At 67.3% G+C, this 54,644-nt stretch carries 56 protein-coding genes and 2 pseudogenes (1 of these 58 running past the window's edge); 33 read left to right on the top strand and 25 right to left on the bottom strand.

What is annotated here, in order from left to right:
* On the bottom strand, nt 1-1,108 hold the 5' portion of the coding sequence (locus K9U40_RS04285) for an ABC transporter substrate-binding protein (RefSeq protein ID WP_282888972.1). Its footprint begins 170 nt before the window's first position; 1,108 of the gene's 1,278 nt are visible here — the first part of the coding sequence; its start codon is at nt 1,106-1,108; its stop codon lies off the left edge, out of view.
* A 130-nt stretch (nt 1,109-1,238) separates the two neighbouring features.
* Between K9U40_RS04285 and K9U40_RS04280 the strand changes: the two genes are divergently transcribed.
* From K9U40_RS04280 to K9U40_RS04265, 4 genes are all read left to right on the top strand, one after another.
* The gene (locus tag K9U40_RS04280; protein ID WP_282888971.1) at nt 1,239-1,988 is read left to right on the top strand and encodes a GntR family transcriptional regulator; all 750 of its coding nucleotides are present in this window, start codon (nt 1,239-1,241) and stop codon (nt 1,986-1,988) included.
* Nucleotides 1,989-2,035: 47 nt separating this feature from the next.
* Nucleotides 2,036-2,812, top strand: a complete 777-nt coding sequence (locus K9U40_RS04275; RefSeq protein ID WP_282888970.1) for an SDR family oxidoreductase — start codon at nt 2,036-2,038, stop codon at nt 2,810-2,812.
* Between the two features lie 435 nt (nt 2,813-3,247).
* Nucleotides 3,248-7,453 (top strand): amino acid adenylation domain-containing protein, encoded by a 4,206-nt coding sequence (locus K9U40_RS04270; RefSeq protein ID WP_282888969.1) that lies wholly within the window; start codon nt 3,248-3,250, stop codon nt 7,451-7,453.
* Nucleotides 7,450-8,661, top strand: a complete 1,212-nt coding sequence (locus K9U40_RS04265) for an MFS transporter (RefSeq protein WP_282888968.1) — start codon at nt 7,450-7,452, stop codon at nt 8,659-8,661. Before K9U40_RS04270 ends, K9U40_RS04265 begins: the two co-directional genes overlap by 4 nt.
* Nucleotides 8,662-8,902: 241 nt before the next feature.
* Here the strand turns inward: K9U40_RS04265 and K9U40_RS04260 are convergent, their stop codons facing one another.
* On the bottom strand, nt 8,903-10,297 hold the full coding sequence (locus K9U40_RS04260; RefSeq protein ID WP_282888981.1) for a UDP-N-acetylglucosamine-peptide N-acetylglucosaminyltransferase: 1,395 nt from the start codon (nt 10,295-10,297) through the stop codon (nt 8,903-8,905).
* 679 nt (nt 10,298-10,976) lie between these two features.
* Between K9U40_RS04260 and K9U40_RS04250 the strand changes: the two are divergent.
* From K9U40_RS04250 to K9U40_RS04230, 5 genes and pseudogenes are all read left to right on the top strand, one after another.
* Nucleotides 10,977-11,781, top strand: a pseudogene (locus K9U40_RS04250) (transglutaminase-like domain-containing protein).
* A gap of 56 nt (nt 11,782-11,837) precedes the next feature.
* Nucleotides 11,838-11,915: pseudogene (locus K9U40_RS04245) on the top strand (30S ribosomal protein S21); the annotation flags it as partial.
* A gap of 306 nt (nt 11,916-12,221) precedes the next feature.
* Nucleotides 12,222-12,428, top strand: coding sequence for a hypothetical protein (locus K9U40_RS04240; RefSeq protein ID WP_282888967.1), 207 nt, complete (start codon nt 12,222-12,224; stop codon nt 12,426-12,428).
* Between the two features lie 176 nt (nt 12,429-12,604).
* The gene (locus K9U40_RS04235) at nt 12,605-12,814 is read left to right on the top strand and encodes a cold-shock protein (protein WP_282888966.1); all 210 of its coding nucleotides are present in this window, start codon (nt 12,605-12,607) and stop codon (nt 12,812-12,814) included.
* A 181-nt stretch (nt 12,815-12,995) separates the two neighbouring features.
* Complete coding sequence (locus K9U40_RS04230; protein WP_282888965.1) at nt 12,996-13,217, top strand: hypothetical protein; 222 nt, start codon at nt 12,996-12,998, stop codon at nt 13,215-13,217.
* Between the two features lie 320 nt (nt 13,218-13,537).
* Here the strand turns inward: K9U40_RS04230 and K9U40_RS04225 are convergent, their stop codons facing one another.
* On the bottom strand, nt 13,538-14,395 hold the full coding sequence (locus tag K9U40_RS04225) for a LysR family transcriptional regulator (RefSeq protein WP_282888964.1): 858 nt from the start codon (nt 14,393-14,395) through the stop codon (nt 13,538-13,540).
* A 96-nt stretch (nt 14,396-14,491) separates the two neighbouring features.
* Between K9U40_RS04225 and K9U40_RS04220 the strand changes: the two genes are divergently transcribed.
* Complete coding sequence (locus K9U40_RS04220; protein WP_282888963.1) at nt 14,492-14,869, top strand: tautomerase family protein; 378 nt, start codon at nt 14,492-14,494, stop codon at nt 14,867-14,869.
* A gap of 157 nt (nt 14,870-15,026) precedes the next feature.
* On the opposite strand, the gene K9U40_RS04215 is transcribed toward K9U40_RS04220, so the two are convergent.
* The 3 genes from K9U40_RS04215 to K9U40_RS04205 form a co-directional block, all read right to left on the bottom strand.
* Nucleotides 15,027-15,563: an HPP family protein gene (locus tag K9U40_RS04215; protein WP_432715901.1), complete on the bottom strand. Its 537-nt coding sequence runs from the start codon at nt 15,561-15,563 to the stop codon at nt 15,027-15,029.
* 212 nt (nt 15,564-15,775) lie between these two features.
* The gene (locus K9U40_RS04210; RefSeq protein WP_349239408.1) at nt 15,776-16,579 is read right to left on the bottom strand and encodes an SDR family NAD(P)-dependent oxidoreductase; all 804 of its coding nucleotides are present in this window, start codon (nt 16,577-16,579) and stop codon (nt 15,776-15,778) included.
* 37 nt (nt 16,580-16,616) lie between these two features.
* On the bottom strand, nt 16,617-17,327 hold the full coding sequence (locus K9U40_RS04205) for a glutathione S-transferase family protein (RefSeq protein WP_282888961.1): 711 nt from the start codon (nt 17,325-17,327) through the stop codon (nt 16,617-16,619).
* 168 nt (nt 17,328-17,495) lie between these two features.
* Here K9U40_RS04205 and K9U40_RS04200 point away from each other — a divergent pair, with 168 nt between their 5' ends.
* The 3 genes from K9U40_RS04200 to K9U40_RS04190 all read left to right on the top strand — a co-directional run bounded on the left by K9U40_RS04200 (nt 17,496) and on the right by K9U40_RS04190 (nt 19,720).
* Entirely contained in the window at nt 17,496-18,209 is a 714-nt protein-coding gene (locus K9U40_RS04200; protein ID WP_282888960.1) for a glutathione binding-like protein, read from the top strand.
* Nucleotides 18,210-18,329: 120 nt separating this feature from the next.
* Nucleotides 18,330-18,920 (top strand): TetR/AcrR family transcriptional regulator, encoded by a 591-nt coding sequence (locus tag K9U40_RS04195; RefSeq protein WP_282888959.1) that lies wholly within the window; start codon nt 18,330-18,332, stop codon nt 18,918-18,920.
* Nucleotides 18,921-18,973: 53 nt separating this feature from the next.
* Complete coding sequence (locus K9U40_RS04190; protein ID WP_282888958.1) at nt 18,974-19,720, top strand: haloacid dehalogenase type II; 747 nt, start codon at nt 18,974-18,976, stop codon at nt 19,718-19,720.
* Nucleotides 19,721-19,723: 3 nt separating this feature from the next.
* Here the strand turns inward: K9U40_RS04190 and K9U40_RS04185 are convergent, their stop codons facing one another.
* The 5 genes from K9U40_RS04185 to K9U40_RS04165 form a co-directional block, all read right to left on the bottom strand.
* Nucleotides 19,724-20,548 (bottom strand): anti-sigma factor family protein, encoded by an 825-nt coding sequence (locus K9U40_RS04185; protein ID WP_282888957.1) that lies wholly within the window; start codon nt 20,546-20,548, stop codon nt 19,724-19,726.
* Nucleotides 20,545-21,153, bottom strand: a complete 609-nt coding sequence (locus K9U40_RS04180; RefSeq protein WP_414115015.1) for a sigma-70 family RNA polymerase sigma factor — start codon at nt 21,151-21,153, stop codon at nt 20,545-20,547. The genes K9U40_RS04185 and K9U40_RS04180 overlap by 4 nt, the downstream gene beginning before the upstream one ends.
* Nucleotides 21,154-21,393: 240 nt before the next feature.
* On the bottom strand, nt 21,394-21,771 hold the full coding sequence (locus K9U40_RS04175) for a cupredoxin domain-containing protein (protein ID WP_414114849.1): 378 nt from the start codon (nt 21,769-21,771) through the stop codon (nt 21,394-21,396).
* A 43-nt stretch (nt 21,772-21,814) separates the two neighbouring features.
* Nucleotides 21,815-22,771 (bottom strand): metallophosphoesterase family protein, encoded by a 957-nt coding sequence (locus K9U40_RS04170; protein ID WP_282888955.1) that lies wholly within the window; start codon nt 22,769-22,771, stop codon nt 21,815-21,817.
* A gap of 154 nt (nt 22,772-22,925) precedes the next feature.
* A complete protein-coding gene (locus K9U40_RS04165) occupies nt 22,926-23,552 on the bottom strand; it encodes an FMN-dependent NADH-azoreductase (protein ID WP_282888954.1) in 627 nt (208 codons plus the stop codon).
* A 95-nt stretch (nt 23,553-23,647) separates the two neighbouring features.
* Between K9U40_RS04165 and K9U40_RS04160 the strand changes: the two genes are divergently transcribed.
* On the top strand, nt 23,648-24,547 hold the full coding sequence (locus K9U40_RS04160; RefSeq protein ID WP_282888953.1) for a LysR family transcriptional regulator: 900 nt from the start codon (nt 23,648-23,650) through the stop codon (nt 24,545-24,547).
* Nucleotides 24,548-24,559: 12 nt separating this feature from the next.
* Here the strand turns inward: K9U40_RS04160 and K9U40_RS04155 are convergent, their stop codons facing one another.
* Nucleotides 24,560-25,489 (bottom strand): LysR family transcriptional regulator, encoded by a 930-nt coding sequence (locus K9U40_RS04155; RefSeq protein WP_282888952.1) that lies wholly within the window; start codon nt 25,487-25,489, stop codon nt 24,560-24,562.
* 179 nt (nt 25,490-25,668) lie between these two features.
* Here K9U40_RS04155 and K9U40_RS04150 point away from each other — a divergent pair, with 179 nt between their 5' ends.
* The 7 genes from K9U40_RS04150 (at nt 25,669) to mtnK (ending at nt 31,850) form a co-directional block, all read left to right on the top strand.
* Nucleotides 25,669-26,220: a carboxymuconolactone decarboxylase family protein gene (locus K9U40_RS04150; protein ID WP_282888951.1), complete on the top strand. Its 552-nt coding sequence runs from the start codon at nt 25,669-25,671 to the stop codon at nt 26,218-26,220.
* Nucleotides 26,221-26,274: 54 nt separating this feature from the next.
* Nucleotides 26,275-26,976 carry a pyridoxamine 5'-phosphate oxidase family protein gene (locus K9U40_RS04145; protein ID WP_282888950.1) on the top strand — a complete coding sequence of 234 codons (702 nt, stop codon included), beginning with the start codon at nt 26,275-26,277 and terminating at the stop codon, nt 26,974-26,976.
* Between the two features lie 67 nt (nt 26,977-27,043).
* Nucleotides 27,044-27,871 (top strand): TIGR04282 family arsenosugar biosynthesis glycosyltransferase, encoded by an 828-nt coding sequence (locus K9U40_RS04140; RefSeq protein ID WP_282888949.1) that lies wholly within the window; start codon nt 27,044-27,046, stop codon nt 27,869-27,871.
* Nucleotides 27,872-27,901: 30 nt separating this feature from the next.
* Nucleotides 27,902-28,969 (top strand): radical SAM protein, encoded by a 1,068-nt coding sequence (locus K9U40_RS04135; RefSeq protein ID WP_282888948.1) that lies wholly within the window; start codon nt 27,902-27,904, stop codon nt 28,967-28,969.
* Nucleotides 28,969-29,697, top strand: coding sequence for a glycosyltransferase family 2 protein (locus K9U40_RS04130; RefSeq protein WP_282888947.1), 729 nt, complete (start codon nt 28,969-28,971; stop codon nt 29,695-29,697). The genes K9U40_RS04135 and K9U40_RS04130 overlap by 1 nt, the downstream gene beginning before the upstream one ends.
* 9 nt (nt 29,698-29,706) lie before the next feature.
* A complete protein-coding gene (locus K9U40_RS04125; protein ID WP_282888946.1) occupies nt 29,707-30,573 on the top strand; it encodes a nucleoside phosphorylase in 867 nt (288 codons plus the stop codon).
* A 17-nt stretch (nt 30,574-30,590) separates the two neighbouring features.
* Nucleotides 30,591-31,850, top strand: a complete 1,260-nt coding sequence (mtnK, locus tag K9U40_RS04120) for an S-methyl-5-thioribose kinase (RefSeq protein WP_282888945.1) — start codon at nt 30,591-30,593, stop codon at nt 31,848-31,850.
* A gap of 26 nt (nt 31,851-31,876) precedes the next feature.
* On the opposite strand, the gene K9U40_RS04115 is transcribed toward mtnK, so the two are convergent.
* Nucleotides 31,877-32,344 (bottom strand): PRC-barrel domain-containing protein, encoded by a 468-nt coding sequence (locus K9U40_RS04115; protein ID WP_282888944.1) that lies wholly within the window; start codon nt 32,342-32,344, stop codon nt 31,877-31,879.
* A 149-nt stretch (nt 32,345-32,493) separates the two neighbouring features.
* On the opposite strand from K9U40_RS04115, the gene K9U40_RS04110 reads away from it, so the two are divergent.
* Genes K9U40_RS04110 through K9U40_RS04100 form a run of 3 tightly spaced genes read left to right on the top strand, consistent with a single transcriptional unit; the run spans nt 32,494 to nt 35,972 of the window.
* Nucleotides 32,494-33,132 carry a cytochrome b/b6 domain-containing protein gene (locus K9U40_RS04110; RefSeq protein WP_282888943.1) on the top strand — a complete coding sequence of 213 codons (639 nt, stop codon included), beginning with the start codon at nt 32,494-32,496 and terminating at the stop codon, nt 33,130-33,132.
* Between the two features lie 12 nt (nt 33,133-33,144).
* On the top strand, nt 33,145-33,936 hold the full coding sequence (locus K9U40_RS04105; protein WP_282888942.1) for a molybdopterin-dependent oxidoreductase: 792 nt from the start codon (nt 33,145-33,147) through the stop codon (nt 33,934-33,936).
* Between the two features lie 38 nt (nt 33,937-33,974).
* Nucleotides 33,975-35,972 (top strand): hypothetical protein, encoded by a 1,998-nt coding sequence (locus tag K9U40_RS04100; RefSeq protein WP_282888941.1) that lies wholly within the window; start codon nt 33,975-33,977, stop codon nt 35,970-35,972.
* 140 nt (nt 35,973-36,112) lie between these two features.
* Here K9U40_RS04100 and K9U40_RS04095 read toward each other — a convergent pair whose 3' ends face one another.
* On the bottom strand, nt 36,113-36,388 hold the full coding sequence (locus K9U40_RS04095) for a hypothetical protein (RefSeq protein ID WP_282888940.1): 276 nt from the start codon (nt 36,386-36,388) through the stop codon (nt 36,113-36,115).
* 264 nt (nt 36,389-36,652) lie between these two features.
* Here K9U40_RS04095 and K9U40_RS04090 point away from each other — a divergent pair, with 264 nt between their 5' ends.
* Together K9U40_RS04090 and K9U40_RS04085 are read left to right on the top strand one after the other, a co-directional pair.
* Nucleotides 36,653-37,210, top strand: coding sequence for a sigma-70 family RNA polymerase sigma factor (locus K9U40_RS04090; protein ID WP_282888939.1), 558 nt, complete (start codon nt 36,653-36,655; stop codon nt 37,208-37,210).
* Entirely contained in the window at nt 37,207-37,848 is a 642-nt protein-coding gene (locus tag K9U40_RS04085; protein ID WP_282888938.1) for a DUF1109 domain-containing protein, read from the top strand. The genes K9U40_RS04090 and K9U40_RS04085 overlap by 4 nt, the downstream gene beginning before the upstream one ends.
* Before the next feature lie 64 nt (nt 37,849-37,912).
* On the opposite strand, the gene K9U40_RS04080 is transcribed toward K9U40_RS04085, so the two are convergent.
* Nucleotides 37,913-38,914, bottom strand: coding sequence for an alpha/beta fold hydrolase (locus K9U40_RS04080; RefSeq protein WP_282888937.1), 1,002 nt, complete (start codon nt 38,912-38,914; stop codon nt 37,913-37,915).
* A gap of 86 nt (nt 38,915-39,000) precedes the next feature.
* Entirely contained in the window at nt 39,001-39,876 is an 876-nt protein-coding gene (locus tag K9U40_RS04075; protein WP_282888936.1) for an alpha/beta fold hydrolase, read from the bottom strand.
* A gap of 232 nt (nt 39,877-40,108) precedes the next feature.
* On the opposite strand from K9U40_RS04075, the gene K9U40_RS04070 reads away from it, so the two are divergent.
* From K9U40_RS04070 to K9U40_RS04060, 3 genes are all read left to right on the top strand, one after another.
* On the top strand, nt 40,109-40,699 hold the full coding sequence (locus K9U40_RS04070) for a CGNR zinc finger domain-containing protein (protein ID WP_282888935.1): 591 nt from the start codon (nt 40,109-40,111) through the stop codon (nt 40,697-40,699).
* Between the two features lie 151 nt (nt 40,700-40,850).
* Nucleotides 40,851-41,531, top strand: coding sequence for a DUF1109 domain-containing protein (locus tag K9U40_RS04065; RefSeq protein WP_282888934.1), 681 nt, complete (start codon nt 40,851-40,853; stop codon nt 41,529-41,531).
* A 162-nt stretch (nt 41,532-41,693) separates the two neighbouring features.
* A complete protein-coding gene (locus K9U40_RS04060) occupies nt 41,694-42,239 on the top strand; it encodes a sigma-70 family RNA polymerase sigma factor (protein WP_282888933.1) in 546 nt (181 codons plus the stop codon).
* Nucleotides 42,240-42,410: 171 nt separating this feature from the next.
* On the opposite strand, the gene K9U40_RS04055 is transcribed toward K9U40_RS04060, so the two are convergent.
* Nucleotides 42,411-43,025, bottom strand: a complete 615-nt coding sequence (locus K9U40_RS04055) for a response regulator transcription factor (RefSeq protein ID WP_282888932.1) — start codon at nt 43,023-43,025, stop codon at nt 42,411-42,413.
* Nucleotides 43,026-43,256: 231 nt separating this feature from the next.
* Here K9U40_RS04055 and K9U40_RS04050 point away from each other — a divergent pair, with 231 nt between their 5' ends.
* Nucleotides 43,257-43,532 (top strand): hypothetical protein, encoded by a 276-nt coding sequence (locus tag K9U40_RS04050; RefSeq protein ID WP_282888931.1) that lies wholly within the window; start codon nt 43,257-43,259, stop codon nt 43,530-43,532.
* 39 nt (nt 43,533-43,571) lie between these two features.
* Nucleotides 43,572-43,766: a hypothetical protein gene (locus K9U40_RS04045; RefSeq protein ID WP_282888930.1), complete on the top strand. Its 195-nt coding sequence runs from the start codon at nt 43,572-43,574 to the stop codon at nt 43,764-43,766.
* Nucleotides 43,767-43,956: 190 nt separating this feature from the next.
* Here the strand turns inward: K9U40_RS04045 and K9U40_RS04040 are convergent, their stop codons facing one another.
* From K9U40_RS04040 to K9U40_RS04005, 8 genes are all read right to left on the bottom strand, one after another.
* Entirely contained in the window at nt 43,957-44,325 is a 369-nt protein-coding gene (locus K9U40_RS04040; RefSeq protein WP_282888929.1) for a Na+/H+ antiporter subunit G, read from the bottom strand.
* A 9-nt stretch (nt 44,326-44,334) separates the two neighbouring features.
* The gene (locus tag K9U40_RS04035) at nt 44,335-44,604 is read right to left on the bottom strand and encodes a K+/H+ antiporter subunit F (RefSeq protein ID WP_282888928.1); all 270 of its coding nucleotides are present in this window, start codon (nt 44,602-44,604) and stop codon (nt 44,335-44,337) included.
* A complete protein-coding gene (locus tag K9U40_RS04030; RefSeq protein WP_282888927.1) occupies nt 44,601-45,092 on the bottom strand; it encodes a Na+/H+ antiporter subunit E in 492 nt (163 codons plus the stop codon). Before K9U40_RS04030 ends, K9U40_RS04035 begins: the two co-directional genes overlap by 4 nt.
* 1 nt (nt 45,093) lies before the next feature.
* Nucleotides 45,094-46,623 (bottom strand): monovalent cation/H+ antiporter subunit D, encoded by a 1,530-nt coding sequence (locus tag K9U40_RS04025; protein WP_282888926.1) that lies wholly within the window; start codon nt 46,621-46,623, stop codon nt 45,094-45,096.
* On the bottom strand, nt 46,620-46,973 hold the full coding sequence (locus K9U40_RS04020; RefSeq protein WP_282888925.1) for a Na+/H+ antiporter subunit C: 354 nt from the start codon (nt 46,971-46,973) through the stop codon (nt 46,620-46,622). The genes K9U40_RS04025 and K9U40_RS04020 overlap by 4 nt, the downstream gene beginning before the upstream one ends.
* 3 nt (nt 46,974-46,976) lie before the next feature.
* Nucleotides 46,977-49,832 (bottom strand): monovalent cation/H+ antiporter subunit A, encoded by a 2,856-nt coding sequence (locus tag K9U40_RS04015; RefSeq protein ID WP_282888924.1) that lies wholly within the window; start codon nt 49,830-49,832, stop codon nt 46,977-46,979.
* An 81-nt stretch (nt 49,833-49,913) separates the two neighbouring features.
* Nucleotides 49,914-50,747, bottom strand: a complete 834-nt coding sequence (locus K9U40_RS04010) for a universal stress protein (RefSeq protein ID WP_282888923.1) — start codon at nt 50,745-50,747, stop codon at nt 49,914-49,916.
* Nucleotides 50,744-53,515 (bottom strand): HAD-IC family P-type ATPase, encoded by a 2,772-nt coding sequence (locus K9U40_RS04005; RefSeq protein WP_414115016.1) that lies wholly within the window; start codon nt 53,513-53,515, stop codon nt 50,744-50,746. The genes K9U40_RS04010 and K9U40_RS04005 overlap by 4 nt, the downstream gene beginning before the upstream one ends.
* 222 nt (nt 53,516-53,737) lie before the next feature.
* Between K9U40_RS04005 and K9U40_RS04000 the strand changes: the two genes are divergently transcribed.
* Together K9U40_RS04000 and K9U40_RS24775 are read left to right on the top strand one after the other, a co-directional pair.
* A complete protein-coding gene (locus tag K9U40_RS04000) occupies nt 53,738-54,166 on the top strand; it encodes a transposase (protein WP_282888922.1) in 429 nt (142 codons plus the stop codon).
* A complete protein-coding gene (locus tag K9U40_RS24775; protein WP_414115017.1) occupies nt 54,118-54,483 on the top strand; it encodes a transposase in 366 nt (121 codons plus the stop codon). Before K9U40_RS04000 ends, K9U40_RS24775 begins: the two co-directional genes overlap by 49 nt.
* Nucleotides 54,484-54,644: the final 161 nt, after the last annotated feature.

Below are 54,644 nucleotides of genomic sequence, written 5' to 3'. Positions count from 1 at the left end.
AGGCGCGGAAATAGCCCTTGCGACCCTTGAGGATATCGAGCTCCGGCTCCTTCTCGAAATAGCCGATGAGGTCCGCGGCGGCGGTGCTCTTGGTCTCGATCATGGCGCGGGCCACGCACTTGGCGGCCACATAGTCGCCCCAGGCCTGGTTCTCCGGCGGCTTGCCGAACTTCTTCACGAAGGCGGCGACGAAGGCCTTGGACTGGGGCGTGGGCACGTCGTGGTGCCAGATCATGGGCCAGAGGCCGCCGAAGGTGCCCTTGCCGGCGCCCCAGGCCACCGCCGTATCGAAGCCGAAGCCGCCGAACGGATATTTCAGGCCGAACTCGGAATACTGCTTGATGAAGTTGGTGATCTGGTTGCCCGCGAGGTTGGAGATCACCACGTCCGGCCGCGCCTGTCGGACCTTCAGCAGGTAGGGCGAGAAGTCGGTGGCGTCTGTGGGCACCAGCTCGTCGGCCACCACCTCGCCGCCATTGGCGGTGATGTAGCGCTTGGCGACGCGGGAGAGATCGTGGCCGAAGGCATAGTCGGCGGTGAGGAAGAACAGCTTCCTGCCCTTCACCAGGCCGTCGCGGACCATGGCCGCGCCCACCGCCTTCACATATTGCGTGTTGGCGCCTTCCACGTGGAACATGAAGCGGTTGCAGTCCTTGCCGCGCAGCGCGTCGGAATTGCCGCCGGTGTTCACGAACACCACCTTGTTGCGGGCCGCGACCTGGGAGATGGCGAGCGCCGAGGCCGAGGAAATCTCGCCGATGATCACCGGCACCTTGTCGCGCTCGATATAGCGCTCCGCCTTGGACGAGGCCGTGGCGGGGTTCACGCTGTCTTCCATCACGAGGTTGATCTTGCGGCCGTTGATGCCGCCGGCGGCGTTCAGCTCCTCCACCGCGAGCTGCACGCCCATCTGCCCATAGGCGCCGAGCGGACCGAGGAATCCGGTGAGCGGCGTGAGATGGCCGAAGGTGATGGTGTCGGCCTGCGCCCGGACGATGGCCGGCATGCCGACGCCACCCAGCAGGACGGCCGCGCCTGCGCCCTTGAGCAAGCTGCGGCGCGCCAGCGGCGTGGACGCGATAGGGGACTGAAGTGAAATGTCTTTCACGGCGTGGGTCTCCTCCCTTGGATCCGGCTCCCGTTGCGGAGGCGGGGTTTTCCCCTGTCCAGCCGCGCCAGATGATTGCCGATGACCTCGGCTATCTGTTATCTGTGATCACACATAGCAGACGAGAAACATGGAACACAAGACGGCATCACCGGCAGAGAGCGTCGAGGGCGAGAAAGAGATCCGCACCGCCGGGCTCGACGCGCGCGTCGGGCGCATCGTGCGCCAGACGCTGGCCGACCAGGTCTATGCCGACCTCAAGGAGATCCTGCTGGCGGGCCGCGCCGCCCCGGGGGAGCGCTTCACCCTGCGCGGGCTGGCGAGCGCCATCGGCACCAGCGCCATGCCGGTGCGCGAGGCGGTGTCGCGGCTCGTGGCCGAGAATGCCCTCGAAGTGCTGCCCAACCGGGCGGTGCGCGTGCCGCTGATGCCGCGTGCCCGTTTCGAGGAACTGCGCCTCATCCGCTGCAGCCTCGAAGGCCTCGCCACCGTCGCCGCGGTGCGCGCGGCGAGCGCCGGGGAGGTTGCGGAGGTGGAACATTTCGAGCGCCTGTTCGCCGCCGAGCGGGAGAAGGCCGAGCCCGATGGCGCAGTCGCCATGCGCCACAACAAGGACCTGCATTTCGCCCTCTATCGCGCCGCCCACCTGCCCACCCTGTTCCAGATGATCGAGGCGCTCTGGCTGCAGATCGGCCCGGTGCTGAATCTCGATTTCCGCGCCGGCCCCGATCGCGTGCGCCAGGGCGAGGCGCACATCCGCCACGCCGCCATCGTCGCCGCCCTCAGAATCCGCGACCCGGAGGCCGCCCGCACCGCCCTCGTCGCCGACATCTGGAGCGCGGGCGATTTCATCCTGTCCCGCGGCATCCTGCCGGACTGAGCCCGTTCCGGGCTCGCGAAAACACCGAACATCAAGGGAGAAACGCCATGGACCTCGGCATCACCGGCATCCGCGTGGTCATTACCGCAGGAGCCGGCGGCATCGGCCTGGAAATGGCCCGCGCCTTCGCCCGCGAGGGTGCGCGGGTGGAAGTGTGCGACGTGGACCAGGCCGCCCTCGCCGCATTGCCGCAGACCGCCCCCGGCGTCACCGGCTCCACCTGCGACGTGTCCGACCGAGCCGCCGTGGCGCGCTTCATGGACACGGCGCTCGACCGCCTCGGCGGCCTCGACGTGCTGGTGAACAATGCCGGCATCGCCGGCCCCACCGGCCGGGTGGACCAGATCGCGCCCGAGGACTGGGACCGCACGCTGGCGGTGGACATCACCGGCCATTTCAACGTGACGCGGCTCGCCGTGCCGGCATTGAAGCAGAGCGCCAACGCCTCCATCATCGGCCTCGCCTCGGCCGCGGGGCGCTTCGGCTTTCCGCTGCGCTCGCCCTATGCGGCGGCGAAATGGGGGGTGGTGGGCTTCATCAAGTCGCTCTCCATGGAGCTCGGGGAATTCGGCATCCGCGCCAACGCCATCCTGCCCGGCTCCGTGGACGGGCCGCGCATCCAGTCCGTGTTCGAGAACAAGGCCCGCGAGCGCAACCTCCCGGTGGAGGAGGTCCAGGCCATGGCGCTCTCCGCCACCTCGCTCAAGCGGCTGATCCCGCCGCAGCATCTCGCCAACGTGGCGGTCTTCCTCGCCTCGCCCCTCGGCTCCACCATTTCGGGCCAGGCCATCGCGGTGGACGGCGACTTGCAGATGCTGGTGTGACGCGCCGCCGGGGCGTGTTCGGGCCCAAAAGGGACGGGGCGCATAGGGGCGCTGCTGCACAGTGACCTGCGACGTCTTGCGTGCGGGTCGGGCGTCCTCGCCGCCGTGCAGGGGGAGTCGCTGGTGAGGGGTCGGCGGAGATTCTCAGGCGGCGGTCATAGCCTGCGCCGCCGGGTGCTCGGGAGGAAGGTTGCGTCTGGTATCATAATACACTCTTCTTCCGGTCACATCCCAGCCGGTGACGACATGGCCGCCGGACCGGCCGTCAACGGCGACAGCCCGGCCATCGACGGGCGCGGATCGACGCGCGAGCCGGCGCAAAACGCTCTTGCGTGGGGCCGATTTTCCTGCCTCAATCCGGCCGCCCACCACCACTCGCTCCGCCTCCCGCCCTCCGCGCGTGGGTGCGCTGCGCATCAGCTTCGAGAAGCCACGATGGACGTCGCCACGGCCCAGATCCCGCTTGCCGTCGTCACCCAGCGCATCTGGCTGGAATGCAAGCGGGCACCGGAGAGCTCGGCCTATTTCGTGCCGTTCGTCTATCGCCTGAACCCCGACGTGGATCCCGACCGGCTGGAGCAGGCCCTGCGCGAGACCATCGCGGCGCACCCCGCCTTGCGCTCGGTGATCCGCGAGGTGGAGGGCAAGCCCTACCAGGTGGTACTGGACACCCCCGCTCGTGTGCTGGAGCGCTCCGACAGCTGGGAATGGGCCATCACCCAGCCGTTCGACGTGGAGAACGGACCCCTGTTCCGGTTCGTGCTGTGCGGCGACATCTTCGTCCTCAACGGTAGCCACATGGTGCTCGACGGCGGCTCCATCATGCTGCTGATGGAGGAGGTCGGCGCCCGCTATCACGGCCAGGAGGTGCCCGAGCCCGGCCCCGGCCCGGCGGCCTGGGACGCCCACGAGCGCGCCTATCTGGACAGCCCCGACCACGAGGCGGACCGCGCCTACTGGGCGCAGGCGCTGGCCCAGTCCGATTTCCTCGCCGGCCTGCCGACACGGCGCGAGAGCTATCAGGGCGAGAAGGACGGCAACCTCTATTTCTCGCTGCGCCTGCCGCAGATGAATGTTAGCCCGTTCATCACCACGCTGGCGCTGGTCCAGGCACTGATCCACCGCTACACCGAACAGGAAATGGTGGCGGTGCTCTATCCCACGGACCTGCGCGGCAAGCCGTTCGCGCGCTCCATGGGCTCGTTCGTGAACACGCTGATCGCCACCGCGAGCTTCACGCCGGACCTCACCTTCGCCCAGCTGGTGCAGCAGGTGCAGGAGCAGCGCCGCGCCACCCGCGAGCACGACCGCCTGTCGTTCCAGGAGGTCATCGCCGGCCTGCGCAAGGCGCGCCCCTCGGACGGCATCCAGCTGCCCAACGTCTCCGTCTCCTGGGCCAAGCCCTTGTGGCCGTTCGCGCTCGGCACCCCGCTGCCGCTGGAAACGGTGGACTGCCAGAACGACCTCCTGTTCCTCGCCTTCGCCGAGGGCGAGCGCCTCGACGTGCGGCTGCAATACCAGGCCGCCCAGTTCACCCGCCGCTTCGCCGAGGAGCTGGCCGCCCACCTCTCCCTGCTCGCCGACGCCGTGAGCGCCCAGCCGGACGCGCCCCTGTCGAAGCTGAAGCTCGCCACCGATGCGGAAGTGCAGCGCATCGAGACCGAGTGGACGCCGCCGCCCGCGCCACGGCCCGACCTGCAATTGATCCACGATGCCTTCTCCGACTGGGCCGAGCGCCAGCCGGAGGCCCCCGCGCTGCTGATGCGCGAGCGGGTGGTGACCTATGGCGAAATGGAGCGCCTGACCAACCGCATCGCCCACGGCCTGCGCCGGCGGGGCGTGAAGCCCAATACCCTGGTCGCGGTGATGATGGAGAAGGGATGGGAGCAGGCGGTGGCCTGCATGGCCATCCTGAAGGCGGGCGCCGGCTACCTGCCCATCAATGCCGCCTGGCCGCCCGAACGCATGGACGCCGTGAACGCGCAAGGCGAGGTGGAGATCGTGCTGAGCCAGCAGCGCGTGCTGGACCGCCTCGGCCGCCCCGGCCTCGCGGTGGATGACGATGCCCTGTGGGCGGACGAGCCGGACAGCCGGTTGCCGTCCGTCAACGATATCGGCGACATCTGCTACGTGCTGTTCACCTCCGGCTCCACCGGCAAGCCGAAGGGCGTGACGCTGACCCATTTCAGCGTCATGAACAGCCTGCGCAACGCCAACGCGGAGCACGGCGTCGGGCCGGGCGACCGGTCGCTGCAGCTGTCGGATTTCAGCTTCGACCTCTCGGTCTACGACATCTTCGGCATGCTCTCCGCCGGTGCCGGCGTGGTGATCCCGGACGAGGACCGGCACCTGGAGCCGCCGCACTGGGTGGAACTGGTGCGCCAGCATCAGGCCACCATCTGGCTGAGCGTGCCCATGTATGTGGACATGTGGGTGCAGTCTGGCGAGGCGCTGCCATCCATCCGTGTGTTCATGATGGGCGGCGACAAGATCCCCACCGATCTGCCGGACCGCATGCGTCCGCTCGCCCCCGGCGCGGTGATCTGGAGCATCGGCGGCCCCACCGAGACCTCCATCTTCTCCAACTGGTACCGCATCGGCGCGGTGGACCCGATCTGGACCACCATCCCCTATGGCCGGGCCATGCCCAACCAGAAGATGCTGGTGCTCGATCCCGGGCTCAACCCCTGCCCGCCCTTCATGCCGGGGCGGATCTTCATGGGCGGCGTCTGTCTTGCACGCGGCTACTGGCACGACACCGAGAAGACCGACGCCGCCTTCATCACCTATCCCGCCACCGGCGAGCGCATCTACTACACCGGCGACCTCGGTCGCTGGCTCCCCGACGGGCAGGTGGAATTCCTGGGCCGGGCCGACTTCCAGGTGAAGGTGAACGGCTTCCGGGTGGAGCTGGGCGAGATCGAGGGCGCCATCGAGGCCCTGCCCGGCGTGAAGGCCGCCATCGTGGACGGCCAGGACCAGCCCAACCGCAAGGGCAAGTTCCTGGTGGCCTATGTGGTCTCCGACACGCCGCTGGATGCCGCGGACATGCGCGCGGCGCTCCAGGACAAGCTGCCCTATTACATGATCCCGCGGGTGTTCGTGCCGCTGGAGCGCATCCCGCTCTCGGCCAACGGCAAGGTGGACCGCAAGGCCCTGCCCCGCCCCGACGTGGCGCAGATGCCGGGCGAACTGCCCTATGTGCCGCCGCGCACCGAGACCGAGGCAGCGCTGGTGGACATCTGGCAGGCGGTGCTGAAGCACGAGCCCATCGGCATCCACGACAATTTCTATGCACTGGGCGGCGACTCGCTGCTGGCGGTGCAGCTCGGCATCAAGGCGCGGGAGGTGGGGCTGCCGCTCGATCCCACCGCGCTCCAGCGCACCCCCACCATCGCCGAGCTGGTGCAGGGCCTTGCCCCGGTGCGGGCGGTGGATGCAAGCGAGGCCACCGGCGACGAGCCCCTCTCGCCCATGCAGCGCTATTACTTCACCTGGGCGAGCGAGCGGCCCCAGCAGTTCAACGTCTCCGCCGTGTTCCGCTGCGCGCTGGAGCCGGAGCGGCTGCGCGACGCCCTGCAAAAGCTGGTGGCGCACCACGACGCGCTGCGCCTCAGGTTCCATGACGGCCGCCAATATTATGTGGAGACCGGCATCGAGGTGCCGCTGGAATGCGCCGACATCCCGCTGGCCGATGTGGCCGCGCGGGCCGCGCAGATGCAGGAGACCATCGACATCGCGCAGGGGCCGATCATGCGCGCCGCCCTGTTCACCACCGAACAGGGCCAGCGCCTCGTGCTCATCTGCCACCATCTGGTGACCGACGGCCTCTCCTGGGGTGCGGTGGTGACGGACCTGCAACGGGCCTATCTGGGCCAGCCGCTGGCACCGGCGGGCGGCACCTACAAGGCGTGGGTGGAAGGCCTCATCCGCTACGCCGCCACGCCCGAGGCGGAGGCGCAGTTCCCCTACTGGCTCGAGCAGCAGGGCCCCACCCTCACACCCGACAGCGAGGAGCCCGGCGCCCGGCAGCGGGACATCGTGACCTTCCAGAGCGTGATGCTGGAGGAGACCCCGCACAATCCTTACGAGCGCGTCGCCGCCGCTTTGGTAGAGGCTTCGGGGCAGGATCGCCTGATGCTGCATGTGGTGGGCCATGGGCGCGAGCCGGTGGTGGAGGGGGTGGACCCCACCCGCATCTGCGGCTGGTTCACCACCCATACGCCCATCGTGCTGTCGGGCGGCCTCAACGCGGTGGCCGGGCAGTTGCACGCCATGCCCCGGCACGGCATCGCCCATGGCGCGCTGCGCGCCTATCATCCGCGCGGGGCGGAGCTGGCGGTGCAGGACCAGGTGAAGATCCTGTACAATTTCTTCGGCGAGACCTGGGATGAAAGCTTCCACGGCGCGGTGTTCGAGAAGCCGGAAGACGAGCTTTTGTACCTGAAGAACCATGCCTTCGCCGACAACCCGGCCGATTTCTGGCTATATCTGGTTGCCGTCATCCATGAGGGCAAGCTGCTGATCCGGTTCCAGTATTCATCCGTCAACTACAAGGAAGAGACGATCCGCGGCTTGGCCGACCGGATGCGGGAGAGCCTGAAGGCTCACCTTAACGAGCCGATCGCCACGCCGGCATGATTGCGCTCTACCTGCTGATCCTGGTCGATTCCATCAGCGCGACCGTCATCATCCCGCTGCTCGGACCGCTGCTGATCGACCCGGCGACGCTGGTGTTCCTGCCGGATGCCTCGTTGCCCATGCGCAATTTCGTCAGCGGGCTGCTGGTGGCGATCTACGTCTTCCTGATGCTGTACATGGCGCCGGTGCTGGGGCGCCTGTCGGACCAGTGGGGCCGGCGGCCGGTGCTGCTGCTGTGCGGCGCAGGCGTTCTGCTGGGCAATCTTCTGGCCGGGCTCGCCATCGACCTGCATCTCCTGCCGCTGCTGTTCCTCGGCCGGCTCATCGGCGGGGCCACCGCGGCGGCCCAGCCCACGGCGCAGGCGGCGCTGGTGGATACGGGCAGCAACAAACCCCGGCTGCTGAGCTACAGCATGCTGTTCTCGTCCCTCGGTTTCGTACTGGGGCCGGTGGTGGCATCGAGCCTGTCGACGATCTCGTTCTCGGCGCCGCTGCACCTGTGCACGGCGCTGACGCTGGTCGCCCTGGTGCTGCTGTGGACCGGCTACCGGGAGGAGGCGAAGCCCGGACGCAAGGTGGACTGGTCCACCATCTCCATCTTTGAAGGCGTGCGCTGCTTCCGGGAGGCGGCGGGCGACACGGCGGTGCGGGGCATCCTCGGCGGCTTCCTGCTGATGCAGGTGGCCTGGGGCAGCTTCTTCGTCTTCGTCTCGGTCTATCTGATGGAGGCGCCCGGGCTCGACATGAGCCTGCACCAGGTGGGCGCGTTCATGTCGATCATGGGCATCGGATTCTGCATCTCCAACGGGCTGGTGCAGCCGGCGCTGGCTGAGCGCTTCGGCATGAGGAGCCTCGCCGTGGCCGGTCTCGGGCTGAACGCGGCGACCATGGTGCTGTGCCTTGTTCTCGGCTCGCTGTATCAGGCCTATGCGGCGGCGCTCGTCGCGGGCATCACGGTCAACATCGCGTACCCCTCCATCGTGACCATGCTGTCCGACCGTGTGACGCCGGAGCGGCAGGGCTGGATCCTGGGCATGGTCGGGTCGGCGGCGGCCATGGGGTGGGGGATTTCCTCGGTAATCTCGGGCGCGCTGGGCGGCCTGGAGCACGCTTTGCCGGTGATGCTGGCGGCGGCGCTGATGGCCGCCGCCGCGCTGGCGATGACCGTGGCAGGGGCCAACGCGCCGGCCGTTCGGGTGCCGGACTGAGCGGCAACGGTCAAGAGCACCCGACAAAACCTGCTGACGGCCCCGAGGCCCATGTTAGCGGCAGCGAGGCTGAGGAAGGCGGGCGGAGGTCGGCGTGGCGTTCGTAGCGGATGGCGAGGCGGCAGCTGGCGCCAGCAGGTCATGTCGGAACAGGGGCATCGTCCCTGCATTCCTTCATCCAGAAGCCGCAAGCGCCCCATTGCCTCTGACAAGGCCCTCTACAGAGAGCGGCATAAGGCGCTTAGAGCGCGATCCGATCAGATTGAATCAATCTGATCGGTGAATCGCCCTCTAAATTCAAGAAAGAGCACGCGCCGACAGCGGAAGGCTGGAGCCGGGCCCGGTGGCGCACGACCATGGCGCGGTATAACTCTTCCAGCCCGAGAGTGTAGGCGGCGACGTCGAAGAGCGGTCTCACAAGCCGGTTGTCGGAAAGCCGCGCCTTGAGGGCGGCGAGGCGATCGGGCTCGATGGCGAGGCTGAAGGCCAAATCGAAATAGTGATCGAGGCTGTCGGCCACGAGATCACCAAGACCGACGGCGTGGAGAATCGAGCCCGCCACGCGCGAGGGGAAGGTCGTGCCGGGACAGGTGACGAGAGGCACGCCGGCCCACAGGGCGTCACTCGCCGTTGTGTGGGCGTTGAACGGCGCCGTATCGAGCATAAGGTCCGCGAGCTGGAGCCGCGCCAGATGCTCTTCCTGCGGCAGGTTCGCGCCGAAGATCAGGCGGCGCGCGTCCACACCGCGGCGGATCACCTCGCCGCGCAGATTCCCGGCCGCCTGGGGGTGATCCAGAAGCCAGAGAACACTGTCGGGTACAAGGGCCAGCAGCCGGCACCAGATGTCGAAGATTTCCGGAGAAATCTTGTAGGGCTGGTTGAAGCAGCAGAAGACGAAGCCGTGATCCGGCAGCCCCGCCTCACGGCGCCGCGGTTTCTTCCCCACCGGCGTGCCGCGGCCATGTGGATGATAGGTGTGCGGCATGTAGGCCAGGGCCTCGGCATATTCGGGCGCGCTCCCCGCCGGCGTCAGAAACTGATCGGTGATGAGATAGTCGCAGATGCCTGCGCCCATGGTGCCGGGATAGCCGAGATAGCTCACGATGACCGGTGCCGGCCGGAGCAGGACGATGCCGGTGCGCGCCCGGGCGGTGAACCCCTTGAGATCAATGAGGATGTCCACCCCGTCGTCATGGATGAGCTCGGCCGCGGCCCGGTCGTCCATGGCGGCGATGTCCACGAAGCGGTCGCACGTCGCCATGAGCCGGCGACGCATGGGCAACCCGTCGTCGGCGCCGAAGGAATAGGCAAAAACCTCGAAATCGTCGCGGGCATGTGCTTCCAATACCTCCACGAGAAGGTGGGCGGTGGCATGCTCCTGAAGGTCGTTGGAGAGATAGCCGAGGCGGATCTTCCGCGAGTTACGGGCGGGATAGGAAAAACCGCGCGCGGCGCGCTCATCGTGCGCGACGGAGCGGCGATCGCGGGTCCAAAGCTCGGAACAGGCCCGCTGTTGCAGAGCGCTGATGCCCGGCACCGAAAGGAGATGGAAGGGTGACAGGCGGTGACCGATATCATCCGTGAGCGCAGCATTCAGGGCGAGGTCGTCGGCATCAAGGTCGCTCCATTCGCACATGCTGCGCTTGCGCCCAAAGGAGTCCATGACCGACCTTCCGTCTCACATTGCCAGCCTCCGACGATATGGCGGGGGACATCTGTCGCACCGGGGCGGGGGGCGACACCCCGCTCTCGAAAGGCCAGAGCGTATCGGTAAAGCAAGAAGCAAGCCGGGACGCGTCACTGCTTCCGCACGCTCATGCCGGTGCCAGCCCCCTCGTTGCAGCCCATCGGCGTCGTCCGATCCGACACCAGCTTCTCACGAGCCTTGCCGATCCAGCGTTTTCGTGTCCGCGCATGCCTTGAGAGCCACCGGCAGCAGAGCGACGCGGCGCGCGGCTCATGCCGCACGGTCTTCCGCTCGCGCGATCAGATCCTGGCGGATCTCGATGCCGACATGGCGGATGCCGCGTCGCTCGCCATGCACAGGAATGGTCCAGTCCGTCGCATCCCCGACATCGAGGGTCCATTGTCGCCCATCGAAAGGTCATCCTCGCGCCGGAGCAGGTCGAGCAAGGCGTTCCCGAGCCGGCTGTCGCGGTGGTGGAGGACCCCGATATGCCACCGGCGCCGCCCGCCGCCGCGCCGAGATCCCACGCGATGTGATGCGCCCGATCCGACGCATTGAGACCAGGGCCACCCAAAGCGCGCGGAAGGGTGGTTCCCGCGGGCCATGCCCGAAAATCCCAGAGGTCCGGATGCTCATCCGCGCCGGCTACGAAATTTCCTATGAGTGCCCCCAGCCGACGCCGATGATCCTCACCTTGAGCGTGCATCCTTCCCGCATCTACGACCTGGCCAGCCTCGACCGCGCCCTGTTCGATCCGCTGATCGCGGCCAATACCTATCATGACAGCTTCGGCAACTTCTGCCATGTGATCCAGGCGCCGGCCGGCGCCTCACCGTGCACACGGACTTCGTCATCCGCGACAGCGGCTTGGCGGATGTCGTGGCTCCGGATGCGGCCCAGCACGCGCTCGGTGACCTGCCGGTGGACGTGCTGCTGTTTCTCCTGGGCAGCCGCTATTGCGAGACGGACCGTCTCTCCAATGTCGCCTGGTCCATGTTCGGCCACGTGCCCAAGGGCTGGCCCCTGGTCCAGGCCATCTGCGATTTTGTCCACGGTCACATCGCCTTCGACTATGCCCATGCGAGCCCTCTGAAAACGGCCTTCGACGCCTACACCCAGAGGCAGGGGGTGTGCCGCGACTTTGCCCATCTCGCCATCACGCTGTGCCGCTGCATGAACATCCCGGCCCGCTATTGCACCGGCATCTCGGCGACATCGGCGTGCCGCCCGATCCGGCGCCCATGGACTTCAGCGCCTGGTTCGAGGCCTATCTCGGCGGCCGCTGGTACATCTTCGACGCCCGGCACAACAGGCCGCGCATCGGCCGCATCCTCATGGCGCGGGGGCGCGACGCCACCGACGTTGCCATCGTGACCTCCTTCGGACCCTCGACGCTTGCCGGCTTCAAGGTGGTGACGGCCGAAACGGCGTGAGAGCGAGCGGCCACAGAGTGGCCAGGGCTTCGTGCCGACTTCAGATTGGACCTCCTTTGCAGGTTCTCGTCAGAGACAACACTATCGAGCAGGCACCCAAGGTCCTCAAGAAACGCAGGCAGCGCGAAGGCATATGATGTGCCTCCACAGAAAACGCTGATCAGCACACTTAAGGTTTTTATCACGGATATTCGGGTTTCCGGACAAAAATCAAGCGTAGACTGGAGCGCGATCCGGTCAGATTGAATCAATCTGATTGGTGAATCGCCATCTAAACTCAAGAAAGAGAACGCGTTGCCCGACAGCTTGCAATGCAAGCTGATCGGCGCATGCTCCAGCACAGATGAGGCTGTTCGCTTGTCAGGCGCGATCGCCGGAAAAAATATAGTTCTCCAGCCGAATAGAGTTCGCGTGAACCGTAAAATGTGCTAAAAAGAAAAATGAGCGCGAAATTCAAAGTCAATGGCTGGGTCGAATTCGTCACCGGGTTCCGATCCCCGTCCGGGCGATTTCGGATCATCCGTGAGTTGCCGCCCGACCGCGGCGAGCCCAGCTATCGGGTCAAGGGCGAGAGCGAGGCTTTCGAGCGGGTGGCGCGGGAGTCGGAGCTGCGCCACCTCGGAGCGAAAGTTGGCGCTCTCAACTAAAAGTTTTCCCGGCCTTGCCAACAACACAATCGCGCCCTATCTTGTATTTGTCTGATTTTGACGGCTGATTTTCTGACGCTCGCAGAGCGCCTGACGATAACTCCCTTCAATATCCAGCTCTTGTCTTGCCTGATCCATCAGGCGAGTCCCCTCTGCACGATTGAAAGGAAATCGTCATGAATATCGGCACCGTGAAGTGGTTCAACGCCACCAAAGGCTTCGGCTTCATTCAGCCCGACGATGGCGGAACGGATGTGTTTGTGCACATCTCCGCCGTCGAGCGCGCCGGCATGCAGTCTCTCACCGAGGGACAGAAGCTTCAGTTCGAGATCGTCCGTGACAACAAGTCCGGAAAGAACTCTGCCGGAAATCTTCAGGCCGCGTGACCATCTTACGCCATCAGCCACGGATGTACTGGCGATGGCATTGGATGCGCGTGACGGCGACTGCGGAAGGCTCCGCCTCGATGAGGCGGAGTTTTTTGCTTTTGCGGCGGCGCTGCGTCAACGATAAACAAGTTCTCATACTCTTGCGGTAGTTATGCTATTATAAATCATGGAACGAATTATGACTCACGAGAACCGGCTCTCCAGCACTGAGCGTACGCGCCAGTTGGAGGAATCCATCGCCCGCGCCATGGAACGCTACAGAAACGATTTCGAGGCTGTTCGCGAGAACAGTGCGCGGCTGCGCGCGGCGCGGGAAGCCCTTGAGGCGGAGAACGCCTCGACGCACGTGGCCAGCCGAACGCCGATACGCAAAGCCCGACGCACCGCGGGCACGTACTGACACTTTTTCTTCAACGGTGAAGAGAGCTGATCGCCGAACGCGCCTGTTTGTTACGTGGCAGGAGGGCGCGACCTGCGCCCGACGTCGTGAACTGATGGGGTGGATGCCCCCTCCGGAGGGCCGCCGGCGATCAGAATGCGGAACATTGCGAAAACAAGGCTCTGGCCGCATGAGGACGGTTAACGTCCCCATGCCCATATTGGATGCGGGTGCCGAGACGCCTGTGCGCATTTTGGCTGGAAATCCCGTGCCTAGTGGATCAAAGAGTTGTGGTTCGACCTGCTCGCGACAGATGGGTTCCATCTGTCGCGGTCGAACCACTAGCCTCGCACTGCACTCCTGAAGGCGGCCGAAAGCGCGGCGAGCGCATCGCGGGGTCGGCCGTCCCTGATCCTCGTGTGAAGCAGCACCGGCAAGCGCGGAAGGTCCGGAAGGCCGAGCCTGCGGCCGACTTCGACGGCGCCGAAGGGCAGCATGCGCGGAGCCAACGCAGCAACACCGAGCCCGGCCATGACGGCGGCCGCGACCGCCGTGACGCCCCCGCCGACGAAAATTTCCGTCCAGGGCACGCCCGCCGCATCGAGGAGCTGCCCCGCCATCGCACGCACGCCGCACGGCTCGGCCATCGTGGCCAGCGGCAGGGGCTCGCCCGCGCGGTGCTGCCAGCCTGGTGACGCGAACCAGCCGAACTTTTCTTCCGTGAGCATCTCCCCGTCGCTCCGCCCGGCATGCAGGCGGACGATCACCGTGTCGAGTTCGCGCCGGTCGAAGCTTTGAAGCAGATCGCCCGATGATCCGATACGGATTTCGATCAACAGCTGCGGGTCTTGCGCATTCATGCGCGCGATCAAGGCGGGAAGCTCAGGCCCCGCCACATGGTCGCTGATGCCGATGGTGAGGCGTTCCCGGGTTTGGACAAAGAGGGCGAGCGCGCGGTCGTGCGCTTCCAGCAGCGCGCGGGCATGTTCCAGGAAGGCATCGCCCCGCGCCGAAAGCTGCACATAACGAGGCGTCCGCTCGACGAGCCGGCAGCCCACCCGCTCTTCAAGCCGCTTCAGCTTCAGACTGATCGCAGCCTGCGTCGTCCGCATCGCTTCGGCCGCGCGGGTGAAGCTGCCAAGCTCCGCGATGCAGATAAAAGCCCGGACGGCGTCCAGGTCGAGGGGGCGCTCAATCATTTCCAATCATTATCATTCATATTATTATTCATAGTATATCAAAATGATAGGACGGCGTCTAACCTTGAAACGGGTCACAGAACCAAAGGATTCGCGATGCCGCTCATTCACATCTCAATGCGCGCCGGAAAGCCCGCAGCGTACCGGCAGGCTATTTTCGACAGCCTCTACCGCGCTCTGCGCGAGACGCTTGGCGTGCCCGAAGACGACCAGTTCATGACTATCAGCGAGCATGACGCCGCGAACTTCCGCTACGGTGCGGCCTTCGGTGTCATGAGGAGCGACGATCTCGTCTATATCGGGATCACTGTCTTCAATACCCGCACAGCGGAGCAGAAGAAAGCGCTGTTCAGGCGTATTGCGGAGCTGCTCGGCGAGAACCCGGGCATCCGGCCGGAAAACGTGTTCGTGGTCATCTCCGATGCCGCGAAGGAAAATTGGTCCGTTGGCCACGGCCTCCAGCAGTTTGTCTGAGACCATCGCACAATCGTGCAAGGCAAGCCCACAGGCTGAGGGCTACTCATGACATGCGCTCATCCGAAAGCTCACGGCGGGCGGCGGCTGTTCGTATTGGCGGCCCCGGCAGCCAGGATGATGGCTAGAGCCCTTGACCGTGGTTACCGCTCCGGGCCTACCACCAGCGGGACGGCCAGCTTCCCCGCCGGGCCATATTGTGCCAGCCGAACGCATAGAGCGACAGAAGCACGGCGCCGAGGCCCACTGGAATCAGCAGGAAGCCGGGCTTCATAGCCTCCATCACCACGATGATGGGATTGATGGCCGCCGGTGGATGCATGGTGCCGCTGGCCCGCATGGCGACCATGGCCAGCCCCACCGCCGCCGCCGCGGCCGGCTCAGAGCGCCCGAAAACGGCGAGTATGGCCAGGCCCACCAGCGTCGAGACCAGATGGCCGCCCACCAGCGCCCGGGGCTGGGCCGCCTCCGCCTCAGGCATGCCCAGGACCAGGACGATGGAAGTGGCGAACGGAATGAGTGCCAGAGGCGTCTCGCCGAAATAGGCCGCGACCTCCATGGCCGCGACCGCCAGCGCCCCGCCCATCCCCTGCCAGCACCAGAGCAGGAGCGTGCGCCCGTCTCTGCCAAGAAAGCTACGCGGGGGAGCGCGTGTATCGGATGGGGGGCCGGGCTGTGGCGCGGAAGAAAGCATATCTTATTTTGCACCAGCACGCGATCCATTCGCAAATGCGAATTGTCCTGGTCGGCAATCCGCGACGAGCCGAGGGCTCCAAGCCGCCCCTTGTGCTTTTTACTCCGAAGGACCGCTTTTGGAGGGAGCCGTCCAGGCGACGCCAATCGGCGCCACTCTTTTCAAGATCTCGTCCTTTGGCGTTTCCCGATGCGAACAGTAACCGCCACCCACTATAGCGCCGAGTGGTCGCGCACTGCCTCGGCCAGCGCCGGCTTGAGATCGGCGAAGCGTCGGTCGAGGGCGATGGGATCGGTGCGATTAAGGGCGATCATCTGTGCCCGAGCCTCGCCACCCCGCACCACCTCGAACCCATCCCCTTCGATGGCGACGACGACCGCGTCCGCAACCGCCTCCGCCGGCTCCTTGGTGAACCCCACCTCGGCGCCGGCCCGGCTGGTGCGCATCATCGGGGTATCCGTCGCACCGGGATAGATGGTCAGCACACCCACGCCCTCACCCACCAGTTCCCTCCGAAGCGCCTCGTCGAAGCGTGCAAGACCTGCCTTGGTGGCGGCATAGGTGGCGTAGAATGGCATGCCGATGAGCGCGATGGCTGAGGTGATGTCGGCGATCAGCCCCTCGCCGCTGGCCCGGAGCGCCGGCAGGGCAGCGCGGGTGAGGAGGATGGGGGCGACAAGGTCCACCTCCACCATGGCACGGATTTCGGCCTCGCTCGTTTCCTCCAGACGGCCAGCGCGCACGCCACCCGCATTGTTGACGAGGATATCGAGCCCACCCAGGTGCGCCAGCGCGCCATCGAGCGTCGCCACCCGCCCGGCCGTCTCGGTCACGTCGCCGCAGACGCCATGGACGTCGCCCTTGGCTTTGAGTTCGGCCACCGCGGCGTCGAGAGCATCCTGCCTGCGACCGCTGATGACCACACGTGCACCCTTTCCAAGAAGGGCGGCGGTAATGGCGCGGCCGATGCCGCTCGAGCCCCCGGTGACGAGGACCCGCTTTCCTTCAATCTTCATGGCTTCTTCCTTCAAGAGACCACCAGCGCCGGCCGGCTCACTCCGCCGCCGCGGGCGGATAGTTGGAGGGGAAAAGGGCGCGGCGGCTTTCCTCGTCGCCGGAAGCCTTGAAGCTGTGGTCCGTGCCCACCGCGCGGGCACGCGCCATCGCCGCGCGGCCGTCGATCTCCGCGAACCAGCGCTTCAGGTTGGGGAAGCCGGACAGGGGATCGCTCTCCACCTTCAACACCCGCGCGGCGCGGTCGAGCCAGCCCCAGGCCGACATGTCAGCGATGGTGTAGGTTTCGCCCACGATGAAGCGGCGGGTGGCAAGATGGTCGTCGAGCACCTTGTAGTGCCGCTCCACTTCCCGACGGTAGCGGTTGACGGCATAGTCGAGGCCCTGCGGCGCCGCATGCTGGAAATGCACCGCCTGCCCCGAGAACGGGCCGAGCCCGCTGGCAAGGAAGAGCAGCCAGGACAGAAGCTCCGGCCGGTCCTGAGGCGTGCCCAGGAACTGCCCCGTCTTCTCGGCGAGATAGAGCAGGATGGCGGTGGAATCGAACACCCGCGTCTCGCGGCCGCCGGGCCCTTCGGTGTCGACGATGGCCGGCACCTTGCCGTTGGGATTGATGGCGCGGAACGCCGGCAGGTGCTGCTCGCCCTTCGCCGTATCGACGGGCACCACCTCGTAGGGCAGGCCCGCCTCCTCCAGGAACAGGGCGACCTTGGCGGGATTGGGCGTGGGATGGAAATAGAAGCGGATCAAGGGATAACCTTTGCCAGGGCGGCCCGAGCCTTCCGGACGGAGCGCATTTGCATTTTAGATCGACTGATATAGAATGCACGGCAACGTGGGAGCCGCAAGATCCCATCCGCGAATTTTATGTGACGCCGGCGGATCCGGGTGGCGTCCAGCGCATCAAAGGCTCTGAGAATGATAGATCTTTATTATTGGCCGACACCCAACGGCCACAAGATCACGCTCTTCCTGGAAGAAGCCGGGCTCGATTATCGGATCGTCCCGGTGGATATCAGCGCCGGAGACCAGTTCAAGCCGGACTTTCTTGCGATCGCACCCAACAACCGCATGCCGGCCATCGTAGATCATGCCCCGACCGATAGGGGCGGCCCGATCTCGGTGTTCGAATCCGGTGCCATTCTGCTCTATCTCGCCGAGAAGACGGGGCGCTTCATCCCTTCCGACCTGCGCGGCCGCACCAGCGTCACCCAATGGCTGTTCTGGCAGATGGGCGGGCTGGGCCCCATGGCCGGGCAGAACCACCATTTCAGCCAGTATGCGCCGGAAAAGATTCCATATGCCATCGAGCGCTACGTGAAGGAGACGAACCGGCTCTATGGCGTGCTCAACCGCCGGCTGGGCGCGAACGCCGAGATCGGGGCGGCATATGTGGCGGGCGCGGACTATTCCATCGCCGACATGGCCATCTATCCCTGGATCGTGCCCCACCAGCGCCAGGGCCAGGATCTCGCCGATTTCCCCCATCTCAAGCACTGGTTCGAGGCGGTAGCGGCGCGGCCGGCGACCGTTGCCGCCTATGCCAGGGGCGAGCCCTATTCCAGCCGTCCGGCGGTGACCGAGGAAGGCAAGAAGATCCTCTTCGGCCAGACCGCGCGCCGCGCCGGGTGACGACAAGGCGGGCTGGCGCTAGAGCGTTTTCGAGCGAAGTGGATACCGGTTCGCGTGAAGAAAGCGCGTTAACGCTCTAGCCTCGCCCGCATACCCCAACGAAGAAAGACCACGTGAGACATGGCACGGCCAAGGGCGTTCGACGAAAACGAGGTTCTGGACGCGGCGATCCACTGCTTCTGGACGCGCGGCTATGAGGCCACCTCCGTGCGCGACCTCGCGTCCAGCATGGGGCTGACAGGCGCCAGCCTCTACAATGCCTTCGGCGACAAGCACGCGCTCTATGAACGCGCGCTCCAGCGCTACGTGGACGAGAGCGTGGCCGACCGCATCCGGCGCCTGGAGGATCCCGCCATCGCCCCGCGCGTGGCCATCGGCGCCTTCTTCGACGAGGTGATGGAGCGCTCGCTGAACGATCCGGACATGAAGGGCTGCATGGTGGTCAATGCCGCCGTGGAGCTCGGTCCGCACGATCCCCATATGCGGGCGGCCGCAGGGCGCACCCTCGGCGAGATCGAGGCCTTCTTCCGCCGTCGCGTGGCGGCGGGCCAGAAGGACGGCGCCATCGGTGCCGATCAGACGGCGGAGGATCTCGCGCGCATGCTGCTCGGCGTGCTGCTCGGCATCCGGGTCCTGTCCCGCATCCGGCCCGAGCGGGCGCTGCTGGAAGGTGTGCTGCGTCCGGCTCTTGCCGCACTGGAGCCGCGCTGAACCGGGCCGCCCGGAGCAGCGGTGCATGTCATCGATCCCGAAAGAAGGCTCCCATGATCAAGACCTTCGTGTTCGACGCCTACGGCACGCTCTACGATGTGCAGTCCGTCGCCGACGTGACCGACCGGGCCTTCCCCGGCCATGGCGAGATCATCACCCAGATCTGGCGCATGAAGCAGCTGGAATACAGCTGGCTGCGCTCGCTCATGAACGACTACCGCGACTTCTGGACGGTGACGCGGGAGGCGCTGACCTACACGCTCAGCGTGCTCGGCCTCACACCCAGCGCCACCCTGTTCGATGATATCGCCGAGGCCTATAACCGCCTCACCCCCTATCCGGACGCCGTGCCAGCGCTTGTCGGCCTGTCCGGCGCGCGCCGCGCCATCCTGTCCAACGGCAGCCCGCACATGCTGGATGCGCTGGTGGGCGGCTCCGACCTGCGCGACCTGATCGAGACCACCATCAGCGTGGACGAAAAGCGCGTGTTCAAGCCCGATCCGCGGGCCTACGAGCTGGTGGAGGAGCGGCTCGGCGTGAAGCCGCACGAGGTGGTATTCGTGTCCTCGAATGGCTTCGACATCGCCGGCGCCAAGCGCTTCGGCTTCCGCGTCGCCCGTATCGTGCGCGTGCCCCCGGCCGTGCTTGTCCGGGAGATCAGCGAAGCGAGGGCCGGCACACCCGGCGCGCTGCGGCCGACGACGCTCTACAAGGCATTGCGGACGCAGGAGGAAGCCCTGGGCCATACGCCCGATTTCGTGATCGCCTCCCTCGCCGACCTGTCGCGCCTCGCCGCCTGAGCCCTATTTCGGCAGCGCCTCCAGGAAGTCCTCCTGGAATTCCTTCAGCTCCACGGTGTTGAGGTCCGAAATGGCCCAGTAAGTCAGGCCGGCCTCGGACCAGTTGAGAAGGGTGTAGCCCTCATGGGCCCGCGCCTTGTACGCAGAGGCCACGCGCGCATCGGAGCCGGCGGGCCAGACGAAGACGTTGATGACATGCCCGTTGCGGCGATAGACGAGGGCCGCCACCACCCGCCCGCCGATGTAATCGAGCCGTCCTCCCGCCAGCGGAAAGCCGCGCGCCGCAAGGTCCACTACCGGGGGCGAGAAATCGATCTTGCCGCCGAACCAGGGCTTCACCGTGTGCTGGTTCGAGCTTGCCACGTCGGTGAGATGCTCCGCCAGCAGGGAGCGGACATGGCCGGCAACCAGTTCCCCCTCCAGTGGTGACCCGCCCTTCGGCGGCAGCACCACCAGGAGCAGCGCCGCCGCGAGCACCGCCAGCGAGGGAATGAAGCTCCAGCGGCGGAGAGAGGGCAACATGGCGCGTAGCCGGCCGGCCAGCCCCGCCATCCCGGAAGGACGGGCCGGCGCGGCGCGGCGCTCCCGTACCAGGGCGGCGATGACGCCGGCGCGCAGGGTTGCCGGCGCGCGCCAGCGCACGTCATCCTGGCTCATGACCCGCCGCACCAGCGTCATGCGTTCGAGGGCGCCCGCGCACGCGGGGCAGACGGCGAGGTGGCGTTCCACGTCCATCGCATGGGCGGCATCCAGCTCGCCGTCGAGACTACCATTGAGCAGCGCTTCCCATTCGGCGCATGGCCCGGCTTCCGGGACGGGTGTGCTCATGGGGTCGCCTCCCCGTCAGGCGTGGCCCGCGACCAGAGATCCGCGAACAGCCGGCGCGCGCGGGACAGGCGCGACATGACCGTGCCCACCGGCACTGCCGCCACCTCCGCGATCTCGCGGTAGGACAATTCGTCCAGCTCGCGCAGCACCAGCACCTCGCGCAGCGGCTCGGGAAGGTGTTCCAGCAGCGCGCGCACGGCTTCCGCCTCGGTGCGGCGCAGGAGAAGGGTCTCGGGCGTATCACCGTCGACAAGCAGGCTGGCCGCGTCGTCCGGCGCCTCTTCTTCGGCATGCGGCAGAGGGGCGGACTGCGGGGCCCGCCGAAGCTGAAGCCGCCACGTTGCATGACAATTGCGCACGATGGCGAGCAGCCACGCCCGCGGGCTCAGGCCCCGGAAATCGGCAAAGCTGCGATAGGCGCGCAGGAAGGCCTCCTGCACGATGTCCTGCGCCGCATCCGGATCCCGGCTCAGATAACGCGCGAGGTTATAGGCCGCGTCGAGGTGCGGCAGGATAAGAGCATCGAACCGCGCTGCCCCCGCGGCATCCAGCCCGCGATCGGCGACAGGCGCGGCGTGCCCATGGCGGGCCGAGAGTTCCGCCATGGGATGGAGATGAGGATGGGCGGAGCGAAGGCGGCCGATGGCCAAGGCCAGAGCCACAAGGCTGAGGACATAGTGCCGCCATCCGCCGGGCCGGACGAAAAATGCACCCGCCTCTCCCGCAGCCCCGGCGGGACACCACGGCGCGTATCCCGAACCTGTCGCCAGCATCGACCTGCCCCGCTTCCTCAAGCTCTATCGCGGCGGAACCTCATGTTCCGCTGCTGGTCTTATTCGTGGAAATCAGCCCGCCGGTTTCACCACCACCTTGCCCGTCATGTGAGGATGCAGCGAACAGAAATACGTGAAGTCGCCGGCCGTGTTGAAGGTGAAAGAGTACTTGCCTTCCGTATCGAGAACCTTGGACCGGAATGCCTGCTTCTTGTCGACCACCGTGTGCGGGATGTCGTCATTGTTGACCCAGGTGACAGTGGTACCGGGCGCAACCGTCACCTCGGCGGGGGAGAAGGTGAAATTGTCGATTGAGACCGTCGCCTCCTCGCCGGCGGCTGCCGGCCGTGCCGCAAGGCCGAGGACAAGCGCGAGGAGGGTTGCGGCGAAGATGGCCGTTGCGGGATTGGCCCGCAAGGCAGGAAGCTGCGCGAAGAAAGGCTGACGCACGGAAAAACTCCATTCAGGACATCGGGAGAGGGCTCGGGCGCACTCAGCCTTCGAGGGGCTGGTCGATGATGGCGAGGGGCTGCGCGCCACGGACGAAGTTCACCGTGACGATGCCGAGATTCTTCCGCAGCTCCCCCGCCGGCAGCTTCAGCGGGCCGGGCGACGGCGCGCTGCCCGGCGCCGGCTGGGGGAAGGCGGTGGAACGAGCGGTGTGGAAGGTCACGTTGCCCTCCACCTTCTGCATCACCTGGTGGATGTGGCCGTTCAGCACCGTCACCGAGCCGAAGCGCTTGAGATAGGCCAGCGCCTGCAGCCCGTCCGACGTGCCCCACCCCCATTCGGGATAGACGGTCCAGAGCGGGATGTGGGCGAACACCACGATGGGCGTGGAGGACGGCAGGCCCGCCACGTCGCTCTCCAGCCATTCCAGCTGCTCGGTGCCGAGATTGCCGAGGCCGCCGGCCTTCAGCTCCACCACATTCACGAGGGCGATGAAGTGAACGCCGTCATGGTCGTAGCTGTACCAGCCGGCGCCCTTCGCGCCCTTGCCGTAGCGCTCCAGATAAGCCTTGCCCTGCCCGTCATCGAGCAGGTCATGCTCGCCGGGCACGTAGAAGACCGGGATGCCGGCCTCCTTGATGATCTGGTCCGCGTCGTCGAATTCCTTTTCCCGCGACAGGTGGCTGATATCGCCGGTGTGGATCATGAAGGCCGGCTTCTCCTTCAGCGTCTTGATGCGCGCTACCGCCTCGCGCAGGGTCGAAAGGGCATCCGGATTGGCGGGCTTGTCGAAGCCCACATGGCTGTCGCTGATCTGGAGGAAAGTGAAGGCCTTGGCGGGCTCCGCCGCCAAGGCGGAGCCGAGGCCGAGGCCGCTCGGCAGGCCACCGGACAGGGACCAAAGGATGCCCGTGCCGGCCCAGGTCATGCATTCCAGGAAGCCGCGGCGGTGGATGCCGTCCGCGTCGGCGATGGGTGTGGTGGTGTCGGATTTGGTCATGGGTCTCTCCGGGTGGGCCGGACGAAAGTCCGGCGCGGGAGAGCGGCGCCCCGAGGGAGCGGCCGCTTCAGCTGGCGTGGGCGGACCCACACCAGCCAAGACCACGGAGCGTTCCGTTTTATTCGCGCACCCGCCGATTTTTCGTCGAGAATTTTCAGGCCGCTAGCGACGGCAGGCTCGCAATGGCCTTGAGCGCTGCATCAAGAGCGGCAGCGGCAGCGCCTTCCTCGCCATTGGTGCCTTCCACACCCACCACCTCAACCTCGCGAAAGCCGATGAAGCCGAGCACGTGGGTGAGATAGGGTTTCGCATAGTCGAAGGAGGCGAGCGCCCCGCCCGGCTCATAGCTCCCCGTGCCATAGGCGAGCGCCACATAGGCCGCCTTGCCGGTGACGAGGCCGCGGAAGGTGGCGCCGTCATAGGCGACGGTGCGGCGGATGCGCACCACGTGGTCGATCCACGCCTTCAACGCCGAAGGCAGACCGAAATTGTACATGGGCGCGGTGATGAGCAGAGCATCCGCCGCCTCCACCTCGCCGATGAGGCGGTCGGAGAGCGCAGTGGAGGCCCGCATCGCGTCGGTGATCTGATCCGCCGGGGTGAAGAAGCCGGCGATGGTGGCGGCGTCGATGTGTGGAACGGGATCGACCGCGAGGTCCCGCCGCACTACCACGCCGCCGGGGATGCCGGCGCGCCAGCGTGCCTCCAGCGCGTCGCCAAGGTGCCGCGACCGCGAGCCCTCGACGCGTGCGCTGGAATCGATCCGAAGCAAAGTCTTCATGCCAAGACACCTCCAAAAGCAGAGGCAAGATGGCGCGTGCTCACAGCGGGGAAAAATGGTGGCTGCGACAGTACAATCGTGCATAAGCTGCACGAATGGACACGGCCCAGCTGCGCATTTTCGTCCACGTGGCGAGACGGGGCAGCTTCGCCGCTGCGGCCCGCGACCTCGACATGGACGCTTCCGCCGTCTCTCGCGCCGTGGCGGCGCTGGAAGCGGAGCTTGATGCCCGGCTGATGCACCGGACCACGCGCACCATGTCACTCACCGAGGCGGGGCTGGCCTATCTCGCCCGCGTGGAGCCCATCCTCGACGAGCTCGCCCGCGCCCGCGACGAGGTGGCATCCGCGCGCGCGGAGCCGGTGGGCACGCTCCGGCTGACAGCCTCCGTCGCTTTCGGGGAGGCCTGCCTGATGCCGCTGCTGCCGGAGATGCGTATGCGCTTTCCCCGCCTCAAGCTCGATCTGATCCTCACCGACGCGAACCTCGACCTTGCCGCCGAGCGCATCGACATGGCGCTCAGGCTGGCGCCGGACGTGCGGGCGGACGTGATCGGCGTGAAGCTGTTCTCCACCCGCTACCGGGTGGTGGCGAGCCCCAATTATTGCATGCGGGAGGGCGCCCCGAGCACGCCGCAGGAGGTGGGGAAGCACTGCGCCATCGTGTTCGGCCTGCCGGACTTCCGCCTGCGCTGGCTGTTTCGCCGCGACGGCCAGGTGGAGGAGGTGCCGGTGCGCGGCGATATCGCCATATCGAGCGGCCTCGCCATCCGCCACGCGGCCCGCGACGGGCTGGGGCTGGCGCTGCTGCCCGACTGGCTGGTGGGGCCGGACCTTGCCGCCGGCAGGCTCATCGACCTTTTTCCCGACCACGACGTCACCGCCACCTCGTTCGACACCGCAGCGTGGCTCATCTATGCGAGCCGGCGCTACACCCCGAAGAAGGTGCGACTCATGACGAAGTTCCTGCGCGAGCGCCTCGGCAGGCCCGGCTGAGCGCCATACCCTTCAGGCCCGCCCCGAAGAGACCGGCAGCTCTGCAAGCCGCGCCCTCAGGCGAGGTACCGCGAAATCCACGAAGGCACGCAGCTTCGCCGCCTGCAGGCGCGCGCCCGGATAGACCACGTGCACCGGCAGACGCTCGCCCTCGAACTCCTCCAGCACCAGGCGCAGGTGCCCGGCGGCTACCGCCTCCTCCACCTGATAGGACAGCACGCGGGTGATGCCGCGCCCCCGCGACGCCGCCGCGATGGCCGCATCCGCGCTATTGACGGTGAAGCACGCCGCGACGCTTACCTGCTTGCGCGCTCCGCCCGAAGGCCCCGCCGCGAAGGTCCACACCGCATTCTCCGTGATCTGCGAAAACGAGATGACCCTATGCGTCGACAGGTCCGCCGGCACGGTGGGCGTGCCGCGGGCGGCGAGATAATCCGGGCTCGCGCACACCACCCGCCGCACCTCGCCCACCCGCGTGGCGACAAGGCTTGAGTCCGGCAGATGGCCGATGCGCACCGCCGCGTCATGGCCTTCGTCGACTAGGTTCACCACCCGGTCCACCAGCAGCAGCCGCGCCTCCAGTGCCGGATGCGCCTCGATGAGATCCTCGATCACCGGCGCCACGTGCAGGCGGCCGAAGGTGGCTGGCGCGGTGACGGATAGGACGCCCCTGGGATCGGTGCGCTCGCCGGCGGCCAGCAGGTCCGCCTCGGCGAGATCGGCAAGGATGGCCCGGCAGGAGGCCAGATAAAGCTCGCCCGCCTGGGTCAGGTGCAGGGCGCGCGTGGTGCGGTGGAGAAGGCGCGTGCCCAAATGCTCCTCCAGTTGCGCCACCGCCCGCGTGATCGCCGCCGGCGAGCGGCCCAACCGGCGCGCAGCGCGGGCAAGGCTACCTTCGTCTAGCGCCGTGACGAAGGCGGTCATGGCGTCGATGCGGTCCATGCCTTGATTTCACTTTTCAAAATAATAACTTTCAAACTCTACTCATTCTGCACAACGATAGGAAGGCCTAGCTTTTCCTCACGGCGCCCCATGAAGAGCCGGGGGGACGCGGCCCCAGCGGCTTCGTCGCCCTCCGCCTCAGCCCCCTGTGCGGGGACGTCGAAGGAAGGATCAATCCCATGAGCCGCATTCCCGCCCTCGATCCCGCCACTGCCACCGGCAAGGCGAAGGATCTTCTCGCCGCCGTCGCCGCCAAGTTCGGCTCGACGCCCAACCTGTTCAAGGTTGCGGCCCGCTCGCCCGCCGCTCTCGAAGGCCTCATCGGCCTGTCCGGCGCCCTCGGCGGCGGCGCGCTGCCGGCCAAGATCCGCGAGAGCCTCGCCATCGCGGTGGCCGAGGTGAATGGCTGCGACTATTGCCTCTCCGCCCATTCGCTCATCGGCAAGGGTGCCGGCCTCAGCGACACCGACATCAGCCTCGCCCGCTCCGGCCGCGCCGCCGACAGCAAGGCCGAGGCGGCGCTTTCCTTCGCCCGAGCGGTGGTCGCGAGCCGCGGCAAGGTGAGCGATGCGGACCTCGCCCACGCCCACCAGGCCGGGCTGGGTGATGGCGATATCGTGGAGATCGTGGCGCAGGTCGCCATGAACATTTTCACCAACTACCTCAACAACGTCGCGGAAACCGAGATCGACTTCCCGGTGGTGCGCTCCGGCGCCCCGCGCGCGGCCTGACATCCCATCGGCCGGGACCGTCATGCGGTCCCGGCCCCCTCTGGAGGATTTGCCATGCCCGATCCGTCAGACCTGCTTCATCCGGCGCCTGCCAGCGACATCGCCTTCACGCCCGCGGTGAAGGCGGCGCAGGCCGAGCGCGGCTCGCGCGCCATGTATGCCCGCGTCGAGGCGCGCGGCGGCTTCCGCACCCGCATCACGCCCGATCTCGTCGCCTTTCTCGGCGAGATGGACACGGCCTATCTCGCCACCGCCAACGCGGCGGGCCAGCCCTATGTGCAGCATCGCGGCGGGCCGAAGGGCTTCATCCGCGTGGTGGACGAGGAAACGCTGGGCTTCGCCGATTTCAGCGGCAACCGCCAATATGTGACGCTGGGAAACCTGAGCGAGAACAGCAAGGCCTTCCTGTTCCTCATGGATTACACCCATCGCCGCCGCATCAAGATCTGGGGCGAGCTTCGCGCCGTGGAGAACGACCCTGATCTCGTCGCCCGCCTGATGCCCGAAGACTACGGCGCCATGCCGGAGCGCGCGCTGCTGTTCCGCGTGCGCGCCTGGGACATCAACTGTCCGCAGCACATCCCCCAGAAGATCGACGCGCCCCTCGTCGCCGCTGCGCTGAAGGAGCGCGACGACCGTATCGCGGCGCTGGAGGCGGAGGTCGCGGACCTGCGCGCGCGGCTCGGCACGCGCGCAGACGGCGCCGGGAAGGGTGGCGGGGGTCTGGCTGAAGGCCCTGCGTTCACTCCTTCGTGAGGCATGTAACGCCCGGCCTACTGCGAGCGAATTCCTGACCAACGACACACCAGAGCGGGGGCTTGCGATGACTGAAGGACCGGGCGGCGTTTCTACTTCCGGCGTGTCCAATCCCGGCGTGTCCTCCTGCGCCATTGCCGTCATGGCGAAGGCTTCGGCGGCGGGGCGCACCAAAACGCGGCTCTGCCCGCCGCTTTCGCCCAACGAGGCCGCCGCCTTCAACACCGCCTTCGTGCAGGACATCGTCGGCAACATCTTCGCCGCCGGCGCGCTCTCGCGGATCACGCCTTATGTGGCCTATGGACCGGCGGGCGCGGGCCACTTCTTCGATGCCCTGCTGCCGCCCGGCGTCGGCCGCATCGAGGCGGCACAGCCTGGATTCGGGGCCTGCCTTAGGGCCACCATGGGCCACCTCTTCGCCCTCGGGCATCCGGCAGCGGCGGTGCTCAATTCCGACAGTCCCACCCTGCCCCCTGCCCTCCTCGCCGAGCTGGCCGACGTTCTGGCGCAGCCGGGTGAGCGGGCGGTGCTCGGCCCTTCCACCGACGGCGGCTATTACGTGCTGGGCCTCAAGACGCCGCGCTGGCGGCTGTTCGAGGATATCGACTGGAGCACCGAGCGGGTCTGCCAGCAGACGTTGGAGCGCGCCGCCGAGATCGGCCTCGACGTTCACCTGCTGCCGCCCTGGTACGACGTGGACGATGCCACCGCGCTGCGGCTGCTGCACAGCGAGGTCATCCAGACCGCGCCCTTCGGTACGTCGGGCCTTCAGCGCGGCACCGCCCGCCATACGGAGCGGCTGATGCGCCGGCTGCTCGCAACGCAGGACCTCGCCGAACGCCTCGGCCTGCCCGGTAGCGCGCCCCGCGACATCCCGCAACGCCGCGCCTCGTGAGCGCCACATCCCCTTGACGGACAAAGCCCCATGAATGTGATCACCACCGGAAGCACCCTCGATGCCCGCCGCTATTTCGAGCGGGCGGAGGCGAACCGCACCAGCGTTCCGGTGAAGAAGCCGGTGTGCCTCTATCTGGAGACCACCAACCGCTGCAACCTTTTGTGCACCACCTGCCCGCGCACCTATGAGGAGCTGGAGCCTCCGGCTGACATGAGCTGGGAGCTGTTCACCTCCATCGTGGACCAGATCCCGGACCTGGAACGCTGCGTGCTGCACGGGATCGGCGAGCCCATGCTGGTGCCGGACCTCGACCGCATGGTCCGTTATCTGAAGGATCGAGGCACCTATGTGCTGTTCAACACCAACGGCACGGTGCTGAACGAGAAGAACGGCCGCGCCATGATCGAGGCCGGCCTCGACGAATTGCGCGTCTCCCTGGACGCGTCCAATGCCGCCTCCTATCGCGCCATTCGCGGCAAGAATTATTTCGACCGCATCCTGAAGAACGTGCGCGCCTTCCGCGAACTGCAGGAGCGCGAGGGCCACGCCAACCCCCGCGTGTCCGCCTGGCTCACCGGGCTGAAGGAAACCATTTGCGAGCTGCCGGCCTTCGTGAAGGTGGCCGCCGAGCTGGGCGTCAAGGAAGTCTATCTCCAGCGCCTCGTCTTCTTCGAAGAGGAGGCCATCGGCCTCGCCCGGCCGGACCAGGCGCTCTACGAGCAGATCAATTCCGACGAGGCCCGCTATATCGCCGAGGCGACCGAGATCGCCCGCTCACTGGGCATGGTCTTCTCCGCGTCTGGCGCCGCCGCCGAACCGGGCATGAGCCTGAAGCGGGCAGAGAATGGCTCACCCTGGTCCATGTGCCGGCGTCCGTGGACGGTGATGTACTTCACCGCCAACGGCCGCGCCCTGCCCTGCTGCATCGCCCCCTTCTCCCAGCGTGGCTACGAGAATTACACGCTGGGCGACGCCACCACGCAAAGCCTGTCCGAGATCTGGGAGGGCGAGGCCTATCGCGGCTTCCGCGATGGGCTGCTGTCCGAGGCACCGCCCGCCGCCTGCGCCAATTGCGGCCTGAGATGGAGCCTGTGATGGCCGAAACCGCAGCCCATCGCATCGCCCTCATCATTCCGACGCTGAACGAGGCGCAGGCCATCGGCGCGACCCTCGCCGAGATCCCCGTGGGCGCGGTGGACGAGGTCATCGTGGCCGATGGCGGCTCGACCGACGCCACCCGCGAGATCGCCATTGCCGCCGGCGCCACCGTGCTGGCCGCCGGCCGGGGCTTCGGCCGCGCCTGCCTTGAGGGCGTGTGCGAGGCGCGCGGCGCTGACATCATCGCCTTCATGGATGCCGACGGCGCGGACGACCCGGCCTTCCTCCCCGCGCTCTTGGCACCGCTGAAAGCGGGCACGGCGGACTTCGCCATCGCCTCGCGCACCCGCGGCGCGCGGGAGCCGGGCAGCATGGCCTGGCACCAGGTGGCGGCGGGGCGCGCGGCGGGCCTCGGCATGCGGGCGCTTTACGGCGTCGCCTATTCCGACATGTGCACCTTCCGCGCCATCCGCCGCGACGCCCTCGTCAGCCTCGGGATGCGGGAGCTGACCTACGGCTGGAACATCGAGATGCAGATGCGCGCGGCCCGCGCCGGCCTCGCCATTGTCGAGATCCCGGTCGCCTACCGCCGCCGGCGGGGCGGCCTCTCCAAGGTCGCCGGCAACCTGGGCACCACGCTCACCGCCGGGACCCGCATCGTCTCCACCTTCCTGCGGGTGGCGACCCAGATGTCCGGACCCGCCGCCACGCCGAACAAGATGTGAGAATCGTCCATGCTGCTACAGCCTTTGCACGAGCCCGACGACACCAAATGGCCGGTGCGCTCGCCGCTTCCGTCCGGATTTCTGCCGCTGATCGAGCGGGCCGACCATCGCGCCCCGTCTGTGTTCCGGCCCGAGAACATGATGCGCGAGGCGCGACGGCAGAAAGGGCTCGCGGCCGGGCCGGTGCCGCGCATCGTCCTGCTCGATCCCGACGGCGACATGGTGGACTATGTGCGCGCCCATCGCGCCGCGCGCCGCTCCTCGGTCTGGGCCTGCTACCACACCGACATGTGGGAGTGGGAGGAAGAGGGCCTTGCCTTCGGCATCGTCGGCTATGCGGTGGGCTCGTCCTTTTCCGTACTGGTGGCCGAGCAGGCCTTCGTCTGCGGCTGCGAGCTTCTGATCTCGATCGCCTCCGCCGGACAGATCGCCGATCACGCGCCGCCCTCCTACCATGTCCTCATCGACCGGGCGCTGCGCGACGAGGGCACGAGCTATCACTACCTGCCGGCCTCGCCTTTTGCGGCGGCGGATCCCGATCTCATCACCATGGCCCGGCGGGCCTTCGCCCAAGCCGAAGGCCCGGTGCTGACCGGCGCCACCTGGACCACCGACGCGCCCTTCCGCGAGACGGAGGCCGCCATCGCCCGCCGCAAGGCCGAGGGGCTGCTCGCGGTGGAGATGGAGGCGGCCGCCCTCTACGCCTTCGCCCGCGCCCAGAACCGGCCGGTGCTGTGCCTCGCCCATGTCACCAACCAGCTCGGCTGCGTGGATGGCGATTTCGAGAAGGGCGACCACAACGGCGCCTGCCGCTCCATCGCGTTGGCGACAGCCTTCGCTTTGGCGTGGGACGCGCACGCGCCCGCCGCCCGCTGACAAAGGGATGAACCGCCATGCTCGAGCGCATCTCCTACCATCCCCTCGATTGCGAGAGCCTGCCGCGGCGCCTCGGCGAGCGGGTGGAACTCCTCGCGCCCCTCGGCCCGGCAACGGGATGGCGGGTGCGCGAGGTGGGCGACGGCAACCTCAACCTCGTCTTCATCGTGGAGAGCGATAGAGGCTCGCTGGTGGTGAAGCAGGCCCTGCCCTATGCTCGCGTGGTGGGCGAGAGCTGGCCCATGTCGCTGGACCGCGCCTTCTTCGAGCATGAAGCCCTGAAGCGGCTCGGCGCGCGCGATCCCGGCCGGGTGCCGGACCTCAAGCTGTTCGCCCCCACCCAGGCGCTCTTGGTGATGGAACATCTAACGCCCCACAAGGTGGTGCGCCGCGCCCTGATCGAAGGCGAGGAGCTGCCCCGCCTCGGCGACCATCTCGGCCTCTATCTCGCCCGCACCCTGTTTCGCGGCTCCGACTGGTCCATGCCCACCGCCGCCCGCAAGGCGGACCTCGCCCTGTTTTCCGGCAACGTCGAACTGGCCGGTATCACGGAGGATCTGGTCTTCTCGGACCCGTTCAAGGACGCACCGCTAAACCGGCACACGCCCGGACTTGAGGCGACGGTGCAGGCGGTGCGTGCCGACCGTGCCCTGAAGATCGCCGCGCAGGAGATGAAGGCGCGCTTCGCCACCTGCGCCGAGACCCTGCTCCACGGCGACCTGCATACCGGTTCGGTGATGGCGACGGCCGATGATACCCGCGTCATCGACGCCGAATTCGCCCTCTACGGCCCCATGGGGTTCGATGTGGGCGTGCTGCTCGCCCACCTGTGGATGGCCTATTTCACCCGCAAGGCCCACCGCGCCGACGCACGCACCGCGGCCCGGGTCGGCGATCAGCTGCTGGCCACAACGAACACCTGCTGGCGGGTATTTGCGGCGGAATTCTCCCGCCTGTGGCGCACCGAGCGCACAGGCATCCTCGGCGGGCGCGACCTGTTCGAGGACCAAGGCGATGCGGTGGGCAGCGAAGCCGCTCTCGCCCAGCACCTCGACACGGTGTGGCGCGACGCGCTGGGCTTTGCCGGAATCGAGATCCACCGCCGCATCCTGGGGCTTGCCCATGTGGCGGAGTTCGAGGCCATTGCCGATCTCGGCCTGCGCGCGGCGCTGGAGCGCACCGCGCTCGCCTTCGGCCGGCACATGGCGGTGAACCGCCGCGAGATGGACACGGTGGATGCGGTGAACCGCATCGCCCGAACCATGGGGGGACGGTGATGGACCGCCCCTTCCCGGTCCCGGCTTCACCTGCGAGTGATGGCAATCCGGATGATCTCGCTTCCGGAGATGGGGGCGCCATCCTTCGCCGCCCAGGTCGCCCGCCGGGGCAGCTCGGCGGGGGGAATGTCGAGCAAAGCGATCTGCCGGCCGAGAATGGCCACCGTCTCGATGGGCACACCCACCGGACGGCCGCCATGGCCGAACCAGCCCCCCACGGGCACCACCAGCACGATGCCGCCCTCCGGCGTGCGCACCACCTCCCGCACATAGCCCAGGGTGCGGTCGTCGAAATCGAGCAGCGGCAGCCCGACGAGATCGCCCACACGCACCTTCTGGGGGAAGCGCGCGGCCATGCGCTCGGCGGGGGTGAGGCCGTCGTCCGCCGGGCCGGCCTGGATGTTGGCATGGGGCGGCCCGCCCGCGGCGGCGGCGGAAGCGACGGACGCCGCGCCGACGAGGGCAAGCGTGAGGAGCAAGGGGACTGCGCGCATGGCTCTAATCCTTCAAACAAGTCAATTTTCGACATAACAATACATCAAAATCACAATACTAAAATCATGAAATGCGAAAATATCGAAAATAATTACATAAATTGTCGTTGGAGGCGACCATGAAACCCATCTCATCTCGTACAAGGCGCATGCATCCGCTTCCAATCCGGATCATGCACTGGACCAACGCCCTGTCCATGATCATCATGATCGGCAGCGGCTGGAAGATCTATAATGATGAAGTGATCTTCGGCTTCCTGCACTTCCCGCAGGAAATCGTGCTGGGCATCTGGGCGCAGCATGCCTTGCAATGGCACTTCTTCGGCATGTGGATCCTGGTCTTCAACGGCCTGTTCTACCTCGCCTACGGGGTCACCACCGGGCGCTTTGCCCGCCTGTTCTTCCCCATCCACCCGCGCGAGGTGGTGGCCGAGATGGTGGCGGCGCTGACCTTCCGCCTGAAGCATGCGGATCTCACCCACTACAATGCGGTGCAAAAGACGCTCTACGTGGGCGTCATCGCGATCATCATCGTGCAGGTCGTCTCCGGCCTCGCGATCTGGAAGCCGGTGCAATTCTCTTTTCTCGTCAGCCTGTTCGGTGGCTTCCAGGGGGCGCGGCTCGCGCATTTCCTGGGCATGGCGGCCATCGTCGGGTTCATGTTGGTGCATGTGGCGCTGGCGCTGCTCGTGCCGCGCACCATCCTCGCCATGCTCACCGGCGGGCCGGCCGTGCCCGCCGAAGACCCCCATCCCAAGGGCGCACCCGCGCCCACCACACCCCATTGACCGGAGGCGAAAATGGCATTCCGCAATCCCTTCGCCCCGCGACGGTCCTCGGTCACCACGCCCGACCAGAGCCTCATCGTCGAAAACCGCAAGCTGATCGAGACCATCGACCGACGCAAGGTGCTGCGCGGCACCTTCAGCCTCGGCGCCCTGTCGCTGCTCGCCGGCTGCGACATCTCCAATCGCGGCGCGGTGCAGGGCGTGCTGAAGACGGTTTCGGACTTCAACGACGGCGTGCAGGCCGCCCTGTTCAACCCGAAGAAGCTTGCCCCCACCTTTTCCCCGGACCTCGTGGTGAAGCCGCCGCGCTTCAACGCCTATTACGAGATCGACGAGGTGAAGCCGGTGGACGTCTCCACCTGGAAGCTGGAACTCTCCGGCCTCATCCAGGACAAGCGCCCGTGGACGCTGGACCAGATCTACGCCCTGCCCGAGCAGGAGGAGATCATCCGCCACATCTGCGTGGAAGGCTGGGATTATATCGGCCAGTGGTCCGGGCCGAACCTGAAGGACTTCCTGACCCGCATCGGCGCCGACCTCTCGGCGAAATACATCGCCTTCTACGGCAACGACGACTACATGGAGAGCATCGACATGGCCTCGGCGCTCCACCCCCAGACCATCCTCGCCACCAAATATGCCGGCGAGCCCATCACCGATCCCTTCGGCTTTCCGCTGCGCCTGCGCACAGCGGTGAAGCTCGGGTTCAAGAACCCCAAATGGATCCGCGCCATCGAGGTCACCAACACCTACCCGCTCGGCTTTTGGGAAAAGCAGGGCTTCAACTGGTTCGCCGGCCTGTGAGGGCCGCCGATGGGGTCAGGCTGCGGGGCTGACCGGCGATGGTCTCGACCGCGCATATCCTGTTTTCGATCCTCGCCGGGCTCGCGCTGTGGTGCGGTCCCGGCTGGCTCGTCGCCCGCGCCGTCATGATCAGCCGCGTCCCGGCCATCCTGCTGGCACCGGCGCTCGGCTGGGCGGTACAGAACATGGCCGTCCTCGCCCTTGCCCCGATCATCGGCCTGTCGCTAAGCTCCATCCTGCTGGTCACCGCACTGGTCTGCGTCGGCGCGCCGCTGCTGCGATCCGCACGGACGGCGCTTCCCACGACAGACGCCGGAGCCCGCCTTCTCCTGCCCGCCTTGGCGGTCGCCGCGCTGCTCGCCTGCATTCCCACAGCCGCCATCCTGCCCAAGGTGGACGCGGACGGCGCCATCGCGCTGGCGGCCCCCATCTACGATCACGCCAAGATCGCGCTCATCGACGAGATCGCGCTCCACGGGGTGGTGCCGCCGGCCAATCCCGTGTTCGGCGCCGGCGGCGCGCCGGGGGTCATATCCTATTATTATCTCTGGCACTTCGGTGCGGCCCAGCTCGTCATCCTCACCGGCGCGACGGGATGGGAGGCGGATGCCGCGGCGACCTTTCTCTCGGCCTTCGCCGCGCTGGCGCTGGTGGCCGGCATCGCCTTCCGGTTCCGCCCCTCCGCAATGGCACCGCTGCTGGCACTGGCTGCGGCGGCCTCCGGCTCCCTTAGGCCGCTCCTCGCGTCCCTGTTCGGAGCGGCGCGCGTCGATCAGGTGATCGAGCCGGCGACGGGGCTCGCGGGCGTGCTGTATCAGGCGAGTTGGAGCCCGCACCATGTGGCCTCTGCCTCATGCGTCGTGCTCGCCGTGTGGCTGCTGGCACAGATGCGCACGCGGCCTTCGCCCGGAGCGGCGGTGGTGCTCGCACTCCTGATCGCGGCGGGGTTCGACAGCTCCCTGTGGGTGGGCGGCGCCACCTTCGCGCTGGCGGGCGGAGCTGCCGTTCTGATGCTCGCCGCGCACCCTCCTTCCGAGGGGCGCGGGCGCTTCCTGGCGCTGGTGGCGGCTGCCGCCCTTGGCGCCGGCGTGCTGGTGGCGCCGATCCTGCTCGCGCAGTTGCAAGTCGCGGCGGCGCGCGTGGGCGGGCCACCGATCCGGATCGAGCCGTTCGCCGTGCTCGGCCCCGCCGTTCCGGCCGGACTGCGGATGATCCTCGACATCCCGGCCTATTGGCTGCTCCTGCTGCCCATCGAGCTTCCCGCCATCGCCTTCGCCGGATCCGTCGGCCTCGTCATGGCGCTTCGCAGGCGACACGGTACCTACCGCCTCGCGGCCGCGCTCGGCACCTTGAGTCTTGGCGCCTTGGCCATCAGTGCTTTTCTCGTGAGCACGGCCGGCGAGAACAACGACCTCGGCTGGCGCGCCGTGTTGCCGGCTGTGCTGGTGCTCTCCGGGTTCGCAGGCGCTGCGATCGCGAGCGTCGTGCAACGCCAGCGATGGCTTGCGATGGGAGCGGCAGCGCTGCTCATCGCCGCCGGCGTGCCGGATAGCGTGGTGCTCGCGACCGGCAACCTGCGCGGCGTGCGCAGCGTCGATGGCGAGACGCTTCCAGGGGATCCGGCCCTGTGGGCGGCGGTGCGCCGCGAGGTGGCGGCGGAGGTGCGCATCGCCAGCAATCCGGGCCGGCTGGAACAGCTCACGCCGTGGCCCATCAACCTGTCCTGGGCCCTGCTGGCGCGGCGACGGTCCTGTTTCGCCGGACCCGAAATGGCGCTCGCCTTCGCACCGCTGACGCCGCAGCAGCGCGCGGAAGCCGCTAACCTGTTCGCCCGTGTCTTCGACGGAACCGGAGTGCCCGCCGACCTCGCCCAGATGCGCCTCAACTTCGGCTGCGGGGCAGCGGTGGTGACGGCTCAGGACGGGGCGTGGCGAAGCGATCCGTTCGCGGCAAGTCCCCTCTTTCGCCTGGCGCAAGAGGAAGAGGGCCGCTGGCGTATCTATGTGGCGGTGACCCAGCCCGGAACAGCGCCATAGCCACTCCCGGCATCATACCCATCCGACAAAGAAAGCCGGATCCGTTCAGGTTTCGCCAACCTGAGCGGATCCGGCCTCGAAGGAAGCCCCGGCCGTAGCGGACCTGTCGCGGCGGACCTGCCACCGCGGCCGGGCTGCGGTCAGTTGTGGCCGAGACCGCGATCACCGAGTTCGAACAGGAACGCGTCGTTGGCGGAGAGGCCGGCCGCTCCGTGCTGCGCGCCGGCGAACCCGCCGGTGTGCACCTGATTGCCGTAGCCGAGAACGCGCTGGGCACCATCGTGCTCGGCAGTGACGCCCCGCGCCACGCGGATGCTCTCGCGGTTGGCGTCCGTCACGCTGTCGTCGGCCCGGGCAGCGGCGGTGAAGGCGAGGGCCCCGGCGAGGATCGCGAGGGAAAGGATCGACTTACGCATGATGTAATCTCCATGTTCAAAACGTTGACATGGAGGTTTCCGCAAATCGTGCCACTCAGGTTACAGATGATCATTTTTCATCTGGTCAACTGTTTTTGACCAGAGCCTCGGTAAATCAATCAAAATGAAGGGAATAGAACGAGCCGCAGGGAAGTCTTTCCTCTCATCTGATGCTTCCAGCCGACGTGCTCGCAGTCTCGTGATCGAACGCGACGTAACACACCACCACCCCGGGGCGAAGACGTCCGCATGAGGGGGAACTTCATGACCAGTCCTGAACCTGATCTCGAGGCGCTGATGCAGGCGAGCCAGTCCGGCGACGCCACGGCGCACCGGGCGCTGCTGCACCACATGTCCGGCCGCCTGCGCAGCTATTTCCGCAACCGGCTCCGTCGCTCCGGCGCGGGCACGGACGAGGCCGAGGACCTGGTGCAGGACACGCTCCTCGTCCTGCACACCAAGCGTCACACCTATGACGGCTCGTCGCCGGTGCTGGCCTGGACCTACGGCATCGCGCGCTACAAGCTCATCGATTATCTCAGGGCCAATGCCCGGGCCCTGCACCATGTCCAGATCGACGAAGTGGATGATCTCGCCGACGAGCACGACGGGTTTTCCGCCGTGGACACATCGCGTGAGCTGCATCGGGCGCTGGCGACACTGCCGCGGCATTTCCGCCTTCCCATCGAATACGTGAAGATCGAGGGCCTCAGCATCGCGGAAGCGGCCGCGCGCATCGGCATGTCCGATGCGGCGGTGAAGATCGGAATACATCGCGGCATGAAGCGGCTCGCTGTCGTGCTGTCGGAGGCACGCCCATGAATACCGATGACCTCATCGACTTCCTCTCGACCCGCGTCGAGGCCGTGGACCCCCGCCGGCAGGATCGCATCGTGGCGCTTGCCGTGTTCGGATCGCTGGCGGCGGCGGCGCTGGTGTGCATGCTCACCCTCGGCCTGCGTCCTGATATCGTGGAGGCCGTCCACACGCCCGGTTTTTTCCTGAAGATCGGCTTTCTCGCCGCCGTGGTCGCCATCGCGGCCTACGGGCTGCGCCGGGCCGCGCGCGCCGGCAACACCCGCTCGGGCACGCTGCTGTTCGTGCTGGTGCCTTTGGGGCTGGTGTGGTTCGCGGCAGGCGTACAGCTTGCGTCGATTGCACCGTCGCGGTGGTACGAGGTGGTCATGTTCCGCGAGTGGCGCCTGTGCGTGGTGGCCATTCCGCTGCTCTCGGCCATCCCGCTGGTGCTGCTCACCCTGGTGCTGCGCGAGGCGGTGCCGACCGAACTGCCTTATTGCGGGGCGCTTCTGGGACTGGTTGCGGGCGGCATCGGCGCCCTCGCCTACGCCTCCTACTGCCTCAACGACACGCCGGTCTATGTGGGCGTGTGGTACGCGACGGGCATCGCCCTCGTCACCGTGTTCGGCTGGGCCATGGGGCCGAAGCTGCTGCGCTGGTGAGGTCGCTCCGCTGAACTCAAAGGGCCGCCTTCACACCCGGTGCAGGCGGCCCTGGTCGGGTCGCTCAGTGCGCCCCCTTCGCCGGCAGGGAACGGGCGAGAAAATCACGCATCAGCATCGCGATTTCGGAGCCCTTGTCCTCCAGCGCGAAATGTCCGCTGTCGAGCAGATGCAGTTCCGCCTTGGGCAGGTCTTTCAGATAGGCCTGTGCCCCCGCGGCGGGAAAGATCTCGTCGTTGGCGCCCCACACGATGAGGGTGGGCGGGTGACGGTCGCGGAAGAAGGCGTGGAAGACGGGATAGAGCACGACGTTGCTTGCGTAGTCCTTAAACAGGTCGAGCATGATCTCGTCCACCCCCGGCCGATCGAGCAGGGCCTGGTCCACCAGCCAGGTATCGGGATCGACCTTTGAAACATCCGAGACACCGTTGACGTATTGCGCGCGTGTTGCATCTCGCGTCAGCCCCGCACGCAGGGCATTGCGGTTCGCCTGCGAGCCGTCCGCCCAATAGGCCTTCAGCGGCGTCCAGAACGGGCTGAGGCCCTCCTCGTAGGCGTTGCCGTTCTGCACCACCAGCGCGGTCACCCGCTCGGGATGCATGAGGGCCAGCCGGTAGCCGACGGGAGCGCCGTAATCCATCACATAGAGGGCATACGAGCTGGCCTGGAGTTCGCCCATCAGCCGGTCCACGAGGCCGGCATAGGCGGCAAACCCGTAGGAAAACCGGGCGCGATCCGGCACGGCACTGTGGCCGAAGCCGGGATAGTCGGGCGCGATCACCCGGTAGCGATCCGCCAGCAACGGGATGAGGTTGCGGAACATGTGCGAGGACGAGGGAAAGCCGTGCAGCAGCAGGAGCACGGGCGCGTCAACAGGTCCCGCCTCGCGATAGAAGACGTCGATGCCGTCGATGGCCTTTGACCGGTAATGGACGGTCGGTGAAAGAGCAGGCTGCAACGCGCCCGGCACGGGAGCCGGCGGGGCGGATCGGGCGGCAGGAAGTGTCAGGCCGAGACAGAGCGCCGTCGCCCCGATGGCGAGCAGCGTGCGGGACAGGGAAGGCATCGGAAGACTCCGCGGGAGGCAGGGGCCGCCGCGCCGGGATCAGTAGGCGCGGCGGCAGGCGGTGTGCGAGGGCGTTTGCGAACAGCTCAGGCGGCCGGCGCCACGCGGGCGAGGAAGGCGCGGATGGCGCCCGCGATCTCCGGCCCGTGGGTCTCCAGCGCGAAATGACCGGCCTCGTAGGAGTGCACCTCGGTGGCCGGCACCAGCGCCTTGAACAGGTCGCGGCCGGCGGCGGTGAAGAAGGGGTCGTTGTCGCCCCAGGTCACGAGGATGTTCGGCTGGTAGGCGCGCAGATAGGCCTGCCACTGCGGATAGGCGCCCACATTGTCCTGGTAGCGGTAGAGCAGCTCCAGCTGGATCCGGTCGTTGCCGGGGCGGTCGAGCAGCCACTGGTCGTGCTGCCAGGCATCCGGGCTGACGCGATCCGCGCGGGCGGATGAGCCGTGCTCATACTGGAAGCGCGTGGTCTCGGCGGTGAGAAAGCCGCGGACCGGCTTCTCCGTCTCGCCATTGCGGTCGGCCCAATAGGGTCCGAAGGCGCCTGCCGCGCTGGCGGCGAAGCCTTCCAGGTTCGCCACCGCATTCTGCACGATCAGGCCGATGACCCGCTCCGGATGGCGGGCGGCGATGCGCATGCCCACCGGTCCGCCAAAGTCCTGCATGTAGAGCACATAACGGTGCACGCTGAGGTCGGCGAGCAGCTTCTCCACCACGTCCGCGAGGGCATCGAAGCTGTAGGCGAAATCCTCGGGCGCCGGCGCGCTGGAATAACCGAAGCCCGGATAGTCGGGCGCGATCACGCGGTAGCGGTCGGCCAGTGCGGGAATGAGATCGCGGAACATGTGGGAGGAGGACGGAAAGCCGTGCAGCAGCACGATCACCGGCGCGTCGGCCGGTCCCGCATCCCGATAGAAGATGTCGAGGCCGCCGATCGCTGCCCGGCGATAGGACACCTCTGCCACCGGGAGAGATCCAGCCGCGGCGGGACGGACGGCCTGGAGAATCGCATTCAACATTTGGGGGCCTTTCGTAACTGGCTTAATGCCTCCGAACGAGTTACACGACCAATGTAACCTGTCAAACTGTTTTTAATGGATTCATCGCCGCACACCATGGCCTTGTGCCAAACCTGTGACGGACTATCTTCCCGGTTACAGTGCCCCTTGAGGCGCCTGTTGAGAAAGGACACGGGCCTTGACCACACCGCAGGACAGCGATTTCCGGGATGGCATGCCCTTTCTGGGCAGCCGCCTCTGGATCGATTTCGCGAACTCCGCGCCGGTGGCCCTGGGGGATTTCCTGGCGACGCCTGAGGGGTGGACGAGATGGCTCGCCGCTGCCGGCCTCAAGGCGGGAGCAGGACGCAAAGGCGCGGCCGGTGCCGATCTGGCAGCGGTGCATGCCTTGCGGGCGGCCCTCGCGCGCCTGTTCGACGCGTTGCAGACAGGCAGCCGTCCCACCGCCTCGGACCTGGATCTGGTCAATCAATATCTGGCAGCCGGCGCGACGCCGCCACGGCTCTCCTGGCGCGACGGCGGACTTCTGGTGGAGCGGCAAGAGGCGGGCGACATGGACCCGCTGGCGGCCATCGCCGCGGACTTCGCGGACTTCGCGGCCCAGCACGAGACGGCGCGCCTACGGCACTGCGCCAACCCGGAATGCAGCCTGATTTTCTACGACACCGCACGGAACGGGACCCGGCGCTGGTGCTCCATGTCCGCCTGCGGCAACCGGCACAAGGTGCGCAGTCACCGCATGCGCGCCGCGAAGCTGGAATGCTCCTGATCTTGTCAGCGCCCCTCGCCGGGCCGGTCCTTGCTTTCGCCGCACCCCGGATGGATGATTTGACATGATTTTCGCTTTGGCGCGTGGCTTGAGGGGCTCATTGATGGGCGTTCTTCCTCAGCCAAGCGTCTAACTGGAAGGCGGGTTCACGATGCGCAACGGCGTGCGCTTCGCTGGAGGGCAAAAGGGCATCTCAACGGATGCACTGATCGACACTCTCGCGGGGGATCTTTCGGCCACACCCGTCCCATCCGTGCGCCGCACGCTGGCCCTGGCGTTCGCCTTCGGAAGCGCGGTGTCCGCGGCGGCCATGCTGGAGCTGCTCGGCCTGCGCCCGGACATGGCCTCGGCCCTCGCCACCGCGTCGTTCTGGATCAAGCTCATCTTCCCGTTCGGCCTCGCGGTGGCCGGGCTGATGGCCGTCGACCGGCTGGGCCGGCCGGGTGCTGCGGCTGGTCGCGGCTATGCGGTGGGGATCGCCGTGGCCGGCACCATGGCCCTGCTCGCGAGCGTCCAACTCGCCACCGCGCCGCGGGACGCCATCCGGCCGCTGCTCCTCGGCCACACGCTGGACCACTGCACGGCGCTCATCATGCTGCTCGCGCTGCCCATCCTGGCTGCCGGCATGTATGCCATGCGCCAGATGGCCCCCACGCGGCTGCGCCTTGCAGGCGCCGCCGTGGGCGTGACGGCCGGCGCGCTTTCCGCCAGCATCTACGCGATCGCCTGCGACGAGACGGCGCTGCCCTTCGTCACCTTGTGGTACGGCGCGGGCATTGCCCTCACCGGTGTGCTCGGCGCGCTTCTGGGGCCTCGCCTGCTGCGGTGGTAAGGCTTGGCCGCGCCGTTCATTGGTCGTGGCCCGCTTGTGTTTTAGGGCGATCGTTCTAGAATAAGTTTGATCGTTGGGCATTGGATCGTTGGGCCAAGCGCGACGGTCTCCAGCGGCCCACAGGCTGTAGGGATCTTCGTCGCGCGCGGATCTGGAGCGGAGATGGACGTGTCGGCGCCAAACCCGCCACTCGACGCCCTGATGATCGCCGCCCAAGCGGGCGACGAGGCAGCCTATCGCGCCCTCCTGAAGGCCCTGGCGGCGACCCTCCGCAGCTATTTCGCACGTCGGCTCGGCCGGGATGCGTCAGTGGAAGATCTGGTGCAGGACACGCTCATCGCCATCCACGAACGCCGCGCCACCTATGACCCACAGCGGCCGTTCGCGGCCTGGTTCTTCGCCATCGCCCGATACAAGCTCATTGACCATCTCCGGGCGGCGCGCCGGAGTGCATCAAGCCCGGTGGAGGAGATCGAGGATATCGCCGGAGCGGATGAGGAGACACCTGCCAGCGCGCGGCTCGACCTGGAGCGGCTCCTGGACGGCCTGCCCCAGCGCTCCCGCGACATCGTGCGCACGGTGAAGATCGAAGGACAGTCGGTGGCCGAAGTTTCGCTGCGCTCGGGCCTGTCACCCACCGCGATCCGCGTGCTCCTGCACCGCGCGGTCAAGGCCATGTCGGCCAAGGTCGGCAATTCCCGCCGATGATCGCACGCTGGCCGGCTCTGGCGGCGAACACGACCTGCGGCTGCCGCGATAAAGCAGCACTGATGGCCTCGCACGGCGGCGAAATTTATCGGCACCCGCGCAGTTTCCGTAATCGCCTCGACCACACCTTCCTTGACAGGAAACCCGGAACACAGGGGCTATCGCGGGTGATTACTGGTATAATATTTTCGACCGCATAGGCCACCGCCGGATCGGTCCGTCAATGATCGCGGGAGAGCACGAAGCGGGGCCGCTCCAGAAAGGCCCCAGCAGCTTGAATTCGGCGGTGGTGAGGGCGACCTCGCGCCCATCGGCCTCATGCACGAGCTGGCGCGTGTCGGTATCGAGCACCCAGCCGGTAAAGGCCAGCTTGCGCCCGCCGAGGGCTCCCGCCAGCAGCTCGGGCCGCTCGCTGCGGCGCAGGATGGCCTTCACGCGCGCCAGCAGCTCGCGGGGGCTGAAGGGCTTCACCAGATAGTCGTCTGCCCCGATCTCAAGCCCGACCACCCGGTCGGTCTCCTCCGCCAGCGCGCTGAGCATGAGGATGGGCGGGCCGCCCCCGGCGCTCAGGCGACGCGCCGCCGAAAGCCTGTCCTCGCCCGGCATCATCACGTCGAGGATCACGAGATCGAAGCGTCCGCCCCGCAGATGCTCGTCCATCTCGGCCGCCGACTTCGCGGTGGTGGCGCGCAGGCCATTCTTCTCCAGGTACCGGCCGACCGCGTCGCGGATCTCGCGGTGATCGTCCACGACCAGGATGTGGGGAATGTGAGGTTGCTCTGCCATGAAAGCAGATTTAGCGCCTCCTCGGGCGAGCCGGAAAACCAATTGTCGCGTCCGGTCGCGAAGGCCGGGCTTGCGACAGAGCGATACACTTCGCCCCTTCCGCCGATATCCTGCTGCGACGCAGTCCACCCATCCTCCACCCATCGAAATGCACAACCGATGAGGTGAGGACATGAAACGCAAGACGCTCGCGATCCTGGGCGCCGTCGCCGCCGTTGCCGTAGCGGGGCGGTGTCGATCCCCGCCATTGCCGGCGGCCACGGCGGCTGCTGGGGCCGAGGTCCAGGCTTCGGCATGATGGGCGGCCACGGCAGCCCGGGCTGGCAGGGCATGGGTGGCACCATGAACGGCCCCATGGGTGAGCGCATGGGCGGTGGCATGGGGGGCGGCATGGGGGGCGGCATGGGCGGGCCCATGGGCCGCTTCGCCGCCGAGCAGGTCTTCATGACCTTCGACGCCGATGGGAACGGCACCGTGACCGCCGCCGAGGCGGAGGCCGGCATCTAGAAGCTGTGGGCGAGCCATGATGGCGACGGCAACGGCACCTTGTCCCGCGAGGAGTTCAGCAAGCTCTTCGCCGAGGTAACGAAGACCATCGCCGACCGCCCCTTCACCATGCTCGACGCCAATGGCGACGGACAGCTGAGCGCCGAGGAGATGCGCTTTCCCGCCCAGATGATGGCGCGGATGCAGGCGTGGCACGGCCAGCAGGCCGTGCCCGGCACCAAGCCGGGAAACTGATCCGGAGCCGGGGGCGGTCCTGGGCCTGGGTCGCCCCATCCCCCGATATGGAAAGGCAAAGACATGACCATCCCCGTCGCCGCCGGATATTCCCGCGCTCTGCTGTCCCATTAACTCGACCCTCGAGCCCATTCTTTCGGTAGACTACGTCAAGCGTCTCAGACGCCCCGGGCCGTCGAACCCACGAAGGTCATGTCCCATCCGACTTGCAGTCATCCAGCGTCGCCCATCCCGTCCGCGTGCCTGTCGGCGGCAGGTCGCGCCTCCCGCCCGACCGCAGGATATGGGCCTTTGCCAGCATGTGCGCGCTGACTGGCGCGGTGAGGAACAGGAACAGTGTGATCAAAAGCTCATGGATCGAAAATGTCCCGCGCACCGCCGCAAAATAGACCATGGAGGCGATGAGCAGCGCGCCGATGCCAAGCGTCGTGGCCTTGGTGGGGCCGTGCAGGCGGCGCATCATGTCCGGCAGGCGGGCGAGGCCCAGCGCGCCCACAAACAGGAAGAATGCGCCGATGAGGATCAGCGCTGCGACCAGTGCCTCGGCGAGGAGATGCATGGGCCTCTCCTACTCGATGACGTTGCCGCGGAGCAGGAACTTGCAGAAGGCCACGGTGGTCACGAACCCCACCATGGCGAACAGCAGCGCCGCCTCGAAATACATGGCGGTGCCGAAGGCGATGCCGCCGAGCACGATGAGCGCGATGGTCTCGATCACCAGCGTATCGAGCGCCAGCACGCGGTCGGTGGCGTCGGGGCCTACCGCGAGGCGATAGAGCGTGAGCAGGATGGCGAGGCAGATGGCGCCCCCTGCGATGGCGATGGCGGCGGCGATCATTCGAAGATCCTCTTCAGTCGGCGTTCGTAGCGGGCCTTGATGGCGGCGACGGTCGCAGCCGGGTCCCCGGTGTCGAGGCAATGCACCAGCAGGGCCTTGCCGTCGGCGCTGAGATCCGCGCTCACCGTTCCCGGCGTCATGGTGATGGTGCCGGCGAGCAGGGCGATGGCCTCGGGGGTTTCAAGGTCGAGCGGCACGGTGACGTAGCGCGTGCGCAGGCGGTCGCCGCGCCGGAACAGGATCAGCTTCGCCACCTCGATGTTCGAGATGATAATGTCCCACAGCACCACGAGCATGAACTCGGCGACGGTGAGGGGCGCCTTCAGCCGCGGCCGGCCGGGCCAGAAGGGCGCGGTGAGAAGGGGAATGGCGAAGCCCAGGATCAGCCCCAGCACCACCACACCCGCCGTCACCTCGTTCATGAGGAAAATGAAGACGAGGGTGACGAGCACGGTGAGCAGGGGATGGGGGAGGAGGCGCGCGCGCATGTCAGTCTCTCGCCGCGAGGCGCGCGTCCGGCCCCAGCACCGCGCCGATGTAGGCGGAGCGGTCGAGGGCCTGCCGCGCGGTGAGCTGGAGCCCGTCTGTGGCCGGCCCCGCCGCCAGCGTCCAGGCCACCATGAGCCCAAGGAAAAGCACCACCGCGGCCAGGGACAATGCGGGCGGCGGCTTCGTCCCGGATGCCGGGCCGCTGGCCCAGAACAGCACCGATCCCGCCCGCGCGAAGCCGAAGGTCATCACCAGGCTCGCGGCAAGGATGAGCCCCCAGATCCAGGGCCAGATGGCGGAAGCCTGCGCCGCTTTCAGGATCATGACCTTGCCGAGGAAGCCGGACAGCGGCGGCAGCCCCACGAGGGCGATCGCCGCGAGGAAGAACAGGCCGCCGATGAGCGTCTCCCCGGCCATGGCCGGCCCCGGCACCAGACGGTCGCGCGCCGCGCCCCGCTGCTCCTGCACCAGCCCGGCGATGAGGAACAGGGCCGCGCCGGCGAGCGTCGAATGGACGAGATAATAAAGTCCGGCCGCGAGCCCCGCGGCGTCGAACAGACCGATGGCGACGAGCAGCGTGCCCATGGAGGCGATGACCGCGAAGGCGGAGAGATCGCGCAAGGTGCGGCTTCCCACCAGGCCGATGGCGCCCACCGCCAGCGTGACGAGCGCCGCCGGAATGACGAACGGCGCCGCCGCCAGCGCCAACGGGCCCGCGCCGGCGCCGAACACAAGGCCATAGACCCGGATGATGGCGTAGGCCCCCACCTTGGTCATGATCATGAACATGGCGGCGGCGGGCGCGGAGGCGCCGGCATAGGTGGCCGGAAGCCACCAGTGCAGGGGCACCAGAGCCGCCTTGGTGGCGAAGACCAGGAACAGCAGCAGTGCCCCGGCCTTCAGGAGCGCGGCGTCGGCCTCCGCCACCTGCGGCACCTTCACGGCGAGGTCGGCCATGTTGAGGGTGCCGGTGACGGCGTAGATCAGTCCCACCCCGACAAGGAAGACGACGGAGGCCAGAAGGTTGATGGCCACATACTGGAAGCCCGCCTTCAGCCGGGCCGGCCCGCCGCCGTGCAGCATCAGCCCGTAGGAGGCGATCAGCATCACCTCGAAGAACACAAACAGGTTGAACACGTCGCCGGTGAGGAAGGCGCCGTTGATGCCCATGAGCTGGAACTGGAACAAGGGATGGAAGTGCCGCCCCCGCCCATCCACGCCGCCGGCGGCATAGACCACCACGCACAGGGCGAGCACGGCGGTGAGCAGCAGCAGGGTGGCCGAGAGCCGGTCGAGCACCAGCGTGATGCCGTAGGGCGCCGGCCAGTCGCCGAGCCGGTAGGCGCGAACCGTGCCGTCCGATGCCTGGGCGAGGAGGAACGCCGCGATCCCCACCAGGAGAAGCGTGACGCCGATGGAGGCGATGCGCTGGCCGGCGAGATGATGGCGCAGGGCGAGGACCAGGAAGGCCGCCGCCATGGCCGGCAGGATCACCGGCAGGATCGTCATCTGGTCGAGCGGCGTGGTCATGCCCCGCCTCCCGCGTCGGTCCGGCGCGGAGCGTCGAGCGTGCTGCGGTCGGAGCCGGTCTCCAGATAGCCGCGCAGCGCCAGCGCCACGATGAGCGCGGTCATGCCGAAGGAAATGACGATGGCGGTGAGCACGAGCGCCTGTGGCAGAGGATCGGTGTAGCCCGGAGCATCCGGCGAGATCACCGGCGGGCGGTCGATGGCGAGCCGGCCCATGGCGAACAGGAAGACGTTCACCGCATAGGACAGGAAGGTGAGGCCGAGGATCACCGGGAAGGTATAGGCGCGCAGCATCAGGTAGGTGCCCGCCGTGGTGAGGATGCCGATGGCGGCGGCAACGAGGAGTTCCATGGCTCAGCCCTCCCTGCCGGCGGCGCCGGACGCACCCCGTTCCAGGGGCACATCCATAGGCTCACGGCTTTCCGGCGATGGATCGATGCGGCGGGCGACGCGGGAGAGTTGCGCCAGCGACAGCAGCATCACCCCCACCACGGTGAGGAATACGCCGAGGTCGAAGGCCAAGGCCGAGGCCAGTTCGAACGTGCCGACCACGGGCCAGCGCAGGTACCCGAACGTGGAGGTCAGGAACGGCCGGCCGAAGGCGAAGGCGGCAATGCCGGTGAGGCCGGCGACGGCCACGCCGGCACCGATCATGGACTGTGCGTCCACCTTCATGCGCTCGGCCGCCCAGGCGTAGCCGGAGGCGATGTACTGCATGATCAGGGCGATGGCGACCACGAGGCCGGCGATGAAGCCCCCGCCGGGCTCGTTGTGCCCGCGCAGGAAGATGTAGGCGCCCACCGTCAGCGACAAAGGCAGCAGGACGCGGGTTGCCACCACCAGCAGGAGGGGATGGACGTCCCGGGATTCGGTCCGAGGGAGCATAGCCTTGATGCGCCGCACCGCCGCGCCCTTCAGCGCCGGATTGAGCAGGGCGTAGATGGCGAGCGCGGCGATGCCGAGCACGATGATCTCGGCGAAGGTGTCGTAGCCGCGGAAGTCCACCAGGATCACGTTCACCACGTTGGTGCCGCCCCCGCCCGGCTTGGATTGGGCGAGATAATAGTCGGAGATGGAGACGCCGTTGCGCGTCATGACCGCATAAGCCAGCCCCGCCACGCCCAGCCCGGCGAGGCCGGCGACGGTGCTGTCGCGCCAACGCGTGGCGCGGCTTTCCTCTCTTGGCGTCGCCTTGGGCAGGAGGTTGAGGGCGAGCAGCATGAGGATGGTGGTGACCACGTCCACCGAGATCTGCGTCAGGGCGAGGTCCGGGGCGGAGAACTGGAGGAAGGCGAGCGCCACCACCACGCCCACCACGCCGGTGAGGATCAGCGCGGTCAGCCGCTCGGCATGGCACAGCAGCACCGCGCCGCTCGCCAGCACGAGCGCGAGGAAGGCGGTCAATGCGGGCGCGTTCACCGGCAGGAGCGGACGGGTGCCGGCGCCGTGGGTCGCGCTCCAGAAGCCGTAGCCGCCGACGGCGACGAGCGTCGCCACCGTCACGCCCATGTAGCGCGACAGGGCGCCGTCGTGCAGCGCGCCCAGGAGACGCCGGCAGGTGAAAACCAGGGTCCCGGCCGTGGCCTCGAACATGGCCCGCGCATCGAGACGCGGCAGGCGCGCGCGCACCCTGTCCGCCTGACCGTAGGCCAGCATCAGCGCCGCGCCGCCGGCGAAGGCGAGAAGGCTCATGACCAGCGCGGGCGTGATGCCGTGCCACAAGGCGAGGTGATAGTCCGGCAGCGGTCCGCCGATGACCGCGGCCGCGGTCAGCGCCACCAGCGGACCGGCCACGGGGCCGGGAAACAGGCCGATGGCGATCACCGGCACCACCAGCACCGCCACCGGCAGCCACATGCCCGGCGGCGGGTCGTGGGGGTGATGCGGGTAGTCGTGCCGCACCGGGCCCAGGAAGGTGCCGATGGCGAACCGCGCCGAAAAGGCGACGGAGAAGACGGCCGCCACCGTCGCGAGCACAGGGAAGAGCTGGTCGAGCCCCAGGTAGGAGGTGTGGGCCGCCTCCTCCAGCATCATCTCCTTGGACAGGAAGCCGTTGAACAAAGGCACGCCGGCCATGGCGGCGGCGCCGAGGAGCGCCAGCGTACCCGTCACCGGCATGAGCACCATGAGGCCGCCCAGACGGCGGATGTCGCGGGTGCCCGCCTCGTGGTCAACGATGCCGGCGCTCATGAACAGCGCGGCCTTGAAGGTGGCGTGGTTGATGATGTGGAACACCGCCGCCACCGCGGCCATGGGCGTGCCGAGGCCGAGCAGCATGGTCATGAGGCCGAGGTGGCTCACCGTGGAGTAAGCCAGCAGCCCCTTGAGGTCGTTCCTGAACAGGGCGATGGCGGCGCCGACGAGCATGGTGGCGAGCCCCACCGGCGCGACGATGAGGAACCACGCCTCGGTGCCGGCGAGCACCGGCCACAGCCGCGCCAGCAGGAACACGCCCGCCTTCACCATGGTGGCGGAGTGGAGATAGGCCGACACCGGGGTGGGCGCGACCATGGCGTGGGGCAGCCAGAAATGGAATGGGAACTGGGCGGACTTGGTGAAGGCGCCGGCCAGCACCAGCAGCAGCGCCGGCAGATAGAGCGGCGAGGCGCGCACCATCTCGCCACGGGCGAGGATGTCCGTGAGCTGATAGGAGCCCGCCGCCTGCGCCACCAGCAGGAGGCCGGCGATGAGCGCCAGCCCGCCGCCGCCGGTGATCACCAGCGCCATGCGCGCGCCCTGCCGGGCATCCGCCCGCTTGGTCCAGAAGCCGATGAGCAGGAACGAGGTGAGGCTGGTCATCTCCCAGAAGACCAGCAGCAGGACGACGTTGTCGGACAGCACGACGCCCACCATGGAGCCCTGGAACAGCAGCAGATAGGCGAAGAAACGGCCCATGGGGTCCTCGCGCGACAGATAGAAGCGCGCGTAGACGATCACCAGCAGGCCGATGACGAGGATCATGGCCGCGAAGAAGAAGCCGAGGCCGTCCGCGAACACGGACAGCGAGAGCCCCATGGCCGGAACCCAGTCCACGCCGGCCTTGGGGACCTCCCCTGAGAATACCGCCGGCCCGTGGGAAAGGAGCAGAGCGAGGGCAAGCAGCGTCGCGCCACCCGTCGCCGCCGCGCAGGTGTTGCGCCCCGAACGGATCACCAGCGGCGGGATCAGGGCGCCGAGGAAGGGGACCAGAACCACAAGCAGCAATGTCATGCGTCAGGAGCCTCGCCGTGCCTGGGTGGGAGCAGGGGGTGAGGCAGAACGCCTCGGCGGTTCGCGTCGCGCGGCCAGCCGCTAGTGATAGAGGAAGATAGAGGCCTTCGGCTGCCCGATGAGCGTCTGCGTGGTGGAGCCGAAGAAGAACTCCTTCAATCCACGATGGCCATAGGCCCCCATCACCATGACTTCAATCTCGCGGCGTGCCACATGAGCCTGGATCACCTCGGCCGGCGCCTCGGAGGAGCCGATGGGCTGAAGATCGACCTCATGGCCGTGCAGGCGCAGATAGTTCGCTGCGTCGCGGGCGAGCCGCTCGGCGGTTTCCAGTTGAGCGTCCACGCTCACCACGGTCACGGGGCGGTTTTCCCATCCCCCGCAGAGGACAAAGAGCTGGAGCGCCCGCATGGCGGGCAGACTGCCGTCATAGGCGACGAGTACGGCGCCTTCGGACCGTGCCTCGTCCGGGCACACCAGGACGGGCCGCGATGTCGAGGACAGGATCTCAGTCAGCGTCTCCGAGTTGCTCTCCGACTTCAGGCCGCGAAAGGTGATGTCGTGACCGGTGATCAAGAGGTCATTGGTGGCACTGGCCGTCGCGATCTGCTCGGGCGGGTCGCCCTCGAAGCTGATGACCGTCGGAATGATCCCATCGGCCGCGCAATCGCGCCGGAACGCCTCCTCGAGACCCTGGCGTGTCTTCTCCGCCTCCGCCTTGAGACCGCTTTCCATCTGCGCGTGGTAGGCGGCACCTCCGATGGTCCCTGGCATCGGCGCTTCAATAAAGGCGAGGTCGATGCCTGTCAGGCCCGTCAACTGCACCGCCCGGTTCCTGGCGAGACGCCGCGCCTGAACACTGGCCACACGGCCGGACGGGCTCTCCCCAAGCAAAAGCAACGCGCTCTTCATCATTTTTGGTTTCCTCCATGGGTCGCTCTAGAGCGTTCAGGACGGTGGCCCCGGCTCCAGAGTCCGAACAGGCGCTTTTCCACTTCTACCACGACGAGCAGTATTCCTCCGGCGCCAGCAACCGCGAGAAGGTCGGACAGGCTCAGAGCTCGTGTCTCGAAGATGGCCTGTAGGGGCGCCGCATAGGTGAAGGCCAGTTGACACGCGATCACGCCGGCGAGCCCGGACAGCACGGCTGGCGTCCCAAGCAGGCCCGGGAAGGTCAGAGACGTCCCGTGGATGAAGCGGACGGAGAAGAGATAGAACACTTCCATGGCCACCAGCGCGTTCACCACCATGGTGCGGGCCGTCTCTGTATCGTGCCCCCACGTTTCGGCGATTGCCTGGACGCCGAAGGCACCCGCCGCCATCAGCACCGAAACGAACATGATCCGCCAGACCAGCCTGCCGGACAGGAGCGGAGCACCCGCCGCGCGCGGATGCCTGCGCATGGTCCCGGGCTCAGTGGGTTCGAACGCCAAGGTGAGGCCCAGCGCCACCGCCGTGACCATGTTGACCCAGAGGATCTGGATCGGCGTCACCGGCAGCACCAGACCGAACAGAACCGCGCAGATGATGGTGAGTGCCTCGCCCCCATTGGTGGGCAAGGTCCAGGCGAGCACTTTGGTGAGATTGTCGTAGACTGTCCGGCCTTCACGCACGGCGGCAACGATAGTCGCAAAATTGTCGTCCGCCAGAACCATCTCGCTGGCTTCCTTGGCCGCCTCTGTGCCCTTGCCACCCATGGCGACGCCGATATCGGCCCGCTTGAGGGCCGGTGCGTCGTTGACGCCGTCGCCGGTCATGGCGACGACCGACCCGTTCGCCTGGAGAGCGCTGACGAGGCGCAGCTTGTGCTCGGGCGAAGTGCGGGCGAACACCGTCATCGCGGCGGCCGTGGCCCGCAGCGTGGCGTCATCCATCTGGTCGAGCTCGGCGCCGGTAATCACCTCTGGATCATCCGCCAGCGCGAGCTGGATGGCGATGGCGCGGGCGGTCTCGGCATGGTCGCCAGTGATCATCTTGAGGGCGATGCCGGCGGTCCGGCATTCCCGGACTGCCTCCTTCGCCTCCGACCGGGCGGGGTCGATGAGGCCGACGAGCCCGAGAAGCGTCAGTCCCTCCTCCACCCGCTCAGGCGACAGGCGAGCCTCAGAATCCGCCGCATGCCGGCAGGCGAGCGCGATGACACGCTGCCCCTCGGCGGCGGCATGCTGGGTCGCCGCATCCCAGGTCGCCCGGTCCAGCGGACGGTGTCCTGCCGCAGCGGCGACGTCGACGCACATGTCGAGAATGCGTTCCGGCGCGCCCTTGACGTAGATGATCGGCCCGCCGTCCGTGTCGTTGAGGCTCGCCATGTATCGATGGCGGGCGTCGAAGGGAATCTCGTCACGCCTTGGATAATCGGCACGCGCGCGGGCGGGATCGAGCCCGCCCTTCACCGCCAGAACCAGAAGAGCCCCTTCCATGGGGTCGCCATCGACGGTTGATGCGCCGTCAACGGTGTGGAGCTGCGCGTCGTTGCACAACACGGCGGCGTGCAGCAGCCTGGAGAGGACCGGGTCGGCGGCGGGCTCCAGGCGCATCCCCTCGCGCTTGAAATCGCCCTGCGTGGCATAGCCGACACCCTCCACCGACACCGCGCCGTCCGCGGTGTAAAGGCCGCGCACCGTCATCTCGTTGCGGGTCAGCGTGCCGGTCTTGTCCGAGCAGATCACCGAGACGGCCCCAAGCGTCTCCACCGCCGGGAGACGGCGGATGATGGCGTTGCGACGCGCCATGCGGCGCACGCCCACCGCGAGCGTGATGGTCATGACCGCCGGAAGGCCCTCGGGAATGGCGGCCACGGCGAGCCCCACCACCACCATCAGCGCACTGTCCAGGGTGTAGTCCCGCCACAGGACAGCGATGGCGAACACCAGGGCGGATATGCCGAGAATTGCCGCCGAGACCTGCCGGGCGAAGCGATCCATGGCCCGCATGAGCGGTGTGGAAAGGCTTTCCACGGCGCCGATCATCGTGCTGATGCGGCCGATCTGGGTGTCGCGGCCGGTCCCGACGACGACACCGAGGCCATGGCCTGCGGCGACGAGCGACCCCGAATAGGCCATTGACGCGCGATCGCCGAGGGCGGCATCGGCACGAACCGGCTCGATCTGCTTGGTTGCCGCCACCGATTCGCCCGTCAGCACGGCCTCGTCGATGGTGAGATTGTGCGCCCGCAGCAGCCGCAGGTCGGCCGGCACCCTGTCCCCTGCTTCAAGGAGCACGATGTCGCCGGGAACAATGTCTTCCGCGGCGAGGTTGCCCCTGTGCCCGGCACGCATGACGCCGGCACGTGGATTCATCATGGCCCGGATGGCATCAATGGACCGCTCGGCCCGTCCTTCCTGAATGAAGCCCACGACCGCGTTCACCAGAACGACGCCTGCGATCACCAGGCTGTCGGAGAGATGGCCGAGCAGAAGTGTCGCCGCCCCGGCGGCAAGCAGGACATAGATCAGGACGTTGTGGAACTGCCCGAGAAAGCGCGTGAGGACGCTCCGCCGACGCGCAGTGGGAAGCCGGTTCGGGCCATGTGCTGAAAGCCGCCGCGCAGCGTCCTCACTCGAAAGCCCGTGCTGACTGGACGAGAGACGCTGCAGCGCGGCCTCCGCATCCAAGGCGTGCCATGCGATCGGCTCCGCGGCCTCCCCGGCCCGGAGGACATCCGTCCTTCCGTGCTCTGCGATGAAAGCTTGTCCATGAGAATCGGCTGCTTCAGCGCCCTTCGTCTCCAAGAGAGCTCATTCCCTGCCAGAACAACCGTACATACCGTTACGGCAACTCGGCACCTGACTACAACAAGACATAGCGGCGCAGAACGGCGGGATTTGCCGCCGGTTGAGCCGGAGTGGATTCCCTTCCTGCCCCTTCGGTGATTCATAGCGGGTCGGCTTTTGGCGAGGTCGACCATGCTGACGCGGATGACGGACGAGGATTGGGCGGTGGCTCTGGAGGTGTTCCGCGCTTGCCGGTCGCGACGGGGCGACAAGGGGCGCGATGACCGCAAGTTCCTCGAAGCCATGCACTATTTCACCGTGCACAACATCTCCTGGAGGGCGCTGCCGGCCGAGTTCGGCGCGTGGAACAGCGTCTGGAAAAGATTCTGGCGGCTGCGTCAGGCCGGCGTGTTCGAGCTGTTCTTCGAGACCCTGGCATCGCTGAGCCGCACCGCGCATCTGGTCCAGATATTCGATTCCACCGTCGTGCGCGCCCATGTCTCCGCCGCCGGGGCAAAAGGGGGCAGCAGGGCCAGGCCCTCGGCCGATCGCGGGGTGGCTTCTCCACCAAGATCCACCTCAAGAGCGACTTCGACGGCCGGCCGATCGCCTTCCACCTGACCGGTGGTGAGGTCGGCGACAGCCCACTCTTCAAGCTGCTGCTGGACCTGGGTCCATACGTCACGCCGCGCGCGGCCCTCGCCGACAAGGGCTATGACGCCAAGGCCAACCGGGCCATTGCCCGGGCTCGGGGCATCGCGCCCGCCATCCCGTTCAAATCCACTGCGAAAGACCGGTCGCCTTCTTCCCGAAGGCGCTCTACCGGGGCCACGCCCGGATCGAGCAGTGCTTCGGAAAGCTCAAGCGATTCAAGCGCGTCGCCCTGCGCTGCGAGAAGACCGAATGCGGCTTCGCCGCCATCGTCGCCCTCGCCCTGAGCTTCATCCTCACCAAATCCATCAACACTGCCTAAGAGCGCCTAACAAAACGATTTGTTAACCATATTTGGCGTTGTGTTGGGCATGGCCAAGAAGCTGTTGCCCGACGCCCTCTGGGCGGAGATCGCCCCGTTGTTTCCATGCGCTGCGCCTCGCCCGAA

The organism is Xanthobacter autotrophicus, from assembly GCF_030015065.1.
Lineage (GTDB): Bacteria > Pseudomonadota > Alphaproteobacteria > Rhizobiales > Xanthobacteraceae > Xanthobacter > Xanthobacter autotrophicus_D.
The sequence above is the reverse complement of the archived record's forward strand: the minus strand, read 5'-3'. Positions and strand labels throughout refer to the sequence as shown.

Coding starts and splice junctions, on each gene's coding strand:
- K9U40_RS04265 (WP_282888968.1), top strand. CDS start 7,450: ATGATTGCGCTCTACCTGCTGATCCTGGTCGATTCCATCAGCGCGACC.
- K9U40_RS04010 (WP_282888923.1), bottom strand. CDS start 50,747: ATGATGAAGAGCGCGTTGCTTTTGCTTGGGGAGAGCCCGTCCGGCCGT.
- K9U40_RS04060 (WP_282888933.1), top strand. CDS start 41,694: ATGGACGTGTCGGCGCCAAACCCGCCACTCGACGCCCTGATGATCGCC.
- K9U40_RS04065 (WP_282888934.1), top strand. CDS start 40,851: ATGCGCAACGGCGTGCGCTTCGCTGGAGGGCAAAAGGGCATCTCAACG.
- K9U40_RS04095 (WP_282888940.1), bottom strand. CDS start 36,388: ATGCGTAAGTCGATCCTTTCCCTCGCGATCCTCGCCGGGGCCCTCGCC.
- K9U40_RS04055 (WP_282888932.1), bottom strand. CDS start 43,025: ATGGCAGAGCAACCTCACATTCCCCACATCCTGGTCGTGGACGATCAC.
- K9U40_RS04180 (WP_414115015.1), bottom strand. CDS start 21,153: ATGGCGGAACTCTCGGCCCGCCATGGGCACGCCGCGCCTGTCGCCGAT.
- K9U40_RS04195 (WP_282888959.1), top strand. CDS start 18,330: ATGGCACGGCCAAGGGCGTTCGACGAAAACGAGGTTCTGGACGCGGCG.
- K9U40_RS04260 (WP_282888981.1), bottom strand. CDS start 10,297: ATGTGCGAATGGAGCGACCTTGATGCCGACGACCTCGCCCTGAATGCT.
- K9U40_RS04280 (WP_282888971.1), top strand. CDS start 1,239: ATGGAACACAAGACGGCATCACCGGCAGAGAGCGTCGAGGGCGAGAAA.
- K9U40_RS04270 (WP_282888969.1), top strand. CDS start 3,248: ATGGACGTCGCCACGGCCCAGATCCCGCTTGCCGTCGTCACCCAGCGC.
- K9U40_RS04135 (WP_282888948.1), top strand. CDS start 27,902: ATGAATGTGATCACCACCGGAAGCACCCTCGATGCCCGCCGCTATTTC.
- K9U40_RS04015 (WP_282888924.1), bottom strand. CDS start 49,832: ATGACATTGCTGCTTGTGGTTCTGGTCCCCTTCCTCGGCGCCCTGATC.
- K9U40_RS04040 (WP_282888929.1), bottom strand. CDS start 44,325: ATGCATCTCCTCGCCGAGGCACTGGTCGCAGCGCTGATCCTCATCGGC.
- K9U40_RS04110 (WP_282888943.1), top strand. CDS start 32,494: ATGCATCCGCTTCCAATCCGGATCATGCACTGGACCAACGCCCTGTCC.
- K9U40_RS04230 (WP_282888965.1), top strand. CDS start 12,996: ATGACTCACGAGAACCGGCTCTCCAGCACTGAGCGTACGCGCCAGTTG.
- K9U40_RS04160 (WP_282888953.1), top strand. CDS start 23,648: ATGGACACGGCCCAGCTGCGCATTTTCGTCCACGTGGCGAGACGGGGC.
- K9U40_RS04215 (WP_432715901.1), bottom strand. CDS start 15,563: ATGCTTTCTTCCGCGCCACAGCCCGGCCCCCCATCCGATACACGCGCT.
- K9U40_RS04100 (WP_282888941.1), top strand. CDS start 33,975: ATGGTCTCGACCGCGCATATCCTGTTTTCGATCCTCGCCGGGCTCGCG.
- K9U40_RS04025 (WP_282888926.1), bottom strand. CDS start 46,623: ATGACCACGCCGCTCGACCAGATGACGATCCTGCCGGTGATCCTGCCG.
- K9U40_RS04225 (WP_282888964.1), bottom strand. CDS start 14,395: ATGATTGAGCGCCCCCTCGACCTGGACGCCGTCCGGGCTTTTATCTGC.
- K9U40_RS04165 (WP_282888954.1), bottom strand. CDS start 23,552: ATGAAGACTTTGCTTCGGATCGATTCCAGCGCACGCGTCGAGGGCTCG.
- K9U40_RS04090 (WP_282888939.1), top strand. CDS start 36,653: ATGACCAGTCCTGAACCTGATCTCGAGGCGCTGATGCAGGCGAGCCAG.
- K9U40_RS04220 (WP_282888963.1), top strand. CDS start 14,492: ATGCCGCTCATTCACATCTCAATGCGCGCCGGAAAGCCCGCAGCGTAC.
- K9U40_RS04185 (WP_282888957.1), bottom strand. CDS start 20,548: ATGAGCACACCCGTCCCGGAAGCCGGGCCATGCGCCGAATGGGAAGCG.
- K9U40_RS04275 (WP_282888970.1), top strand. CDS start 2,036: ATGGACCTCGGCATCACCGGCATCCGCGTGGTCATTACCGCAGGAGCC.
- K9U40_RS04020 (WP_282888925.1), bottom strand. CDS start 46,973: ATGGAACTCCTCGTTGCCGCCGCCATCGGCATCCTCACCACGGCGGGC.
- K9U40_RS04130 (WP_282888947.1), top strand. CDS start 28,969: ATGGCCGAAACCGCAGCCCATCGCATCGCCCTCATCATTCCGACGCTG.
- K9U40_RS04200 (WP_282888960.1), top strand. CDS start 17,496: ATGATAGATCTTTATTATTGGCCGACACCCAACGGCCACAAGATCACG.
- K9U40_RS04080 (WP_282888937.1), bottom strand. CDS start 38,914: ATGCCTTCCCTGTCCCGCACGCTGCTCGCCATCGGGGCGACGGCGCTC.
- K9U40_RS04115 (WP_282888944.1), bottom strand. CDS start 32,344: ATGCGCGCAGTCCCCTTGCTCCTCACGCTTGCCCTCGTCGGCGCGGCG.
- K9U40_RS04145 (WP_282888950.1), top strand. CDS start 26,275: ATGCCCGATCCGTCAGACCTGCTTCATCCGGCGCCTGCCAGCGACATC.
- K9U40_RS04030 (WP_282888927.1), bottom strand. CDS start 45,092: ATGCGCGCGCGCCTCCTCCCCCATCCCCTGCTCACCGTGCTCGTCACC.
- K9U40_RS04105 (WP_282888942.1), top strand. CDS start 33,145: ATGGCATTCCGCAATCCCTTCGCCCCGCGACGGTCCTCGGTCACCACG.
- K9U40_RS04000 (WP_282888922.1), top strand. CDS start 53,738: ATGCTGACGCGGATGACGGACGAGGATTGGGCGGTGGCTCTGGAGGTG.
- K9U40_RS04035 (WP_282888928.1), bottom strand. CDS start 44,604: ATGATCGCCGCCGCCATCGCCATCGCAGGGGGCGCCATCTGCCTCGCC.
- K9U40_RS04140 (WP_282888949.1), top strand. CDS start 27,044: ATGACTGAAGGACCGGGCGGCGTTTCTACTTCCGGCGTGTCCAATCCC.
- K9U40_RS04210 (WP_349239408.1), bottom strand. CDS start 16,579: ATGAAGATTGAAGGAAAGCGGGTCCTCGTCACCGGGGGCTCGAGCGGC.
- mtnK (WP_282888945.1), top strand. CDS start 30,591: ATGCTCGAGCGCATCTCCTACCATCCCCTCGATTGCGAGAGCCTGCCG.
- K9U40_RS04190 (WP_282888958.1), top strand. CDS start 18,974: ATGATCAAGACCTTCGTGTTCGACGCCTACGGCACGCTCTACGATGTG.
- K9U40_RS04125 (WP_282888946.1), top strand. CDS start 29,707: ATGCTGCTACAGCCTTTGCACGAGCCCGACGACACCAAATGGCCGGTG.
- K9U40_RS04235 (WP_282888966.1), top strand. CDS start 12,605: ATGAATATCGGCACCGTGAAGTGGTTCAACGCCACCAAAGGCTTCGGC.
- K9U40_RS04240 (WP_282888967.1), top strand. CDS start 12,222: ATGAGCGCGAAATTCAAAGTCAATGGCTGGGTCGAATTCGTCACCGGG.
- K9U40_RS04170 (WP_282888955.1), bottom strand. CDS start 22,771: ATGACCAAATCCGACACCACCACACCCATCGCCGACGCGGACGGCATC.
- K9U40_RS04150 (WP_282888951.1), top strand. CDS start 25,669: ATGAGCCGCATTCCCGCCCTCGATCCCGCCACTGCCACCGGCAAGGCG.
- K9U40_RS04085 (WP_282888938.1), top strand. CDS start 37,207: ATGAATACCGATGACCTCATCGACTTCCTCTCGACCCGCGTCGAGGCC.
- K9U40_RS04155 (WP_282888952.1), bottom strand. CDS start 25,489: ATGGACCGCATCGACGCCATGACCGCCTTCGTCACGGCGCTAGACGAA.